Source organism: Limnobacter sp. UBA3528 (assembly GCF_002377005.1).
GTDB lineage: Bacteria > Pseudomonadota > Gammaproteobacteria > Burkholderiales > Burkholderiaceae_B > Limnobacter.
Window position 1 is genome coordinate 1 of sequence record NZ_DFOZ01000013.1, and the last position, 57671, is coordinate 57671.

The following is a 57671-nucleotide window of genomic DNA, read 5'->3' on the forward strand; positions in this document are numbered from 1 at the left end:
TCAAAAAGGGATCAAGCGGTTTTCTGTGCGGCACAAGTAACCCATGCCGAGTTGACAACCAACAGCAGCGGCGTACCTTCAAGCTCAGATCACAAATCACCTAGCGGCGGTTACTTCTGCAACCCACGCCTGGTTTGCCAAATACCACTGCACCGTTTTCCGAATGCCAGTCTCGAAAGTTTCAACCGGCTTCCACCCCAACTCGCGTTCAATTTTTCGCGCATCAATGGCGTATCGGCGATCATGCCCTGGGCGGTCGGTGACAAACGCAATTTGTGTTGAATAAGAAACGCCATCTGCACGTGGCTGCAATTCATCCAGCAATGCGCAAATCAATTTCACCACATCGAGGTTGGCTTTTTCGTTCCAGCCACCAATGTTGTAAGTGTCGCCCAGCACGCCGTTTTCAAGCACGGTGCGTATGCCGCGGGTGTGGTCTTCAACAAACAGCCAATCGCGAATTTGCTGGCCGTCGCCATACACCGGTAGCTGCTTTCCGTTCAAGGCATTCATGATGCACAAAGGAATCAGTTTTTCCGGAAAGTGATATGGCCCGTAATTGTTGCTGCAGTTGGTGGTCAACACAGGCAAGCCATAAGTGTGGTGCCAGGCACGCACCAAGTGATCGCTGGCAGCTTTGCTGGCCGAATAAGGGCTGTTGGGCTCGTATCGCTTGGTTTCTGAAAACGGTGCGTCTTCTGGTTTCAGCGTGCCATAAACCTCGTCGGTGCTCACATGCAAAAACCGAAAACCAGCCTTGGCCTCGCCTTCCAAGCTGTTCCAGTATTCACGTGCGCATTCCAGCAAACGGTAGGTGCCAACCACATTGGTTTCAATAAATTCACCGGGCCCAAGAATCGATCTGTCCACATGGCTTTCTGCCGCAAAGTTCAACACTGCGCGGGGTTTGTGCTGTTCGAAAATGGTGCGAACGGCATTCACATCACCAATAGAGGCGTGTACAAATGTGTGTTCAGGTCGCTTAAGCACTGAGCCCAGTGTGCTCAAATGGCCGGCATAAGTTAAGGCATCCAGGCTAACCACAGGCTCAATGCTGTGCTCAAAATGCTGGCGCACAAAGCACGAGCCAATAAAACCTGCGGAACCCGTAACAAGTAAAGTCATGATCGATCGGTAAATTGCTTAGAATAAAACCTGAACTAAAAAAATACACAATAAGTCACAATATCAATTGTGCACGTCAGGGCAGTATTTCAATTATCACAGGCAACAGCCAACTTTTTAATTTATTAGGGACAGAACATGACTATCAATGGGAAACTCATTACACGCCTGGGCTTGATCGCCGTGGCCTCCTCACTTGCAGCAGCGTGCGTGGCTGTAGCGCCATTGCCCAACAACGACCAACCCGCGGAAAACAGCAGCACGTCGGCCACCATGTGCAACATCGAAGGCAAACAGCAACAAGATTTGTCGGACGGCACCACCAAAGCCAACGTGACACAGTCTTGCGAAGAAACCGTGATCTACATTGAAAACCAGCACAAAGAACACCCCAAGCGCTGCCGTGTACTGGTGGGCGCACAGCTGACCGAGCTTTACATCATGCCCGGCGAAAACCGCACATTGACCCAAACAGGCCCAGTGACACGCAACACTGTGCAGGTGGGTTGCATCAACGACTGGAACCGCCCCAAGTAAGCACAGCGTAAGCCAAGGTTAACTTTGGTTAAAAGTTGTCTTTTACATTTCATACTGATTTAACATTCCACTGGTGCTAATTCGGTGTTATGGGAAATCAGTATGAAAACAGTCTTGTTGCTTGATGACGCACGGTCCATTCGAAGCGTGTACGCGGAAGTAATCCGCCAAGCGGGGTTTGAAGCCCAAACTGCATCCAGCGCCGAAGAAGGTTTGCAATACATTGTCGACCATGGCACGCCCGACCTCATCGTGACGGACATCAACATGCCGGGCATCAGCGGCCTGGAATTTTGCAAACGGGTGCGGAATGTGGCCAAACACACACCCATCATTGTCATGAGCGCATTGTCCGACAAAGGTTTGGTGGCCGAGGCCAAAACGGTCGGGGTTCAAGGCTGGATGTTAAAGCCAGTAGAACCCGAGTACTTCCTGAACAAGCTGAAATCAATATTGGGTGAAGTTCAGGCTTTGTCCAGCTGACTTTGGGCCAGTTCCACACTGCGTTCAGCGCCCAGCACATTGAGCAACACAATCACGCGTTGATCACTTTTCCGGGCCGCAATTTTGCCCATCATGCCTTCGAATGTGCCTTCGGCCACACGCACTTCGCCGCCTACCTCCAACTCATTCAGCTTGAGCAAATCGATTACGGAATCAGAGTCGACCTGGTGTTGAATCAACTCGATCAATTCAATTGGCACCACTGAAGGCTTGCCGCCAAACTTCACCAAATCGACGCAGCCTTTGGTTGAGCGCAGCTTGGAAAAATCGCTCACCCCCACCTCCAGCTGAATAAACATATAACGTGGAAACAGGGGTTCAACCACCTGCACAGTGCCCTGCCCGGTCTTGCGTTTTTGCACGCGGGCCTGGGGGAAAAACACGCTGTAGTTCTGGCGTTGCAGGTTTTCCAGCGCCACAGTTTCCTGGCGGGGCTTGGTGTACATCACATACCACTGGGCCATGGTGTTGCATTCTTCGAAATAAGGCACAGGCCGCATTCTAAACCCTTCAAAGCGCATGATAAACAACAGTTTTCATAATTGATATTCGTAATACGAGTAATTATCGTTTAGTATTCTATCTTCATAAAATTCAAACCTACTACAGCAATCAACATGAAACTCAAACCTGTCTCACTGGCACTGCTCAGCTTGGGCCTGCCTGCTTTGGCCATGGCCCAAACCACCAACAATCAGCTTGAGGAAGTCGAAGTTCAAGCCCGCGAGCAAGGCAGCTATTCCAGCAATGCCGTGCAGGTGGGTACCTTCCGCGACACAGCCCCCATTGATGTCCCGCTCACCGTGAACTCGGTAACCCGTGAGGTGCTGGATGCACAATCGGCCACCACCCTGTTCGGCGCACTGCGCAACACTGCTGGTGTTACCCGCTCGCAACTGAACGGCTCCACCTACGACAACATCGCCATTCGCGGCATTCTGGTTGAAAACCGCGGCAACTATCGTTTGAATGGCTCGCTGCCCATTATTAACCTGGTCGACGTGCCGCTTGAAAACAAACAGCAAGTGGAAGTGCTCAAGGGCGCATCTTCCCTGTACTACGGTTTTATTCCACCCTCGGGCGTTGTAAACCTGGTCACCAAGCGTGCGGGCAACAAACCCGTGCTCAGCCTTAGCCAAAGTGTGAATGAACATGGCGGCGCCACCACGCACCTGGACTGGGGTCGCAAGTTTGGCGACAACAATAGCCAAGGCCTGCGGGTTAATTTGGTGAAAGGCTCAGAAGACATTGGCGTGAACAACTACAGCGGCGAACGTGAACTGGCCAGCATTGCCTACGACTGGAAAATCACCGACCGCTTAAGCTTTCGCTTCGACGTGGAACACTACGAAAAATCAGTCAGCGAACAGGCGGCCATTCGATTGCTGCCTGCGGTCAATGGCCGTGTAACGTTACCCCCAGTGCCCGACAACAAAACCAACCTGGCTGGCGAATGGCAGCAATACGATGCCAACGCACAAAACTACCTGGCCCGCGTTGACTATGTACTCAGCGACTCATGGGGCGTGTTGTTTGAAGCTGGTTACGCTGAAACCACACGCGATCGAGCGTTCTCGCGTTTTCAAGATTACGACCTGAACACCGGCGAGGGGCAGCTGCAAATTTTTTACAGCCGCGACCAACAATTCGACAACACCAACTACCGGGGTGAAATTTACGGTGAAGTGGTTACCGGGCCCATTACACACAACCTGTCGTTTGGCTACACCACCAATACCCGCGCCAGCAACACACCGGGTGTAACTGGCACACAAAGCCTGTTCAACCAAAATCTGTACAACCCCCGTGAAATTGCGCCGCAAAATGTCACCTTCACAGGCGCCTATTCTGCGGTCACCATCGATGATCAAGGCTTGTATGTATTCGACCGCATGCAATTGAATGAACAATGGCAAGTGCTGGCAGGCCTTCGCCGTGGCGACTACCGCACCGAAGACCTGCGCGTGGCAGCCGACGGAACACGCACTGTTCGCCTATACAACGCACAGGAAACCACACCTTCGGCCGCGGTGGTGTACAAGCCGCGCCAGGATGTGTCGTTGTATGCCAGCTATGTGGAGGGCCTTGAGGAATCGGGCCAGGCACCGGCAACTTCTGCCAACGCATTCCAGTTGCTCGACCCCGCAGAATCGGAACAAGTTGAAGTGGGCGCCAAGTTCAATGTTGGCCAAAACAGCCTGGCACAAATCGCCTATTTCGACATTGAACGTGCCTCTACATTCGAAGACCCAACAACCAGCGTGTTCGGCCTGAACGGCAAAGCAAATTACAGCGGGTTCGAAATGGCATGGACTGGCGAATTGAACAAGCAACTTTCACTGGCTGCCTCGGCCTTGCTGATGGACGCTGAATTGCAAAACGATGGCAACCCAGCCACTGTGGGGCGTGTGCCTGAAAACACCGCCGAAAAAACCGCCAGCCTGTTTGCGGAATACCGTTTGATCAGCGTGCCGGGCTTAAGCTTTAGCGGTGGTTTGTACTACACCGGCGAGCGTGCCGTGAACGACCAAAACCAGGCGTTTATTGGCGGCTACACCGTGGCCTCGTTGGGCGCACGTTACTCAACTGTCATTGGCAGCACGCCCACACAGTTCCAGTTGGTGATCGACAACCCCACCAACAAAAACTACTACAGCACAGCGGGCAATGATTTGATTGGTGTGGGCACACCCCGAACCATCAAGGCAATTGTCAGCGTCGATTTGTAATCAACCCAAACTTGTGAAAGCAACACCCTGTTCGTCCTTCGGCGACAGGGTTGGCGTTGCCACACCGGCCCGCCTCAAGGGCCACTCAATATTCAACACCGGGTCGTTCCAGGCCATGCAATGTTCGTGTTCGGGGCAGTGGTGCTCGGTCACCTGGTAGCTGGTGATCGCGGTATCGGTCAGCGTTAAAAAACCATGTGCAAAACCAGGCGGTATCCACAACTGCACATGGTTGGTGTCGCTTAGCTCACAGCCAAACCACTGGCCAAATGTTTCCGAATTTTCACGCAGGTCCACGGCCACATCAAACACAGCACCGTGCACCACTCGCACCAACTTGCCCTGCGCCTTGGGTGCGGTTTGCCAGTGCAGGCCACGCAACACCCCGCGCTTTGAAAGCGATTCATTGGTTTGCACAAACTCAGGCTGAATGCCCGCCACCTGCTTGAAAGTTTTCGCATTGAAGCTTTCAAAAAAATGACCGCGTGCATCGGTGTACACGGTGGGTGTCAGTAACAACAAACCTTGCAGGGGAGTTGGATTGCATTGCATGTTCACCGCCCCGCCTCAAGCAAGCCAAGCAAGTAATCGCCATAGCCACTGTTGCGCAGCGGCTTGGCCAGTGCAGCAAGCTGAGCCGAGGTAATCCACTGGTTGCGCCATGCAATTTCTTCAGGGCAACTTACCTTTAAGCCCTGCCTGCGCTCAATGGTTTGAATGAAGTTGGCGGCATCCAGCAAACTGTCTGCGGTACCGGTATCCAGCCAAGCCTGCCCGCGCCCCATGTGCTGCACTTCAAGCTGCCCCATGGTTAGGTAAGTTCGTATTACATCGGTAATTTCAAGTTCGCCACGGGCTGAAGGCGTTAAACCTTTGGCAATGCTGGCAGCCTGGCCATCAAAAAAGTACAGGCCGGTTACCGCCTGTTTGCTTTTGGGTGCCGCAGGTTTTTCTTCCACACCAATTACAGTGCCCTCGGCGTTCAGTTCTAGCACGCCGTAGGCCTGGGGGTTGGCCACTGAATAAGCAAACACGGTGGCACCGCGCTTTTGCCCATAGGCATACTGCATTTGGCGAACCAGGTTTTGGCCATAAAACAGGTTGTCGCCCAACACCAAGGCACAAGGCTCGCCTTGCAAAAAGGGTTCAGCCACGATCAGCGATTGCGCAACACCACCAGGCGTAGCCTGCACTGCGTAATCAATGCGCATGCCCCAACGGCTGCCATCGCCCAGCAAGTGCTCAAATCGCGGAGTGTCGTGCGGGGTTGAAATAACAAGTACCTCTCGTACACCCGCCAACATCAAAGTGCTTAGGGGGTAGTAAATCATGGGCTTGTCGTACACCGGCAGCAGTTGTTTGCTCACAGCGGCAGTGGCCGGGTACAAGCGGGTGGCTTGCCCACCGGCCAACACAATGCCTTTGCGGTTCATGTTTTAACCTGCGTTTGTTGTTCTGCTCCCAGTTTACGGAATTTGCAGGGTTTGCGCCAACCGCGCCAACACATCCAGGCCCTTGCCCAGCAAGCCCAGTTGTTCGCTCGGGGCTTCCAGTTCAGCCAACTGCGTGCGCATGGTTTTTACATGCCCGGCCAACTCGCCAAGCTCTTTTTTCGCCTTCGCACTCAATGCTACATAACGGGCATTCTCGGCATTCACAAAAGCAAGGTAAGCAGCAGCCAAAACCTGCTGGTGTTCTTTGCGTTGCTCGGCGCTAAACAGTTCCACATCGATCAAATACAAAGCAGAAAACACAGCATGCACGTCGGTTTGAAGGGTTTCAAAATCATGGGGTGTCATGGGTGTTGTGCTCATGGGTATTGGCTGCCTGAATATTGGAATTAAGTTGATCAAAAACGCCCTGCAAATGCTCGAAACTGCCCTCGCCCCGCAGCACATTCACCCACGCGTGTTGCATGTCAATACTGGCTGCCTTGGCCTGCTCCAGCAGCTCGATGGTGGGCACTTGCTTCGTGTGTTTAATCCAGGCGTTCTTCCAGGTTTCGCCCAGCTTTTTGTCCTCCACAAAAGGCTTCAATACTTTCTCGCGATACTCCACTTGGCGGGCCAATGTTTCGCGCTGGGTAATCCACTGTATTTGTTCTTGCAAAATTTGCTGGTTCAACAACAAGGCGAGTGCAACGGGTTTAGCGCTGCGCTGCAGTTCTTCGCGCACTTGTGCGCTGTGCCGCCAGCTGGCCACATGCCCGGCCAAACCGGCCACTGCCTCCTTGCTTACGCGGGGTATGCCGCCCACATCGGGCGCTTTGTTCAAGGCCTCCACCAGTTTTCGCAAAGCCCGTGTGGTGCCCGTGCTGGTGTCGCCTTTGGCCAGTGCGCTTAGCTCGGCAAAATAAAGCGCCTGCGTGTCGAAGTAATCGCTGGTGGTTTGCAGCAAGGCTGCTCTTTGCTGCATGGCTTGCGTTTGCACCAACAACGTTGCGTTGTCGCGGGGCAAATTCGGCAACAAGTCGGCGGTGAATTCAAGGGTGTGGTCTAGCGCAAAACTGTTTACTTTTTTCAGAGTGGTGGTGTACTGCTTCCCTGTGGTGGCCAGGCCTTCAACCTGCAAGGGAGTTTTGCTGGCGCATGCTGCGGTAAGTACCACAGCAACACACACCGCAAAGCGTGAAATCGATTGAAGCAAGAAAACCTCCAGTGCCTGAAATGATGTTGGGCACCTAAAATACGTGGAAACTTTCCAGGGTGAGAACCACCAAATTGGGTTACAAAAACTAGGGGTCACCCATTTAGACATTGCCTGCCGGGTGCCTCACCACTTATGCTTAGTGCAATCTACTTATTGCTCTATTTATGAAAGCCGAAGACCCGCACCAACTCACCATTCTGCGTGAGCAAACCAAACTTCTGTTCGAGCACCTGCCCTTTGTTTTGTACGGTGTCATGGCTTCATCGGCTGGTCTGGTCGCTGTGCTTTGGCACACCGGCCAAGGCACTGCGCTACTGCTGTGGTTGCTGGCGGTGTACATGTTGACTGGTTTGCGTTGGTGGGTGCGACGGCATTTCAACAAGCTGGGTGCACATTTCGACCCGCAGCACTGGATACAAGTGGCCATTCAGTTCACGGCAGCGTCAGGTATTTTGTGGGGATTCGCGGGTGTCATGTTTTTCTCAACCGACCCCATGGTGCTGATGACACTGGCTATTTTTCTCGCGGCCATGGTGGCTGGTGCGGTGTCTTCCCATGCCTGCCACACCCCCGCCTACGCTGCGTTTGCGCTGCCGGCGTCACTGCCTTTCATCGCACGCTGTTTGTGGGAAAACACACCCTTCCTTTGGGTGCTGGGCAGCGTGGCATTTGTTTATGTGCTCATCAATATTCACTATGGGCGCAACCTGCAAAATATGGTGATTCAGTCCATTCGTTTGCGCTTTCAAAACGCCGAACTCATCAGCGAGCTGACCTTGCAAAAGCGGGTGGCCGAGCAGGCCAGTGTGGCCAAAACACGTTTTCTGGCGGCGGCCAGCCACGACCTGCGGCAACCCGTGCAAGCCATCGAATTGTTGGTGGATGCACTAAGCGAAGACCTGGCCAACCACCCCAGCAAAGGCTTGCTGGACCGTATTCAAGAAGCCGGTTATGGGCTGCGCAACCTGCTGAATGCCTTGCTGGATTCTGCAAAAATAAACGCGGCCGCCATTACTGCCAAGCCACGCCATGTTCAACTGGCACCTTTGCTTAAACGCATTTGCAACGAACTGGCCACCCAGGCGCAACACAAGGGCCTTGATATTCGTGTGGCCAAAACCAAGGCCTGCGCTTACACCGACCCAGCCTTGCTTGAACTGGTTGTTCGCAACTATGTGGAGAATGCGATCAAGTACACCCCCGAAGGACGCGTGTTGATTGGCTGCCGCAAACAACACGGGCAAATTCGGATTGAAGTACACGACACTGGCATAGGCATTCCCGCCAGCGCCCAAGAAACCGTGTTTCAAGAGTTTTACCAACTGGGCAACCCCGAGCGCGACAAAGCCAAAGGCCTGGGCCTTGGCCTGTACATTGCGCAAAGCCTGGGCAAATTGTTGAACCACGACATTGGTGTGAATTCCACAGTGGGCAAGGGCTCGATGTTTTACATTACCGTGCCACAAGGCGATGCCAGCCACTTGATGGACGAGCCCAGCCGCGCGCAAGCCGGCGGGAAAACCCCATTGACGGGCAAAACTGTGTTGTTGATTGACGATGACGATTTGGTGCGCGCCAGCGTGACAGAAATGTTGAGCCGCTGGCAATGTTCAACCATTGCCGCTGAAGACGCGGAAACCGCATTGCGCATTTTAATGGCCCGCGGCCGAATGCCAGATGCGATTGTGGCCGACTACCGCCTGCGCAACAAAAGCACCGGCGTGCAAGCCATACAGTCATTACAAGCACAGCTTGGAAATGTGCCCGCCGTAATATTAACTGGGGACACCGCCCCCAGCCGAATTCAGGAAGCCAGAAACTCAGGCTTCCTGATTTTGCACAAACCGCTCAGTGGCGTGCAGCTGCGAAGTACCTTGAGTGAGTTGATGAGTACGAAGGTGAGTAGCTAAGCCACTGTATCAATCAAGCCCTTCCGTACACGTCATCAAAGCGCACAATGTCGTCTTCTTCAAGGTAGTCGCCGCTTTGCACCTCAATCATCACCAGGTTCAGCACGCCCGGGTTCACCAAGCGGTGCCTGTTCCCTGCGGGAATGTAGGTTGATTCATTCTTGCGCACCAAAAACACATTCTCGCCGTTGGTGACTTCAGCAGTGCCACTCACCACGATCCAGTGCTCGCTGCGGTGGTGGTGCATTTGCAAGCTGAGGGACGCGCCCGGCTTTACTTCAATGCGCTTAATTTTGTAGCCAGCTGAGTCTTCAAGCACAGTGTAGGTGCCCCAAGGGCGGTGTACCGTGGGGTGCAAGTTCACCAACTCGCTGCCTTGTGCCTTCAGGGTTTCAACCACTTTCTTCACATCCTGGTGGCGGCTTTTGTCGGCCACCAGCAATGCATCGGGCGTGTCAACGATCAACAGGTTTTCAACGCCCAAAGTGGCCACGGCCCGGTTGCCCAAGCGCACATGGGTGTTGTTGCTATCAATTGAGATCAGTTGGCCTGCGCCTTCTTGCTGCACTGTGTTGCCCTGTGTGTCGGGTGTGCATTGCTCAGCCAAGGCGGCCCAGCTGCCAATGTCGCTCCACTGAAAACTGGCCGCTACCACCGCCACATTGCTGGCCTTTTCCATCACGGCATAATCAATGCTGATGTCGGGCAAGTTCGCAAATTCGTCTTTGTTGAACGTAAATACGCTGCCGCTTGCCTTTGCATTTTTGCTTTCTTTGGCGCTGGCCCACACTGCATTTGCCTGGGCGGCTACGCTAGGCTCGTTCTGCTCAAGGGCTTGCAACAAGTCGCTTGAACGCAGTGCAAACATGCCCCCATTCCACACATACTGGCCGCTGGCCAAATACTCCATGGCCAGTTCAAGCTTGGGCTTTTCAACAAAACGTTGCACTGCAAATGCACCGTTAATTTCGTCGACAGGCGCACCTTGCTGTATGTAACCAAAACCGGTTTCAGGCGTGCTGGGGGTAATTCCGAAGCAAGTTAACCAACCCTTGCGTGCAGCCGCCACGGCTTGCTGCGCAACACGCACAAACTCGGCAACAGGGTTAATTAAATGGTCGGCGGGCAACACCAGCAGCACCGGGTTTTCGCCGGGGTAGCGTGCTTGCGCCCACTGCGCGGCCAGGGCAATGGCAGGTGCTGTGTTGCGGCCTTGCGGCTCCAACAGCTGATGCAGGGCCATATTGCCGCCCTCGCTGTTCAACACAGGCATGCATTCGTCTTGCAGTAAAAATTGATAGCTTTCATTGCTCACCAACAACACATCGCTTGAATCAGCCGCTTTGGCCAACGCAGCAGCACGCCGCACGGTTTGCGCAATCAGGCTTTCAGCGCCTACTTTCAAAAAGGGCTTTGGAAAGTTTTTGCGCGACAAAGGCCACAAACGGGTGCCTGCGCCACCACACAAAATTACGGGGATCACTCGTTTGCTGTTGGTCATGGTCTACCTATTCCTGAAAGTACGCTTTCGTGTGTTCATGCACCTGCGGGTTGTTCAACAACTCGGCCACAGGCATCCATACATAATCATTGTGTTGGGCTTTGGGCAACTCATTCAAACCACCCAAACCTGGCAAATGTTGCTCGGCATTCAAACGGTGGGCCAACACCACATAGTGCGTGCCCACGCCTTCGGTACCCGCAAAGTTGTCGGGGTAGTGGTGTTCATAAACCCCGGCGAATAAATTGGCTCGTGCAAGCTTCACTTGCACACCCAGTTCAAGCAGCAACAAGCGCTGAAAAGCCTGCTGCAAAGTTTCACCCTTGCGCACCACACCACCGGGCACAAACCAGCAGTGTTGTGCGGGCTTGTTGTTTCGCCAACCCAGCAGCACTTCCTGGCGTGCATTGGTCACAACAAGGTCGATAGACACCAATGGTGTTCGTTCAACTACCTCGGCCCATTGCTGCAGGTTCCACCACATCACTATGCTTGCCTCAAGCCTTCCACATTCTTCAAAAACCAGTCATAGGTTTTCTTCAAACCGGTATCCAGATCAATGCTGTATTGCCAACCCAAACTTTTTAAGCGGTCTACATTCATCAACTTGCGCGGGGTGCCATCGGGCTTGGTGGTGTCAAACACCAACTTGCCTTCAAAGCCCACCACGCGCTGCATGGTTTCTGCCAGTTCACGAATGGTGCAATCTACGCCTGTGCCCACATTGATATGGCTCAGCATGGGCTGTGTATTGGCTTTGTAGGTTTGTTCATCCAGCAGCAGCACATGCACACTGGCTGCGGCCATGTCGTCTACGTACAAAAATTCACGCATGGGTGTGCCTGTACCCCACACCACCACCTCGGTATCGCCGCGCAATTTGGCCTCATGAAACCTGCGCATCATCGCCGGAATTACATGGCTGTTTTCGGGGTGAAAGTTGTCATTCTCGCCATACAAATTGGTGGGCATTACGCTGCGGTAATTGCGGCCGTATTGGCGGTTGTAACTTTCGCACAATTTAATGCCCGCAATTTTCGCCACGGCATAGGGCTCGTTGGTGCATTCCAAAGTGCCGGTCAGCAAGGCTGTTTCTGTCATGGGCTGCTCGGCCAGCTTGGGGTAAATACAGCTTGAACCCAAAAACAACAAATGCTGGCAATCATTGGCATGTGCGGCATGCACCACATTGCATTCCATCATCAGGTTCTGAAAAATAAACTCGGCCGGGTAGGTGTTGTTGGCATGTATGCCACCCACTTTGGCGGCTGCCAGCACCACGGCGTCGGGCTTCTCGGCTGCAAAAAATTCATTCACCTCAGCCTGGTTGCACAGGTCGAGTTCGGCGTGGGTGCGCACCACAATGTTGCTGTAGCCCAGGGCGTTCAAGCGGCGCACAATGGCGCTGCCCACCATGCCCCGGTGGCCTGCCACATATATTTTTGAATTGAAGTTCAACATGAATGGCAGCCTTTACTCGCGGCTTACTGCAACGCTGTAGCCGTGTTGCTTCAACAGGGCGTGTTGGCGTGCAGCGTCCAAATCGACCTGCACCATTTCTCTCACCATCTCGTGCACGGTAATTTTCGGTGTCCAACCCAATTTGTTTTTCGCCTTGCTGGGGTCGCCCAACAAAGTTTCCACTTCCGCAGGGCGGAAGTAGCGCGGGTCTACCTGCACCACCACATCGCCTTCTTTCAGTGCGGGTGCCTTGTCGCCCTGCACTTTCACCACAATGCCTTTTTCATCCACGCCACTGCCCTCCCAGCGTAACGTTACGCCCAACTCAGCAGCAGTCATTTCAATAAACTGGCGCACGCTGTATTGCACACCAGTGGCAATTACAAAATCGTCGGGCGTTTCCTGTTGCAGCATTAGCCACTGCATTTCAACATAGTCTTTCGCATGGCCCCAGTCGCGCAGTGCATCCATATTGCCCATGTACAGGCATTGCTCCAGGCCCACTGCAATGTTGCTCATGCCGCGCGTAATTTTTCGGGTTACAAAAGTTTCACCACGGCGTGGGCTTTCATGGTTGAACAAAATACCGTTGCAGGCATACATGCCATAACTTTCACGGTAGTTCACCGTAATCCAGTAGGCGTACATTTTCGCCACAGCGTAGGGGCTACGGGGGTAAAAAGGTGTGGTTTCCTTTTGCGGAATTTCCTGCACCAAACCATACAGTTCTGAAGTACTGGCTTGGTAAAAACGGGTTTTCTTTTCAAGGCCCAAAAAGCGGATCGCTTCCAGCAAACGCAACGTGCCCATGGCATCTACATCGGCGGTGTATTCCGGGCTTTCGAAACTCACCGCCACATGGCTTTGTGCGCCCAGGTTGTACACCTCGTCGGGTTGAACCTGCTGAATAATGCGGGTCAGGTTAGAGCTGTCAGTGAGGTCGCCGTAGTGCAATTTAAAGCGGGCGTTTTCAACATGCGGGTCTTCGTAAATGTGGTCTACGCGCTGAGTATTGAACAGCGATGCACGGCGCTTAATGCCATGCACTTCATAGCCTTTACTCAACAAAAATTCAGCCAAATACGAACCATCTTGCCCGGTTACACCGGTGATCAACGCGACTTTAGTCATTGCAGGGGTGCCTTGCTTTAATTGAACTCAAAGCGAAAGCTTAAAGTGCTCCGGTTAAAACACAAAGCAAGACCTTCCAAATTTTTGTAAGATATATAAGTCGATTATCAAATAAAATTATTTTTAATGAATATTACCAACAACCCAAATGAGTACCCCTTGCTGAAAAACCAGCTCGACCTGGCCACCCTGGTTCGCACCCAACGCCTGCAAGCTGGTGCCAAGGGCGGAAAAATGACAGCACAAACCCTGGCTGAACTCGCGGGTGTTAGCCGCGACACTGTTTTCCGCATTGAACGCGGCGAAGACGTTTCATTTTCCACCGCCATGGCTGTGCTGCGGGTTTTTGGCTTGGGGCTAAGTGCTGCGCCCGTGCAATGGCCCACCTTGAACACCGCACAACAACACTTCAAAACACAGTGACGGCGCCCCAACAAATTCAAACACTGCAGGTGTTCAACGGCGGCAAACCCTGCGGCTGGTTGGGGCAAACAGCTACGGGCTTTTGGTTTCACTACGCCAGCAATACGCCACAGCAACACTGGGTCAGTTTGCTAATGCCACCCAGCACCAATTTTTATCAGCAGGCTGAATTGTTTCCAGTGTTTGCTCAACACCTTGGTGCGCCTGCCTGCTCCTACGCCGATGCGTTCAGCCAACTGATCCAACTCAATGGTCAACAACTGGGTTCGCTCAGTTTGGCCAACCCAGACAACCCCGTGGTTACTCCACCACTTCGCACACCACCGCGGCTAGAACCCGGGCAACGCGCACTTATCGCGAACCCAAACACTTCCACGGTTCGCCGCCCTTTTGCCGACACCATGGTGCACCACCCCAGTTGCTGGCCGCTTATTCAAACCCTGCAACAACTGAAAAAACAAGCCGACCCCAACAATCGCCTGCACGGCCTGCGATGGGCATATCAAGCCCAACTGCTGGACCAATGGGTGGAACATCCGCGGCCTGACTTAGCCCCTTATCAGCAGGACCTGTATGGGTTCGAGGCAGTACACGCCGTGCTCAAGCAAAACCCGCAACAGTTCCAAACACTGGCGGAGAACAGCAACCGGTTCGCCCAAGTACTGCATGAAGTTGCGCGCACTTACTGCAAAAACTTTTCAGCTGAAATTGAGCTGCTGCAAAAGCTTCTGCCTTTCATCTCGCGGGGGCACCTGCAAGCAAGCCTGGTGTACCAGCAACAAACAGCGCGCACATCGCGCCCCATCGTATTGGGTCTGGACTATCTTCCACTACAGTAGAATTTAAACAACTCGACGGATTTTTGGATTGAAAATTCTATTTCGCTGGAATTTTTGCAAATCGAGCGGTATGATCAAGTTTAATTCTGGTCGAGTAGAATTTATGAAGAAAGTCTCCCCATCTCCCACACCAAGCACCGACTCCCCCTGCGAGCCGGTATCCATTGGCCTTTTCATCAAAGCCGCCCGCACCCAGCAGGGCCTGACCATTGAGCAGGCCGCTGCACTGGCTGGTGTCAGTTTGGGCACCTTTGTGGCGGCCGAAAATAAAACCGCAACATTAAAGCTGGCCACAGTTTTCAAAATTCTGAACAGTCTTGGAATAAAGCTTCATGCGCGGTTGCAGAATACACAAGCCGGGGAGGCTCATGGCTGGTTCTGAGCATCAAACCCTGGGCCTATACATGGGTCAACAACATGTGGCCACCATACAGTTTGAGTACACACGCATTCATTACTTTGAATACACCCCGGAATGGCGACAACAAGGCTTCGCACTTTCACCACACCTGCCACTTCAAGGCCCGACTGGCGAAAAAGCAGCCAACCTGTTTTTACGCAATATGTTTCCCGAAGGCAGCGTGTTCGACAAAGCGCTGCAATACCTTGCCATCAGCAAAGAAAACCACTTTGCAATTCTGGGCACACTTGGCCTTGAAGCCCCGGGATCACTGGCTTTGGCAGCAAATATTGAACAACTCCAACAACCCGCACAATTCCAGCCCCTCGATTTGCACGAACTGGAAAAACGACTGAACGACAGTGATCGAAACCTGGCCATTTGGAACGGAAAAGTGCGCCTGTCAGCTGCTGGCGTGCAAGACAAAATCAATGTAATGAAACACCCTACACAAGGGTTGGGGTTTGCAGACGGGGCTTGGGTGTCTACTCACCTCTTGAAATTTGAATCGCCCAATGCACCCGGGTTGGTCATCAACGAGTGGTTCACACTTCAATTGGCCAAGGCAGCCGGGTTGCCCGTCAATCACGCTGAAAAAATACAAATCGGCAAACACAGTGCCCTGCTGGTTGAACGCTTTGACCGTCGCTTTAACAAAGACCACACCCATGTGCAACGCAAGCACACCATCGACGGTTGTCAGTTGCTGAACCGCGATGCATTACAAAAGTACGAACGTCCGCTAGCCCATGGCAAACATACCCGCCACATTCGCGATGGTGTCTCTTTTTCCGAATTGTTTGCGACACGGCGATGGGCCAAACAACCCGCCAAACACACTCTGCAACTTCTAGACTGGACCGTTTTTAATTTGCTCGTGGGCAATGCCGATTGTCATGCCAAGAATCTCAGCTTCTTCGTCGACGCCCAAGGCATCGAGTTAAGCCCTTTTTACGACCTGGTGAATGTATTGCTTTTTGATTTTGCGCACGACTGGGCCATGGGCCTGGGTGACGAATTCCTGGACAACGGTTCGCTGCCGAGCACCTACGACCTTGCGTGCTTTGCACATGCATGCGAACTGCCCGGAAGATTAGTCAGTCAACGGTTTGAAAATCAAATTAACATCCTTGCTAGCGCGGCAAAGTCTTTGTTCAGCCAGTTACCCCCGCTGTCTAAATTCGAACGTCAGCACCTTCATCAATACCAGCAAATTCTGGACGCACGCCTTCGGCATTTCCAACAAAATGCCAAAGGCATCCAACGCGCCTTTTCAGATCTCATACTTTCTTGAGCAGTCAGCATTCTTACACCCGATGGCCGCTGTTGTGGCGAGTGCGTCGCAAGGCGAGCTAAACCCAGCCTTGTTGTCGTGAAAAAGCCCGGCTTGAGATGAACAAGCCGGGCTTTTTTTACAATACAAAATTAGTAGTACCCTAAATACGTGACAAATCCCGAAATGCCCACTAAATGACTGAAAATTTAATAAACACCTCTAAAAATCTACTTCATAATAAACAGCAGAAGGTAAGAATATGCCTGACAACACCACTAGACATTTTTCAACATTTATTAATTCGGGTTATTGCCATGACTATTATTGCGATTGCGGCAGGGCTGATTGTTGCCCTGTTAATTGGCAGGCAGATATTACAAGGTGGGCTGTTGTTAAACAACGGTGACAAATTCATGACGCACAATGTGCGTTTCAAAAAACTGCCTACAGGCGAATTGCATTTGAAGGCCACAGGTGGTTTGCTGACCGACAAATTTGACATCAAGCTGCACACCAGCGACATCGACCTGTTCGCCTTTGCCATTGGCCACCGGCCCATGAACAAAGGCCTGGACAAGGCCGGCTACAAGGTGTACCGACTTGTTCACGTGCAACGCAAGGCCAGCCCAGAGTTTTTACGCACCACGATTGGCGATTTCACTTTGAAGCCCAGCGCGCAAGACAAATTTCAACGATTCACCAACCAGTTTGTTCAACTTGAAAAATCGGCGGCTTAATTGGTTATTTAAACCTGTTATTAATTGTTGACCAAAATTAATAAAAAAGGCCCTGTAAATTACAGGGCCTTTTTTTAATGGCCATTAACTATAGGCGCAAAAAACTAGCCGTTTGATTCATTATCAAAACGAGCTTACTTAAAACAAAACCAGCCAATTACTTAATGGGCTTCTGTTTATTCCCACTCTGCATTCTTGGCAATGTAGCGCCCCAATACCTGGTAGGAAACCACATACAACACTGCGGTACTTACAAACCCCAAAGCATGCAAACCCAACTGGTCAAAGTACAAGGCCATGGCCACGGAAACGCAGGTGAATAACCACAAAAACGGCGAAGCCTGGGAATTTACGCAAATGCCCAGCGCACCGCCCCGCTTGCGCGCCATAATTTGCAGGCTACGCTGAAAGTACTGGTGAAAGTGCGAACGGTCGGGCTGGCCAGGGTCGGCATTCACCAGCTTGCGGCGCAAGATGGAGTACATCACCTCGATTACCGGGTAGGCCAACACCGACAACACCGCCCAGGCATTTATATCGTTGTAATTGGCCTGCAACAGCACCGCCAACACGGCCAAGGCAAAGCCCAGAAAATACGCGCCGCCGTCGCCCAAAAACAAACGCCCCACCGGGAAATTAAACACCCAAAAACCCAGTACCGCTGCGGTTAACAACAGCGAATACAAAGCCATGTCCATGGCCTGGTGCTGCAGGCCCAACAAGCCCAGCCCAAGTGCCAAAATGCACACCACACCGCTGGCCAAGCCATTCAAACCATCGATCAGGTTAATGGCATTGCTGTAGCCGCTCATAGCAAACGCCGTAAAGCACCAAGCCACCGGCGCAAAAGCCAATAATTTGTCGACAGGCGCCAAGCTAACCGAGGTAATTACAGCGCTCAAGGCTGCGCACGCCAAAAAGCCACCCAGAAACGTGGCCTGCAAACGCAACTTCACTGACACCTTCTTGGTAATGTCTTCGGCAAAGCCGATCATGAATACTGGTAAACCGCACACCAGCAGCAGCAAATTGACTTCAAACAAGGGGTGGTCACGAAACCACATCCACACCACACCGGCGGCCACCGCCAGAAAAATGGGTAAACCGCCAATTCGAGGTACCGCCACTTGGTGCAGCTTTTGTACCCCGTTCAGGTCATTGTCAAGACTGAAGCGGGCATGCCATTGTTTGGTAAGCAGAACGAAGGCACAGGCCAACACACTTACCCCAAACAGGCCACCGAACAATAGAATTGGACTTGTGCTTGAACCGGTCAACTTGATTTGACCAGCAATGTGAATTGTTCCAAATAAAACAAGCGCAACAAATGCTGTAAATGCGCTCCACACCCAAAGGCGGGAAGTGAACACCAAACTGATGCGCCCACCCAAGCCGGGCGACTGTGTTTTTATCGGGGTACTCATCGTTAAGCACCTGCCCCTGTTTATTTGATCAACACCCTGAAATTAAGGGGAACAAACACCCTTTATTCTCGGTATTGAAAATTTTGCAACTCAATAAACTGCAGTTAGTACACATTGGACCCACTTGCAGGAGTAAAACAATATGTTGTTTAGCGGCTTACTTGCCTTGAGCAAACTGATTGGTCAAAAAACCAGCTTTGCACAACTAAAAGTGAAATTGGCTCGCTGGGTTCAACCAGCCTAAATATTAGTAGTAAACCCAGCCCAAACAGCACCCCATGAATTGGGGGTAGCTTCAAAAATTATTGCACCAGCGTACCTCTAAACCGATTGCAAATCGTAGGGCTTAGAGGAAACATTCCAGAAATATATTGCATTGCACCACACCCATGCCTGGTTTATTTCGCGGCAGGGTTGGTGTAGGTCAACAACCTTGGGTCGCGGGCCTGGGTGAAATCGTACAACTCTACGCTGCGGCTCAACTTTGCGCCACCGTCTCGCGTCAGCGGGTTGAACACCAGGTTGGCCGTGCCCGCTACGCTTTGCGTGAAAAAGGCATCAAACGGCAGAGTGACATACACCCCTTTGTCAAAACTTCCTTCACCAAACTCAGCTGCACTTACGTTGGTGCGGGTAAAAAACGCACCCATTTTTACACCGTTGTCAAATACCCGGCTTAGGTCCATGGTGGCGCCTTTGTCGCCCGCCAGGTACTGGCCCACGCTGGCTTTCACCAAAATGTCCTCGAAGCCGGTGTCCCAATACAGGGTGGCATGGCCAGTGTTCACCTGGTAGTCGCGCAGGCCAAAGTCTTGCTCAAAATCGCGCTGCTTCACGCTGTTAATGTCCAGGCCCAAAGCCACCGTGCTATTCATCGGCCTGTACAACAATTCGCCGCCCACACCGGCAAACATGTCTTCCAGCAAGCCGCCATAGGTGGTGTAAAACACATCACTGCCCAGCTTGCCGTAGTGGGTTAGTTGAAGGTTTGGAATGGTGAAGTCAGATGTAGTGGCGTATTCCCGCTGGAAGGTACGCACCCGCGGCAAGTTGCTGGGTGCGGTGTATGTAAATTTGTCAAAGTTGTCCAACAGGGCGGCGCGCACGCGGCCACTGGCCACCGTGCTTTCGGTGAGTTCGTAACTGACATTGCCCAAGGCTGAAAGCTGGTAAAGAATAAAACCATCGGGCCCACCCAAAATTTGGCGATAACCTGCGCTTACGCTGGTTTTCCAGGGGCTTTGAGGGTTGTCAAACAAAGTTTGGTAGGGGTACTTAATGCGCTCACGCTGCTTGGTGGCGGGCATGTCTCGCCAAGCATTGGGCAACAAGGTGGTGCGCTGGCGCACCCACAGGTTGCGGTCAACAATGTGCTGGCTAACTTTTTGGCCTTTGGCCTGGTACTCGTAATTGAACCAGGCGTACTCAGCGGGCGCATGCTTGTGCAGCACAGCGGTTGCGCGGTCTACGGTGTATTGCCAATAACCTGCGTCGGCTTCATCAATAATCAGCTTCAGTTCGCCTTCGTCACCCTGCACTTTGGTGGCTACCCAGCCCGTTTGCTGCTTCAATTCTTCCAGCACTGCAGGCCAGCTTACTGGCCCGGTGGGCGGTGCTTCATTCACTTTGGGGCTGGGCGGGTCGCTTAGCTTGGGTGTGCCAAAAGTATCAAGCCTTTCATGAAAGCTAAGGGCTACCATTACTTCAGTGCCGCGCTCGTAACCCAAGGTAAAGTCCATGTAATCGTTTACACGGTGCAGCAGGCCCACGTTCACATTGGTACTTTGTTCCAGGTTGTTACCAAAGGGTTCGCTTTGGTAATCGTTGCCTTCTACTTCCAGCTTCAGTACCCAGTCTTCCCAAGGCAATTGAACTTGTGCGCCACCGAACAAGGCGGCGGGGCCTTTGAAAAATGTGTTGGTATCTACAGTACCGCCGAGGCCAACTGTGGAACCGGGGCGGTTCTCGAAAGAATCACCGATCACTTTAAAGGGGTTGCTAATGCCACCACCTGCGCCCAGGCTACCCCAACCCACGCCCAAACTAAAATCAACCGCGCCCACGCGCTTGCTGCCCACCACATATTCACCGCTGAACAAACCCGTACCAGCTACGTCGCGAAAGCCAACAGACAATTCAGGCAGGTGTGCACTTTCCTGCATCAAGCGAAATTTCACGTCAAAGTTTTTGTCTTTAAAACTTTGATCCGGGTTGGTGGTTGAGACACCAAAGCGCCGGTTGGTCAGGTTGTTGTAGCGAAAGCCCGCTTCCATCCAGTCGAAGGGCTGCAACATAAAACTGTAACGGCTGTAGGGGCTGGTGCGGCTGAAAGTGGCGCTGTAGCTGCCTGCGGGGCGCATGCGTGCTGTGGGGGTTTGCAACAGGCCCACCACACCCCAGTCGCTGCTGCTGAGGTACCAAGGCTCGCTGGTTTCAAGTGGCTTGGGTTCGGCTTCATCAAATTCGGGCAGCAAAGTTTTTTGTTCAGTTACTTGCGGTGCTTGAACAGCCTGTACAAACTCGCCTTGTGTGGCTAAAAAACCGGCAATGGCTTCATGCTCTTTTGGCTCGCCTTCTACTTTGCGGCTGGGTGCCCACAGCCAACTGCCGGGTGCAGGGCCACCCTGGGCTTGCTCATTCCAGCCATTCACGGCCAGTTGTTCTACCTTGCCATTGGGGTTGGCCACCCAAGCCCAATCCATGGGCATTTCAATGCCCAGCCAACTTTTCCAGGCACTTTGCTTGCCAATACACGCTTCAATGTAGGCTTTGGCCGACGCTGTAGTTTGGTGCGGCACCACACAAGTGCCGAGGTCGCTAAGCACAGTGACTGTATCGGTGGCCTGCGGCAACACCACGGTGTAAGTGCTATTCAGTACGGGGTCAAATTCAGGGCGTGCTTGCAGGTAGTTTGCATCAGTGCTTTCAAGCTTCAAACGCCCATTCACCGGCATGGCGCCCACGCGCTGCAACACCTGCTGAAGCGCAGTGTTATTGCGATTGGTCAAGCGTAAGGCTTGAATGGCCCTGTCGCGGGCCATTTGCTGCTCAATGGCATCGGCACTGCTTGGGGCCAACACCAACAAACTGCTCAAGCGGTATTCTGCAGCGTGCAAGCCTGGCAACCAGCCTTGGCGAACCAACAAAGCAGACAAACGTTCTGTGCCCTGGGGCTTTGCTTGCAGGGCTTCAATATTCGGGCTTGCTGCAACTGCAATGGCAGGCATAAAAGCCATGCTGACCAGCGATGCTACTACGGTCAACACAAAGGGAATTCGATTAGGCTTCATTGGCGGTGCCATTCCAGGCAATAGGTGGGTGCCAGGCATTGCTTGCCATACACAGCGGTGGGTAGTTGGCTGGCATTAATGCCATCCGGTAAGGCCTGCGCAAAGCCATAAATGGCGGGCGGCAGGCCTTCAAGAGCTGCGGGCAAGGGGTTAGAATTGATCAACCCGCCAACAAAAGTTTCGCTGTACCAGTAAAGTCCTTTTGTCGCGCTGGCCATTTTGGCCAAATTGCTTTTGGGTGGTTCAGTGGGTTGCAATTGCAGGGTGGCCTGCACATTGAACAAGCCCAGTTCAGGTACATCAAACTTCATATTGGTTTGCTGTGCTTGCCCACCTGCAGTGTATTGCACGTTGGCCAGGTTTACATTCAAACCGGTTGTGTCCAGCAGCCGGTTGCCTTGCAAACGTACCACCTCGCCCTTTGCGGCATACCACACTTGCAAATTGGGGTATTGATAACCCAACACTGTTAGCGACGCCGCACCGGGCACTTCCACATGCATGTATTGGTAGGCCGGGTTGCGTGGCACAGCCTCAAAGTTGCGGTTGGGGCCTTGGTATGCAGCTTGCAAGCTGTTAATGGCAGCCTGGTTCAGGCCGGTGCAGGCGGGCAGTGCTAACAACACAGCAACGCATAAGGCAAACGGCGAATATTGCCGCAGACCCGGCCTGTACTTAAGCCAATTCCGCATGTGGGTTTAATCCAGAAAAATAAAACTTTTAAGGCAAATAAGTTTGCACAAGTTGTGCATAAAGCATGAATAAAAAAGCCCCTTACAGGAAGGGGCTTTTAGCTCAAGTTACTTCGATTAAGGAGTAACTGTGCCAGTTGTACCAGTAGTATTGTTATCGTCGTTAGAAACGGCAATTACTGTACCTAGTGCAGCGGCCACGCCAACAGCACCAGCCACGCCCAAACCACCAGCGGCCGCACCAGCACCTGCTGCGCCTGCACCGGCACTTGCGCCAGCGCCTGCACCAGCAGAACCACTTGCACCACCAGCACCTACGCCTTGGCCGCCAGCGGCACCGCCAGAAGCTTCAGAACCAGTTGCAGACTGGGCAATTGCAGCGCCCGACAAAGTAACCATGGCCAACATTGCCAAGAATTTTTTCATGATAAGTACCCCCAAAGAATTTAACTTCACTTAACTTTATAACAAAAAACTGTAACTGTGCCAGCTTTTTTCCATTACATTTTTAATAAACGCCCATGAAAACAAAGGGGTTTACAAAAACCACTACAGCAATGCCCTTAATTTGGGCAACCACAAATCAATCTCGCTTTCCAATACTTTCAAACTGGCATCAAATTCGGCCGGGCCTTGCCCAATCGGGTCTGCTACCTCGCTTTGGCCATTCCAGTGCCCCATTAACCACACCTTGCCCGAATAGGCCGGGAAGTTTTGCATAATCCACTGCTTGTGCCGGTTTTCCATCACCAGCATTAGCTGGGCAGCATTGGCCTGCGGCATCAGCAATTGTTCGGCGCGTTTGTCGTCGCTAATTGAGTAGCCTGCACGCTGCAATGCACCCAAAGCCTGTTTGTCTGGCCGCTTGCCGGTTAAGGCCTGTACACCACAACTGTTCACATTAATTTTTAACCCGACCGCATCGGCCTTGGCCTGCAATATGGCCTGGCCCATGGGGCTTCGGCAAATGTTGGCAGTACAAATTACTGTTACCAATGGAGTCGACATACCTTAAGCCTTTTTAATCGCTGATTTGCCAACCACTGGATCACCGTAGGTGCCATAAGCGTCTTTGTAGCCATAGCCGTAACCATAGCCGTAGTAGTAGCCTGAACGGTTGGCAATAAATCCGTTGAAGATCAAGCCATTCACCCGTACACCCGCTTGGGCCAATCGTTTCTGTGAATCGCTAACCTGGCGAATGTTGCTTGCCCCGTAGCGCGCCACAATGAACGTGGCCGAGCAATGCTGCCCCATCACTGAGGCGTCACTTACCAGTAACACTGGCGGGCTATCAATAATTACGTAGTCGTATTCATCATCCGCTTTTTCAAGCAGGGCGATGAAATTGGGGTGCAACAGTAATTCGCTGGGGTTGGGCGGTACGGAACCTGAAACCAACACATGCAGGCCTTCCAGCTCCGTTTTAATCAACGCAGTATCAAAAGGCACGGTACCCGCCACCACATCGCTTAGGCCGGGGTGCTTGGTATCGCCACGCTCTTCCTGAATGAAGTAACGGCTTAGTGTGCCCTTGCGCATGTCGCCATCAATCAACAATACACGCTTGCCAGCTTGCGCCATAATGGCGGCAAAGTTGGCAGATACAAATGACTTACCAATTTCAGGTACAGGGCCTGTAATCAAAACGCGCTTGTTGGGCGAATCTATGGTGGCAAACTGCAAACCAGTGCGGAAGCTTCGCAGTGCTTCGATTGAAGGGTCATTCGGTGCAGAAACAGCCAACAACCCAACCTTATCGGATCGGCGGCGCAAGCCCTTTTCAGCCGCGGTTTGCTGCTGGCTAAGCGGTACGATTGAATAAACAGACAAGCCAGTTGCTTGCTCCAGCTTGCTGGGGTCGCGTACTGCACTGCGCAACATAGCCAAAACTTGTGCCGCCAATACACCCAACAAAATTCCAGCCAGCAATGCCAAGGTAATCACCTGGCTTTTCTTGGGCTTGAATGCACGCTTGGGCTGTTGGGCATAGTCCACAATTGCTACGTTGCCGATTGTTCCTGCCTTGGCGACTTTCAATTGCTGTGCACCGTTCAACAAAGAGGTATAAAGGGCTTGGTTAACTTCTACATCCCGGCGCAAACGCAGGTATTCCTGCTGCACTTCCGGCAATGCTTGCGCTTGGCTGGCCACACCACCGCGCACAGTGCGCAGTTGGGCAAGCTGATCATCAATCGCTTGAATCAGCGGGTGCCCAGGCTGGAAGCGCTGAAGAAGTTTTTCACGTTCCAAACCAAATTCGACCCGCTTGGTTTCCAGTTCAACGTCTTGACCCAAAATACGCTGGGTATCCAGTGTGGGGTCAATGGTGCCTTTGCTTTGCACAAACACATTTAATGCATCTTCGGCCTTGCGCAGTTGGTCTTTAATGCTGGGCAACTGCTGATCTAAAAAAACTAGTTGTTGCTCAGCTTCCTGGCCTTTGCGCTCCACGTTCTGGCGTAAATAAGCATTGGCCAATTCGTTCAAAAACTTCACAGCGAACGCCGGGCTAGAGCTTTCATAGCGAACCCGAATCATGCTGCTACCGCGACTTACCTCGGCGGCACTTAGTGAAGCAACCAAACCATTGTGCAAACTAAGGGGGTGGCGGCGAACCACGTTTGCTACCAAGCCTGGGTTGGCTTCAAATTGGGAAATGGTAATGGAACCCGTTCCAAATCCAATGTTGAACGTCAGGGGTTGACCAACCGTGCCCTGCCCCAATACCTGCTCTTCCGGAGAATACAAAGAGTATGAGTCGCCGTCACCCTTGACGGCTTTAAATGCTTGGTCGGTCCAGGCAGTGGGCACCACAAACTGGGTCAACCTTAACTGTTCACCGCCCCAGGCATACTCATTCAAATTCAAAAATGGCTTTGACAAGCCCAATGCCTGTTCGTGCTGGTTCGCCAACCAGCGCCCAAACACCGGAAAGTACTGAGGCGAAATGGATTGGGCCAAGCCCAAACTGTTCGCCACACTTTCAACAACTGTGCGGCTTCGAATTATTTCAAGCTCGCCATTCACGTTTGATCTGCCATCAGCCAACACACCGCTTACATCTTGCAAAGCAGCGAGGCCACCGGCTTGCGTTGTTTCAACCTGCAGCAACACGTCTGCGGAAAATATCGGTGTGGCCACCGTTGCGTATATTGCGCCGATTGCCAAAACTGAAGCCGTTATGGCTGCGGCCACCCACTTAAAATCGAGCAGGTTGTACCAAAGATCCAAAAGCTTGATCTCGCCTGGGTCGCTGCCCATGTCAGCCAATAGGGGTGGGGTGCCCATGGCATTGCTTTTGGTCGTTGGTTCGTAAGGAATATTCATCGGGTTCAAGCTCTTGTTCTCTCGTTTACTCGCCTTCCAACACTCGAATGTTGGAACGTACTGTGGGCAATACCTGCAAAGAAGGCAATATGGTACCAAGCAAACGGTTAATACGGACCAAACGCACAGGGTCTACGTACACAACATCGCGGGGTTGCATCACGAACTGGTCTGCGTACAGCACACTTGTAGGGCTGGTGCTGTCCAGGTGAAAAATATCCAAGGTCCGCGGCTCGCCACTCGGGGAGGCGGCAGGCTGACGAATTACATAAACCTGCTGTGCGTTGGATGTATTTTGGTTAATTCCGCCAGCGTCACTTAACACTTCAGCCAAAGTCAGCTTTCCAACCGGCATTACAAACGAACTGGGCTGTACCACTTCACCCATCAAAAATACTTTGCGCAACCTGCGGTCGGGAATATTCAACACGTCGCCATTTTGAAGCAACACGTTTTGCGACAGGTCACCTTCGTAAAGCAGGCGGTACCCGTTCAGCACAAAACTTTGATTCTCTCGTTGAAGGGTTACATTCTCAATATCGGCTTCTTTGTTCAAGCCACCAACCTGCGAAAGCGCATCGCTAAGCCGCATGGGCACATCGGTGATCGGCAAAAAGCCTGGTTCACGTACTTCGCCGCTGATGTAAATTTTCTGGGAACGAAATCCACCTCCTTGGATTGTTACATCGACCTGTGGGCTTCTAATAAAAGCCTCAAGGTTTTTGGTCATCTCAGCACGGATTTCGTCGGTGGTTCGCCCAACAGCCTTTACCTTGTTCAAAAACGGAAAGTAAAAGGTACCATCGGGCAGAACCACTTGGCCCTGTAGCTGCCCCGTTGTATTGCCTGCCGGGTTGGTAAGTTCGGGGTGGTCCCACACCGTAACCCTAACCACGTCGCCCACGCCAATCTTATATTGGTACTCTGGTGGCTCAACACGAATACTAGCCGGCACAAGCGGCACACCTTGGGCTGAACTTTGCATTGCCAGCAAGCTGATTGAATCGATTGGGGTTAGGCGGTAATCGACACCATTTGAGGAAGACTGCTGCTGTTCGGTTTGACTAGGGTCGATACCGAAATACTGGCCGGGGAATGCACATGAAGCCAGCGCGGGCATGCAAACCAAAGCGAACAAGTAATACTTGCGGAAAAAGATCATTGAATGTGTCCGGATACCGAGAATGAAAAGATACAAATATAAAAAGGCTACTTTTACAACACGCCCAACACTTTAACATTAACCACATGCCCACGGTTTGGATGCGGAGCGCAGCAACAAAACACACCTCCGTTTAGGTGTGGTTACCTAAGAAGGCACCGGGAAACGCACCTGCATTGATCGCGAATTGGCATTACGTTCCCGCTGTACAAGCTTTGCCGAAGCAACGCCGGCCAACATAACCACGAAAGTAAGCGACTGAATCGTAAAGCTTTGCAACACCACAAACAGCAAAGCAAGGCACAAAAACTTTTCACCCATGCGACGAAGCCGCCAAATCAAATAAAACAATGCAAAATACATTAGCAAGACAAACACACCGCTCAAGTCGAAAAGCGTTTCAAGCATAGCGGAATTCAATGGGGCCAAGCTCACACCATCTTCACCATATCCAACGCCGGGTCCATATTCGGCATTCAAAACGCCATAATACTGCCCCAACCCGACACCAAAAATTATCGCCTCAGGATTATTTACTAAATAGTCTTCAGCATAAAACTCTTGGCGATAGACTTTCAAACCATCCAGACCAACTTCCACTTCTTGCGCCCTGCGCTCATAAGCATTTACTGCAATCTCGGCCAAGCGAGTTTCTGGCACTGCTGACAAAATAAAAACACCTGCCAAACCAGCAAACACCAACTTCGTAGCTCGGGAAGGATACAAAACAACTATGGTCAACAAGAATAAAGCGATGGCGATAAAGTAAGACCCAGCAAATGTTAATGCCGAGGTACCAAGCACCAAATAACCAAAGCGTTTGTATTTTGTGCTTACTTTGGGTTTAAGGCGAGCCCATTCAAAACAGGCCAATGCACACACAAACATAACGTAGCCCAAACGCTTGGGTTCGCTGGCAAAGCTATTAATCCGCAAAATTCCGCCTTCTAGTGCAATTTGCGCGCCATAAACACCACGCACAATTCCACGCAAAGGCAAGCCAGCAAAAACTGCAAATAATTGGTACAGACCATAGATCATTAAAGCAATACCCAGAAATGCCATTCCCTTTACAAAGATCTCGTACGCGCGTTCCTTTCTTAGCATTTCGAAGCAAAATGTAAATACGGCTAAAAGTCCAATATAGTACGACGCACGCAAAAGAGTACGGGTAACATCTTGCCCTGCAAGAAAACTAATACTGGCTGAAACCAAAAAGCAGATTAACATTAATACCAAAACAGGCACGAAACGTGGCGCAGCATTGATCCGTGCTCTTATCATCATTCGTGCAGTTAATATCAAGCTAAGTACTTGTCCAATACTTAATAAAGTCACCAGTGGAATGAAGAAGTAAACGGTTAACCCTGTGGGCAACCAAGCCAGTAAACGAACAGGATTTCGCGCCAAGAAATAAATAGCCATCGCGGCAAAAACCAGCACAATTATCGGGTCAAAAAACGTGTACCCAAATATCATTGGGCTGTCTCTATAGGTCTACGTGTTTTAGCCAATTGAAAAATTTCAGGCATAAGGTGTTCTAATTCATTGGCCAGGTAAACAGCCCCAGCTTTGGAAAGGTGAATATTGTCAGTGGAAAGCAGTATACCCTGATCATTCGCAACTCTAATGTGTCGACCGTCTTCGGCCAATACGGGTAAAAGGTCGATGTACAAATTTCTCAAATACTTTTTTTGGCTTGCATTTCTTATCAAGATGATCTCGGGCACTTTTAAACGCACTGCCACTCGCTCTTCAGTTGTCATTCGAACAAGTGGATTTGGATTGTTCCCGAAATGTTTTGGCCCGACATAGCGGAATGGCACACTCAGGGCACCTGAAGCAGCAACATTCCCTTCAATACAAGTTCTCCCGTATGTAACGCCAGCAAAAATCACGAAATCAACCGAAGAAACCAACTGTTTTTGATCATTACTCCATTCCGCCGAGCAAGCAGACACGTCATCGCGGTACACGAGGGTTAACGATTCTGAAAGGCCTGCTTCTATCAGCACATTGGCGAAGTCGCGGGCGAAGCTGTTGCCCGCCACCAATACAACTGGTAATTCCTTGTTGGCGGGTACTATATTGGGAAGTATTCGCCGAATTCGTTCGTTATAAGCAATTGCCCCGCCAGCCGCACCTTGTTCGTCGGGGTAATTCAATCTTTCCGGAAAGCCTGAGGAAAAATGCATGGCCATACCCACAAACAGTGAGGCTACAGTGGTTATAACAATCATCGGCCAAAACCGACGAGGTGGCACTTTGGTTGGCGAGCGAAATGGTACTTCGATGTAACGCCAGGTTAGCGCAGCCAGGCCGAAACACAACAGGCCAGCCAAGGCAACCGCAAGCGGCCTTGGTTCTTCAAACAAAGCAACACGCAAGAAAGCAAACACAGGCTGGTGCCACAGGTAAAAACTGTAACTGATCAAGCCTGTAAAAACGACTGCACGCTGAGTGAATGGCCAGGTAACCCGCAAGTTGCTTGAAGCCCACAACAAATAAAGCGCTGCGCCCACTGTTGCCAATACCATGTGCACGGGCAATAACGAACCTTCTGCGGGCCATGGCAACATGCTTGCAAGCATCATAACCACGCCTAAACCTGCCCATTGCTCACTGGGTTTCATTTCAAAGCGGGTCGCCGTTAAAGCCGCAATCCCGCCCACCAGTAACTGCCAAGCCCTGCAGTGCAGCAGGTAAAATGCAGCGGCCGCATCACGGTTCAGTTCATAAACCATCAAGCAAAATGACAATACAGCCAAGCCACTCAAACCAATCAACAAGGCCGATCGTCTGAATTTAAACAACCCGATTAACAGCAGGGGGTAGAGCACATAGAACTGCTCTTCTACGCCCAATGACCACGTGTGAAGCAAAGGCTTGTATTCAGACGAAAGATCCCAGTACCCTGAAGTTAGCCACAACAGAATGTTGTTGGCCGACAAAGTTGTTGCCACCAGCGATTGCCCGAAATTTTCCAGCGCATCGGGCAACATCAGCCAATAGGCAAATGGCATGCACGCAATTGTAACTACACCCAAGGCGGGCAATATTCGCCGTGCGCGGCGCGTTACAAAATTGAGATAGGAAAATCCGGACCCAGCATGTTCGCGCAGAATAATTGTTGTGATCAGAAAGCCTGAAATAACAAAAAATATGTCAACGCCAAGGAAACCGTTTTCAAATCCTGGCACCTTGGCATGAAACAAAACAACACTTAGAACAGCCAACGCACGTAAGCCATCAATTTCCGGCCTGTATACAACAGTCATTTCTTGTTTTCCCTGCGGTTTACACTGCGCGGCCTGGCTGTACCATCTGAAAAATAAATGGTGTCTGCCTGCAATAGCCCTTTGCCCAAAGTATGCATGGCCAATACCGACCCATTTTCAAACGTGCATCCTGGTGCAACCCTGGAAAACGCGCCAACCCAGCAACTTTGTCCAATGGTGATTGGCTTGGTGATCAAACCGAATTCCTCATCAGCCCAATTGTGGCTGCCCGTGCACAGGTAAGCCCCTTGAGAAATACAGCTGTGAGCGCCCACGGTGACCAAATCGAGGTTGTCTATCCACACCCGCTCGCCAATCCAAACATAATCGCCCACCACCAATCGCCAGGGAAACTTGATATTCACTCCGGGCTTTATCACCGCGCCCCGCCCCATTTTTGCACCGAAAAACCGCAACAACACACGCCGCCAAGCCGAACCGGGCAACCACGACGAAAAGAACAGCCCCTGAATTACAATCCATAGAAGCTCGACGAGTTTGCTGGCACCCCGATCGAATTCCGGATTTTTAAAAAGATCCAAACGCATTAATTTGCCTAGTCAAAAATACAATCGGGGCGAGCACCAAAGCCCGCAGCCCACCAGTAAACGCTGCGCATGCGGTCTGCAACCTGTTGAACACCGAAGTCCGCGTTTACCCACTTCCTACCGCGCTGCCCCATTTGCACCCGTGCTTCGCCGGGCAGCAACATGGCATTGCGTAGCGTGTCATTCAAACTTTGTTGATTAAGGTCGACCCACCAACCACAATCGTGTTTGTGCAAACCTTGCCAAGGCGCATTTTTTGTTGTGATCACCGGCACTTCTTGCGCCAATGCCTCGGCCACCACCAAGCCAAAATTTTCGGCATGGGTTGGCAATACAAACAAGCTGGCATCACGATACAGTTGTTGTTTGGCTTGCCCATGAACCGGCCCCACAAATCGAACACGCGGCAATCGCTGGTCTGCAACCATGCGCTTAAGCTGGTTTTCATGGCCGTTTTCATCGATTCCAGCAATGATCACTTCCCAATCCGGGAAAGTATTATTCAGTGCCGACCAAGCATTCAACAAATATTCCACCCCCTTCTTTGGATGGATTCGGCTCAAGAACAAAATCGATTTCAAATCGTGATGTTTGCGAACCAACAATTCAGGCAATTCGATCCCATTGGGAACAATCGCTATCGGGTTTTTTAACCCGGCAGTACGAAAATGCAGGGCCTCCATTTCCGCAGTGGCACGCAGGCAAACAGCCCCACGTAGGTGGGCGCTTTGAAACGCCCAAGCAGCCAACTTCTTTTTCAAGGCCGAATTTTGCCGTGCCCATGGGTCTAACATTCCCCGCGGCGTAACCATGTAAGGCTTGCCGGTAAGCCGTGCATATTGCAAGCTGGCCAAGGAAGGGTAAGTCCATAGCCCCTGCACATCGACCAAATCAGGATTCAATTCAGCAATCGCCTTTTTCAAACCCGGGGCGTAGTGCCCGGAACGAGGCCCCTTTACCGGAAATGCATGTGCCCGCGGCCCCCAGGCTGCCGTGGCGTATGGCTCTGCTGGGTCAAGCGTACCCATCACGTGGGTATCAATGTCGTCGAACTTATCTAGGCTGAAAGCTAGCCCGGGCACTGACACCGCTAACCCCCCGGCAGTTGAAGCCAGTTGCGAGGTCAGCAGCAAAACCTGAATTGCATCGAGTTGATCAGACTGCGCCATCATCGATCTTGTGAGTGTGCTGAATATATTGATCAAGTAAACTTTTGGCAGCAGCTTGCCAAGAAAAACATTCGCGAATCGTTTCTACCAGCTCGGCGGAATCGGGCCACTGGCGATTGCGCACAAACCGTGAAATGGCATCGGCCAATTGCGCCGCGCTGCTGTTGACCAATTGACCACCACTGGCGGCAGTGATGGCCGGCAAGGCGCCTGCTGGGCAGCCTATAACAGGTAAACCCGTTGCGGCTGCATCAAGAGCCGTTAAACAAAAACCCTCTTCAATCGAGGGCTGAACATACAGGTTGGCATTGTCATATAACTGAGCCAACGTAGCCAAGGGAACCGCATGGTGAAGTGTTACCTTGCCATCCAATTGAAGGAGTTTCACTTCACTAGCAATTGAGTCGTAGTAGCCTGTCACCCGGCCGGAAGGACCTACCACATCCCATTGAAAGTCAACGCCCAATTCCAACAGGCGTGCCGCCACCTGCGGAATTAAATGCTGCCGCTTGTGTGGCGCATAGCCTGCCACCGTTAATATGCGTGTCCGTTCCTGGGGCAAACGGCTGGCCGGCGGCTTCAAGCAAGCTTGCAAATCGGAGGTTGGCCCATGGCCAATTACCGCCACAGGTGTTACAACGATGGGCCGCAACAATCCGGCAACTTGCTCGGAAGGCACAATGTAAGTGCAATAGGCATGACGTCGTAGGCGAGTTCGGTTTTTTGCTTTAACAAAAAAAAGCCTTGCGTCCTCTTTGAAGCGGACAAGCAAAGGTGCATTGTGGGCTGTAACTCGACATTCCATTGGGGGCACATTGTGCACCGTGGCGAATGTTGCAACCCCCGCCGCTTGTAGCTTCTCGGTTTCAAGCACTTCCATCACAAACAAACCAAACATGACATGAACCACATCGGGTTGATTGCTAGTGTGCAAGCGGGCACAAATTTCGGCATTTGTTTGCATGCAGAAGTTGTAACGCTGTTCCCGACTGGGGTCGCCTTTGGGTGGATAGCCCACATCAATCCAACGCAGGTGATAGGGCAACACAGTTTGATTAGTCAAAAACTCTTCTGGTGCCGGGCCGGGAACAATTAACTCAATATCAACGCCCTGTTCCGCAAGCGCGCACAAGGTTTCATGAACATAATTTACCGTACCACCCACACGCGGAAAGTAGTGTTCGCTAATTGCCAATAATTTCAACCCTGTGCCCCCCCAGCAGGCCGACCACGCAAGCGTCGGTACGCTGCGATTAAGGAAAGACTTGGCCCCACGCCCACGACGCGACGCATTAGTTTAAACAGCGCGCGCGCATCCGCTTTATAGTCAGGCGCGATGCTTCGAGCTTCGGTTAGCAGTTTTCTTGCTTCTAGCGGGTACGACTTCCAATACGAAAGCGCAATTTGATCCATGCGTTGTGCCAACGCTTCCGCTTCGAGCACCGGAATTCCATTTGAGTAAGAACCAAGTACCTTGCGACACACTGTTACCCTCGCCTGAAACTTTGAAATGTCGTCGTCGGAAGAAACCCGACCACCACCCAAGCGGTGAATGTACAAATAGTTTATGGACTCAACCGGCTTAAAATAGTAACCTTGCCGCAGCACACGCAGCAACAGGTCGCCGTCTTCATCGGTAACCAGGTTCTCATCGTACCCACCGAGTTGAAGCAACAATTTGCGCGGAAAAAGCACACCGCAGTGATGTACAAACGGCCTAACAAGTTGTCGACGAAATTGGGCTGACGATTCCACAGGCAAATCTCGCCAACTGTCATTCAGCATTGTTTTACCCGAGGGATACACATGCAAGGTTGGTGCAAATGGCAGCACTCGAACCCGATCGGTATGAATCGAGGAATACAAGGCAGATAAATGGCCATTGTCTAGCTGATCATCTGCATCCAGAAACTTAACCCATTGCCCCGATGCAGCTGCCAAGCCAACATTTCGCGCAGCACCTTGCCGCTGATTTGCAGCTTGACGTATCAACATGACCGTAGCGGGAAGGGTGGCAAACACCTCATCAAACTGAGGACCAGAACCATCATCAACCACTATCCATTCAACGATTGGGTCAGTATTATTTGCCATACTTTGCAGCAAGCATGAAAAGTCTTCAGGACGATACGCCGGTATGACGACAGAAATTAAAGCCACTTTAGCTATTGAACCTTTGTGAACGTGGAGGTGCTTTCATTCAACTGAAGCGCATCACGCAATACTGGGGTCAACAAGGCTTGGGCACCCACCAAAGAAAGATGGTTAAAATCCCTGTAGTACATATTATCTTCAAATCGGGACGGGCATCCCTGAGCACATATTTTCTCTGCCACTCGCACCACAGACACCCCCTCAGTTTTCTCAAATGACCTTATAACCTGATTCGTTGAATCTTGCATTCGCTCCACTTCAGTCAAACTGATTTTATCAATAGAAAAAGGGACTTCAAAAAGAATTTCTGCACGAATTCGGCCACCTACGTGCCACGGCATTTCAGGTACTGCTTCTACAAGCACCACCCGTTTGCCCGCACCGCGAAGTTTTTGAATTACAGCGTCAAGCGAGCTTTTCATGACTTCCAAATTAGTTTGCGATGTCTTGGCTTCTCCGGTTTTAACCAAATGAAATGATCCATGTCCTTCGGAAAGAAGCATGCTTCCCCTGCCGTACAAAGGCCACCTTGCCACCAAGAACACAAACTGAATGCTTTCTTCACTTAAGATACGCTTCAACACTTTCTGCCGATATCGTTCGCACAATCCATTTTCAACCATCGGCATATCGGACCTGTCCGTATCCGGTAAGGGTGGGCAATTGCCCTTATTGGCAAACAAAATTGATTCGCCTGTCGAATCTGCAACATCTATAAATGCTGGCAACATGGAAGCCGCATGCGAGTCACCCCACACCAACCAAGTGGGGTCAACTTGATCAGCAAATTTCCCAAAAACACACAAAGTAGTCACAGGCCTGACACCGCTGCATGATTCAATCTCCGAACTGGTCGTTTTTAAATTTGAAATTCGCGTGAGTTGTGATGCGTCAAACCGTTGAGGTGCACCAGAGGTAAAGAACAACGCACAAGCCACTAAACCCAAAGCCAGCATTCCAGTTCCAGACAATCTGAAAATTCTGGCTCCACTAAACTTGAATTGTTTTCGATCCCGAAACGGGCGTTCTATGTAACGCCAAGACAGCCAAGCCAATGCAAAAGACGCGGCTATGGCCACGACCTGCCAAATCGGTTCCAGATGAACGGTAAACAATCTTTCCCGAAGAAAGGCCATGATTGGCCAATGCCACAAGTATAAGGAGTAAGACAACAAACCCACCCAAACCATGGGCTTGATAGCAAGAAAACGACTTACCCACGTGGCTTTTTCGATTCCGGCCCAAATTATCAAAGCGGTGCCCAGTACGGGTGGTAACGCTGCGAACCCCGGAAAACCGGTTGAACGATCATATACAAATATTGGCACCAGAATTGCCAACAAACCAATGGTGGCGGCCAGCTCCCGAATACTCTTTCTGGAGTTAACCGGTACCAGGCCAAGCGCAAGCAAGGCACCAAAACCTAATTCCCAAATGCGGGTGGGCAAAAGATAAAAAGCAGCACTTGGCATTCTTGGCGTTGCCCATACAGCTAGCAGGAGCGAACCCAATACCAAAACCACCACGGTAGGTATTAGCCAGCGACGCCCCAACCTGTACAGCACCATCATCAGGATAGGGAAGAAAATGTAAAACTGTTCTTCTACCGCCAAAGACCATGTGTGCAACAGTGGCAAGTAATCTGTTGGCCCAGCGAAATACCCACCCGAATTTTGCCAAAACCAGAGGTTTGATACGAACAACAAGGCCGCTAGCATTGACTCGCCCAGTTGCTCATATTTCGCTGGGGTTAGAAGAAACCAACCAGCCACTACGCTTGCAGCTATCACAGCGAATAGGGCCGGCAGAATTCTTCGTGCGCGCCTTTCGTAAAAGCGTACTATTGAAAAATCACCTTGATTCAGCTCAGCTTGAATAATTGACGTAATCAAGAAACCAGAGATCACGAAAAAAATGTCAACACCAATGTAGCCGCCAGAAAACCCGACTACATTGGCGTGAAATAGCAGTACGGGAACCACTGCCAGTGTGCGTAACCCGTCTATGTCTGGTCGATAAATCATGGAAATCTTTTAAAGATGGTTTGAAGAACTTTATTGATTGCGGAATGCTTGAATTTGAGCCGACAAATGCGGCACCATTATTTGGTTCAAATACAAAGAAGGATGATTTGAATCGTAATACAGTGGCTTTCCATCCATCAGCACTTCGCAGAATTCATTTCCGCACAACGGGCCGTTCAGGGTTAATACCACATCAAAATTTTTTCTGGCCACTTCATTAATATTCCCCAGCTTGTTTTCGTATTCTTCGGGGGTACGGCGTATTTCGGGATAGAAGCCCAAACGAGCTTGGCGGAAAAGGGCCTCAGGCACTGAATGCCGAGCGCCGGGCACAGTCAGCAAAAATGCAGACTTCGCGCCAATACTGCGTAGAACCTGGCCTGTGTGTGCAATTCCAGCGCTTACATTCATCAAACGGCTTGGGTTGTCGTAACTTGCGTTTCCGTCAAATACTGTATTCTTTTCTTCAAGTATGCCAAACCACGACCCAACTATTAGAACGCGGCCAATACCTTCCGTTTGTATATAACGCTTCACAGCATCTGAAGCTTGGCCACAGCCGTCCTTTCCTTGCTCTGCTCGCTCCAAGCCAAAAGCTATAGGGCAGCCAGCCATTGAAATTGCATAGCCGCTTATTCCTGCCTCTTGGAAGGCTTTGTCTAGGGCAGGAAACCAGGCACCAACATGTGAGTCGCCCCACACCAGCACATCAGGTTTGCCCACTATTTGCTGACCAAGGGTACAAAAACCTCTTTCCCGACCACGTAAAGTGAACAAATAAATTTCTGGCTTGCACTGGGAGTCGCTAATGCGTTTTTCATTGGCAACGTTGGCCAGTGCAACTATCTCGGGCGAAGCTCTCCACTCCCAACCTTTTCCCAAAAATACCAACACAGCGAACACTGCAAAACAAGCGGTCGCAAATGCACTGCCTGCAAAAATGGCTTTCCGGCTTAGGACGCTTACTTTGTTTGTTCGAAACGGAGTTTCAACGTAACGCCAAGAAATTACAGCCAAAGCCACCGACAAGCCAAACAGCACCAGTGCATGTAAGGTAGGCATTTTTTCAGGGTACAAAAGCGCATGAAATGCGAACAGTGGCCAATGCCACAAATAGAGTGAGTAGGATATCAAACCTACAAATACCACCGCCCGAGTTGACAAACAGCGCCCAACTACACTTTGCGGACCAGCCCAAATAATGGCTGCAGCGCCCAACACAGGGGGAACAGCCGTGTAGCCCGGAAACGGTGTGTTGGAGGAATACATAAAAACAGGGAGCAAGATTGCAGCCAAACCGAGCAGGGAAAGCACATGCTTAAAGCGTGGAAAGTGAACCTTTCCGGACGCCAAACCAATGGCCAAAAAAGAACCCACCAAAAGTTCCCACGCCCGCAAAGGCAACATGTAAAAATTCAATGTTGGTCTGCTGGACATGAAGTAAATGGACATGACCAACGAAACAGCAATGGCCCCCAAAAGAAGCCAAAGTACCAATACGCGACTAACCCGTTTGCCCACCAACATCAAAGCAAGGGGAAAAAATATATAAAACTGCTCTTCAACAGCCAGCGACCAAATATGGAGCAACGGCTTTGTTTCAGACGCAGCATCGAAGTATCCCGATTCCGCACCTAAAACGAAGTTTTGCACGAAGAAAATTGAGCCTAATACCGACTTGGCGAAATTGACTAATTCTTCAGGCGTAAAGATGAACAAACCAAAAGCAGTGCTAAAACCAATAACCACAAACAGCGCTGGCAGTATTCGACGAGCACGCCGTTCGTAAAACCCAACAATTGAGAAATTGCCTTGTACAACCTCGCGCCAAATAATTCCCGTAATCAAGTAGCCTGAAATTACAAAGAAAACATCAACCCCTACATATCCACCAGAAAAGGCAGATATGCCCAGGTGATACAAAACCACGGGCAATACGGCAAGTGCACGAAGGCCGTCAATATCGGGGCGGTAATTCATAAAATTTGGATTTAGCTACGCATTTCTGCTGTGTTCAGCCGAGGGAATGGATCAGTTGGTACCCGTACATTTAAGAAGCTACACAATTTTTCCCAACCATCGCCTTTGGTGACATCGAACTCAATAAGGTCACCAGGCCGATCTGCGAAATACTTGCGAACAGCGTCTTGATGCTGCAATAACTTTTCGAGATAGACCTGTTGGTGCCCGATGGGAGCAGGAACGCCATAAATCCACTCGTGCAATCTGATTGGCTTTTCCCCAAAATGTTTACATACAGAGGCATACCATTTATCGGGATCACGCACAGTTAATATAAATTTTGTTCCCGGCGCCACTAGGTCAAGTTCTTGATAAAGAACACACCAAGGATTGTCAGCCACAGCATCGAAACTCTGAAAAAGATCCAGTGCACGTTTAGACAGCTGATCGAAGTTATCCAAATCCTTTATAGAGAAAACGCCCCCGACCCGATAACCTAACTTTGACAATGCGTATTGAAGCGAGGTGGTTCCAGTCTTCTGCAACCCGACACAAACAACCTTTTGTTTTGGAACGCCATATTTCAATCGTCGCCAAAACAATGCCATCGAGTGTTTAAAAGTTAGTCGCGAATGATGAAACATTTAAATTAGTCCGCTCTGTTGATCAATAAAAACTAAACGTCATCGATTAAAAATACGCCTGAATGCCAAACCCCATTTGACTCCAAAAAGCCCAATCAAAATTCGTACTTTTACTGGCAATGCGGGGCTAAAATCGAATAGATAATTCTGGTGTTCCCAAGCGGAAGCCAAGGCCAATATTTCTGGCTCCTGTTGCCATGCGTAGGCAGTTTTCCTTACTCTGGCCAAACAAGCTCTTCTAGCTAACCTGTCGTTTCGTTGTGCCAACAGCAAGCTTGATATCGACTCGAAAGCCCGCCAAAAACTTCGAGCAGATTTCAGTGACTTGTCACGACTAACAGACCCAACTGGCGGGTTTCGATATAGAACGCGTGTGGCTTCACAGAAACGTACCTCAGCTGCGGCGGTAAGCACTCGACCAAAGAACTCGCCATCATCATCGCCTGTCAGCGAAACATCCCAATCACCGACCTTGTCAATCAGCTGCCGTGAGACCAGCCATGCATGCGGAGGAAAAAAGCCGCCGTTTAGCCACATATCGATCAGCAGGTCTGAACCACATGAGTAGGTTTTCCAGTATCGCCTTGTGCTTGGGGCAGCAATTTGATTGTCGTCATTAAAATAAGACCAAGGGCAAAATGCAATTGCACCGGGTGGCAAGTCTTTCAGCTCATTCAATTGTTCAGCCACTTTATTGGGCGGCAATATATCGTCAGCATCAAGAAACTGAATAAAGTTGCCTGTTGCCATTTTTAAACCGGCATTCCTGGCGGCACTTCCACCAGCATTTACACCAGTTACCCATCGAATTTGCCCATCGAATTGGCGAATTACATCAAGGCTACCGTCCGTTGAGCCATCGTCAACGACAATAACCTCGCAAGGAAATGACTGAGACAAAGCACTTTGAATTGCAGCAGCAACATAAGGTTGCTTGTTGTAACAGGGAATAATTATAGAAACGTTAGTAGTCATTTACACGCATATTCGGAGCATTATTCCATTGGGATCAGCGCAGACCTCGCTTTCGAAAAAGCTCTTGGGCGAATGAGTGCAAATCTTGGTCAAGCAAATTCCACTTTTCAACTGCAGCCCTATCCTCAGAAGTAACAATTTTTTGTATTCTTGTTTCCTTCGTCTTATCTACTCTCTCAGCGAGTACCCATCCGAGGCTTGATGCAATGCGTAGCGATGATTCTTCAAATTGATCCAAAAGACCAAATTCAACATATCGCTTTTCTAAGTTAAACTTCGCTGCAGAAAGAAGCGATAGTGAGCTTTCAGATTTCCAATAATGAGAATAACCAGCTAGATACCTTGTTTGCATATTGTCGATGAGCCACGTTCCTGCCAATCGAAATTTCCTATGCTTGTTGTATTCGAATATCTCAGCCAATTGCACTTCACGATTTGTGCGTTTTTGCTCAAGATTCCTTCCTGGCCCGAATTCGCCAGGCTGTTTAATGAAATAGTAATGTGAAATGGCTCTCTCTATAGGATCACGAAGCATAGTGAACATTTTTACAGGCCCAGTCACTAAATGTTGTATCCCGTAAACGCTATGCCCCACAAGCACCTGATATCGACCACGACTTCGGAGTAAATCTAACTCACCTTTATAGCTTTTAATCAAATCTCTAGGGTAGTTAGGTAAAACCAATTTTCTAACCAAGCTGGTTCCTGCAACTTTTGGAATATGTGTAAAAATGACAACGGGTCTCATTTCAGACTATTTCCTCATATGATTAAAAGTTCTTATTCTGCGGAGGGGAGAGTCCACGACCAACCCTTAGCTTCAAAGGCTTTACGAAGTATGGCTTCGTTTTCTATAGTGTGTCCGTTACCACTCTTACTTATTTTCCTCAGAGGCGTGCAAACCTTCCGAAGCTCTAAATCAAGTTCGCTAAACAGTGAATCCACTAATGGCTGATGATGCTCTGACGACTCAAGATGATCCTCATAGAAGATTACATGGTGAGGAAGTCCAGCAAGTAGTTTAGTTTCATCAGAAAGCCAGTTAAGCCGTCGCTCAAAATCAGCCAAAAATACCTCTTCAGAGATGCGTAAACTAATTGACTCTAATGCATCGTCCTTTTTGTGAAATGATCCCCTAGCTTTGGCTATATGCTTGGACAAAAGTTGGCGCAGCACGTCGCGTCTTTGAATGTGAACTATAGTCCAACCTTCTGTCACCATAAATTCTAGAAAACTACGCGAGTCAACCGGCGTCTTTCTCCCCCAGGTGAGATGTTCGGGTTTAACGTGAACAACTACATTTTGACCTGACCAACGTCGCCCCAACCCGGCCACATAAGCTTTGGGCCACCATACATCACGTGTAACCGTATTCAATACTTCATGAAGCCCTTTGAAATGTCCTGAGGAAACCAGCAATGACTCAAATAATGTTGTGCCAGAACGCCCTTGGCCAAAAATCAAAACATTCTTCGCTTTCGAACGAGCTTTGAACAGATATGCCACATACGCGATCAGCTCTCGCAAACGTAATACGACCGTTGTTTTGATTCGTACCCACGCCGATACGAGTTTAAGTGTTTTCATCTTCGAATTTATTTAGATACCAAACCACGCAAAATACGGCCTGCATTCGTTGCGCGATCACATATCGCAGGAAGTCGGGATTCAATCAGGGCTCGTATGCCATCTTTCCCTGAAACCAATTGATCAACAGCCAATGCGAATTGTTCAGGTGAAATGGATTTCACAGAGTGACAAAATTCCTGATGACCAAACACGTCTTGATTAATACCAATGGCTTTCACGGAATAACTCAAACTTAAGGTGGGCACACCAGAAGACAACGCCGCGATGGTGGCATGTGTGCGGGCACCTGCGAACACGCAGCACCGGGCAATCAGCCACTTTAATTCTGCGGCCCCCAGCGGCGGTACCAGCCCAATATGATTACTAACCTGCTGTGACACCTTCGCCTGAAGAGAAGCCATAAAGGCGTAGTCGTCTTCATCGTGTTTGGGTGAGGCCACGTGTGGAATCAACAGGATGGGTTTGTCGGTTCGTTTTGCGCATGCAACAACCATTTCAACGGCTTTGTCTCGCCATGCATCCAGGCCACCCGCTGATGAAAAGCGGGCCACCAATGGGCTAATGTTGATACCAATTGGTTGATTCGCCACCAAGGCTTGTACATTGAGGTCGGCAGGTTCTAGTGGCTTCATCACGAATGCAGGGTCAGCCACCAAGTGCACATTGTCTGTTATGCCATGCTTGGCCAAATACGACTGTGTTGCGGTTTCACGAACGAAAATGCCATTGAGTGTTTTCAGGTGCTGATGAATTACTGGCGCAAACTCTTCATCTTGATCAAAGGGCCCAACAGACGCACCCCAAATGTAGACAGGAATGCCCTTTTTTTGCAGGAAACGGTCAACGGCCATGTAGTCTAGCGGTCGGCCATAATCCAGCGAATAATTGTCGCCCCCCAGTTGCATGGCTGCCCCCAAGCCCGACACATGGCTTCGAAGATCGAAAGTGTGCTGCTGAAATTCCGTGCGCAACCTTTTGTTGGCTTGCGCCATCCACCATTTCAACGAGAAACGCGGGCCCACGTGCGAAACTGAAAAATTAGTGACCCGGCTGTCGATTTCAGCTTGCTGCTGCGCTGCCACAGTTTCGGGCGAGGCCATTACACCTGCACTTGCCTGAATTTCGCCAAATGTTTCGGTCAATATTTCCATGGTGCCGCGAACAATCGCCTCGCAACCGCGATTGCGATAAGGGCCGTTTCCAACAAACAGAAACTTTGTAGCAGGCTTTGGGTCGCTGATTTGATTTGCTGAGGTCACGTTTAGAAAATCTCGAAGAAGGAATTAAGTGGGAATTTTCAGCAACAACAGCGCACGCCGAATGCGATTCCAGATGCGCCGCATCCGCGAAGGGCTTACCTGCTTGTCGTAGGCCTTCACTAATGGCGCGATAGAGTCTACGAAAACTTGCAACACACCTTGCCGCTTGGCTTGCTGATACAAATCATGACTTGCCAGGCCAAGCTGGTAACGCAAGCGATGAATTTCTTGCATGTGCGGTTGAAGGTGATTTCTACTGGCCGTTACTCGCTTAACCGGTCGCCATTGGCCAGCACGGTCAGCAAGCCAAAGGCGATACGCCAAACCCTCTCGGCGATGCCGAAGCCCACCTGCTTGAGAAGCTGCTACCGAATCAACAGGCAACGGCTTAAGGTGCAAACGACCACTGTTTGCACCATCCATCAACAATTGTTGAAGTTGGTGGCTTCTTGCAACAATCACATTGCTGCCACGATGGTCGGTGTCGTATTCAGGTAACCATGCGTCGCCTACGGTTGCGTCTGCTGTTTCACCCAGCACATCGTCACAAAACTCGCAGGCCTTCAGCTTGAAAAGGCCATGACCCCAGTTGGCACCCAGCAATCCTTCCATGGGTTGCTGTACCTCCAGGTTATCGCCTTTACGGGTGCCGCTAACTTTTACACCATAGCGGGAGGCTGGGCGCCCGGGTAATTTGGCACGAAAGTCAATCGACTGGAGCTGCCCTGGCTCAACACCCAACTGCCACGCAATCGACTCTGCAAACGAAGCCGATTTTAAATGCCCACAAACAATAGCTACTGTGAACTGAACACGCTGAGCCAATACTGGGTCCGCAAGGATGGCAAGGCGCAGTGCTTTAATGAAACAAGGCACACCTATAAAAGCGTAGCGTCCCGGTGTATTCATTACGTGCTTGATAACCTGCGACATTTCAACAGGGTAGTACCGGGTTTTCGCGTTATCAAGCACACCCTGACGGCTAGATTGCACTGAAAAATGAAATAACGGCCCATTTTGATCCCGTGGCTTTTCAGTCACGTTCACAACGAAGTCCACCAGATTCTTGTCCAGCAATTCGGCAAGCAACCAGGTGCCTACACCGCCAGATGAGCCATTTTCACGAAACTCGCCTTCCTTAACCCAGCCCGCCCAAGTGGACAGGTATTTACCGATTCGTGAATCGGTTTGGTGATCTTCGGAAGGGAAAAGCCGATCAGCAATTTGGTTTTCATCCGGATTGCCCTCGGCAAAAGGGCAAGCCGATGCAGCCAGTTGGGTTCCGCCATCTTCGGGCAGCGCAGCGACAAGTCTCTGACTGCTATCGAACACCATCTTGATTCGATGATCAAAGGCAGCACATGCACCACAGCCCACACAGTACCCACCATCAACAACTTTTTGAAGCGGCGAATGCATACGCATTAATTCCACAGGGGGGCTGCCCCCCACTTCATTTGCTTACTAGGCAAATGCACCAAACGATCAAAACTTCGAGCCAGAAACCGTGATGCCACCGCCCCGCTTAGTTTGTCTGTGAACAGGAACCACTTCGAACAACGCACTGAAATAATGATTTTGGCCAATGATTTGCGCCATGCCGCCAAATCGCTTTGATTTACCAGATCACGGCAGCGATTTCCCATGGCAGCACGAATCGCTGTTGGCAACATTCTGTTACGCCAATGGAAGTTAAACAAAAGGCGTTGCCTTTCAGGTGTCCATGTTTTCAGCTTGGGCAGAGTGTGCTCGGTTAGCTCCATTAACTGATCGAAGCGGGCCATAAGCTTTTCCCGTGACTGGTTGGGTGCCCGCGATCTTGAATCTTCCCGTATGCGATAAACGGCAAGCGGCTCGTGTACCTGCAGCACAGGGAATGATTCAACAAATGGAACCAAAAGCTGGAAATTTTGAGAAGACGTTTTGGAGAAATAAATACTACGGTCTGGATGTACGGCAAGAAACATTTCACTGCGTACCATGTGGCAGACTGGACCGTAGAAGTAACGCATGAACAGCAAGTCTTCGAACAGACCGTGCGCGCGGTGCGATGGCACATCAACCGGCATGAAGTGACCATCGAATTCTTGCCTTGCCTCAATGAACAATTGCGCATTAGAACGCAGCAAACCTATATCCGGGTTTTGCTTGAATAACTCAACCCTTCTTTGTATCGAACCAGGGGTAAGCCAGTCGTCGGGATCGGGCCACATCAGGAACTCGCCAGTGAAATGCTTCAAACCTGTATCCACTGCGCCGCCCAAGCCTTTGTTGGCTTGCTCAATTAGCTTGACAATGTAACCTTCTGACTGCAGTAGAGGAACAGACTCACGCAGCATCTCGGTGGTGGCACTGTTTGCGCCATCATTCACCAAGATAACCTCAAGGTTTTTGTAAGTTTGGTCAACTATTGAGGAGATAAACTTTTCTAAATAGGCTTCGACGTTGAAACACGGCACGACAATGCTGACCAGACCCGGAACAAGTTCAGCGCTTTGGGGCAATGCGTTCATTGTGTTGCCGGGCCTTAAGAGTTAGACGAAATGCTGACTGGTTTGCCAATCATGGACAGGTGTTTTTCGCCACCCGCATTGATCACCCAACGACCCTGACTAAAGGCGTTGAACACTTGTGAACAGCCGGGAACAATCCTGTCGTGTAGTTCAACAAATAACAGGGGCACCTGCTGCAAATCTGTGTCGGCATTTTTCAAAATCTCGTATTCGCCGCCTTCAATATCCAGTTTGACCAAGCCAATCGGTTTGCCGCCAAACTTTCTTGAAATATCGCCCAAGGAAATCGTTGAAACTGAACCCAGCACATTGCTGCTGGATGTCGTGTCTTGAAGCGCAATACTGAACCCCCACTCGCCAGTGCCTCGATCGCGAAGTAATACGTCTTGGCCACCTTGGGAATGAAGGGCCGACTTTGAAGCATGTATGTTTTTGTGCCCTTGAATATTTTTCTCGAGCACTGCGTAATTCGCATCCGATGGCTCGACAGATACCACGGTTGCTTTTGGGTACATCTTCGATAGCTTGATTGCTGCGGCACCGATGTACCCGCCTGCATCGACAATGATTCCGTCAAAGTTGGCCGGAAGCAAGGTGGAAAGAATGTCGAATTCCCTTCTCAAGCTTTGGAAGGCTACTCTTAAATCAGGAGTACCCGGGCGCACCAATACGCTTTGCCCTTCAACCACAACCCGCATTGGGTCTTTACTACCCAGGTATGATCGCAGGCGATAGGTTAGATAGGCGCGATAGCCAACGATAGGCGCGTCGCGAAAAATTGTTCGAATTAGATTGAATAATCGTTTTATCATATAAGCCTTGATCGAATCGATAGTTTGGACAGCAATCGTTTACCCCCAACAGAACGGCTTGTTAAGCAATGCGGAAGAATGGTAGGGTTCTTTAAATTACAATTTCAACGATTCAAGTATGCTGTCGGACACTTGAGTATTGTTGCTTCCAACCGGCTTGAGGTTGATGGGACAGGAAATTGCGGAGAACTACGCATTGGAGAACCTGGTGATGGCTGCCATCGAACTGTCAAAGGACGTATCTCCTTCAAGAGCCAAATGATGAAATCTGGCAATACCCTGAATTCACTGGTTGCCTTGCGAAATCGCATTTGCAGATGGCGCAGAAAAACACCCCCCGGGGAGGGTTTTATCAGCGGGTGTTCAAGACTGACTTTGGTGGAACTCATTAGGCGTTCACAGATTGGGGTAAAAAAAATAGCTGAAGTTAGTGTGTTTTGGTGAGGTCTCGAAAAACAAAATTTTCTTTTTGTAGTTGTTCCCATGACGCAAAGCCCGCAACCTTGCCCTTGTCAAGCACCAGGATACGGTTGCAATTGCGCAAAGTAGACAAGCGATGGGCAATCACAATCAGGGTTTTGTCCCAAGGTAATTCGTCGATTGCACGCATCACTTCGTTTTCAGTCACGTTGTCTAAAGCACTTGTGGCTTCGTCAAAAACGATCAAGTCGGCATTGTTGTACAAGGCGCGTGCAATACCGATTCGTTGCCTTTGTCCACCGGACAATCGAATACCACGCTCGCCCACTTCAGTGTCATAACCCTGTGCCAGTTCAGTGGTCACGAAATCATGAATTTGAGCGATTTTCGCTGCCTCAAGCATGCGGTTTTCATCGATTTGATCCCGCAAAATACCCAGTGCAATGTTCTCGCGTATGGACGCGTCGACCAAAAATATTTCCTGGGGCACATAACCAACAGTGGCTTGCCACGCCCGCAACTTTTCAGCCTTTACCGGGTTACCGTCAACGACCATTTCGCCGTTGGTAGGCAATATCAAACCCAGCAAAATATTTGCCAAAGTTGATTTGCCCGCACCTGTGGTACCCACAATACCTATACGTTCGCCTGCATTGATTTGAAGTGAAATGTCGCTTAAGCCGGGTTTGCCATTGCTCTCATAGAAAAACGAAACATTGTTCAACGCCAGAGAGGACTTCAGCCCTGTGGGCTGCGGCCTGCTCGCAGGCAGTTTTTCAGTGCTCTTGAAACCGATTAGGTCTGCATGCACCCTTTTTACGGCAGCAGCGCCATAGGCGAGCATGGTCAGGCTTTGAAAGAGTTTTGACAACTCCGGGATCATTCTTTGACCCGCAAAAACAAGTAATCCAATAGTTGGCAAAACGGTGGCCATCACTTCACGGTTAACGCTGGCATGGTCACCCAAAATAACAAGGCACGCCAAAATTAGTCCCGAGAAAGCCGCCCCATGCATTACGTACTGGGGCACCTGGCTGATAACAGCCACGCCAGCCTGCGTTAGCGCCATTTTCTGGGAGGGTGCTGCATACCGGTTCAAGTAGAACCGCTCGCGCCCTAGAATTTTGATGTCTCGAATGCCCCCCAAACCTTCATTGGCAATGCGGTAACGTTCAGTGTTGGCCTTTGCCCGGTCAACTCCCATTCGACGAACTTTGCGGCGTGAAATAAGAATTGAAATACCGTAGATGCCGCCAAGCCCTGCAAATACAGACAACGAAACTACGAAATTCGCGTACAGCATGACGAACAAAAGCGCTGCCGTGGTTAACACAGCGGCACAGGCTTCGGCAGCAGGGCGAAAAAACTGCTGAACAACCTGCTGCGATTCAGCCAGTAGCTTGGTTCCCATTTCGCCCGAATGGTTGACCAAAAAATATGAATAAGGACGAGACAAATAACTTTTTAGCAGCTTGTGGCTGATTGAATGAGACCGCATGAAAACAAAGCGACTTACAACAAAAACCCGCAACACTTGAAACGCATTGGCAATGACTACCAAAGCAATTGAGCAAACCCCCAAAACAATCAGGAAGTCGTGGCTGCTTTGAAAATTGCCCTTTTGGTAGACCCATTTCAACGGTGCAATTTTTTGAATACTTTCAGGATCTGCAAGCACGGAAAGGAACGGAGCAATTGACCCGACCATGGCAGCTGACAATACGGCCGCAAGAATAACTACAGCAAGAACCAGGAAGGCATTTCGACGCTCACGCTTGTCGAGCATTTCCCACGCCATACCAAATATTTCACGATTAACCATGTGCAGCAGGGTCCACAATATAAGAGAGATACCACTCGACGAACCGCGCAACCCCGTCAACAACATTTGTTTTGGGGGAGTAACCAGTCAGGTTCTTGCAAAGTGTTGCATCGGCCCAAGTGGCTGGTACATCCCCTTGCTGCATGTCCATGTAGTTTCGAATGGCTTTTTTTGAAGTTGCAACTTCAATTGCGTCAATAAAATCTTCAAGCCGAACCTTGCCCGAGTTTCCAATGTTAACTACACGGTAAGGCGCAACATGCGAAAGGCTGTCGCCTTCGACTGCAGTTTCTGGCCCACCAGGAACCGCGTCGATCAGCAATCGAATTGCTCGCACCAAGTCGTCAATGTAGGTGAAGTCTCGCCACATTTGACCGTGGTTATATACGTCGATAGGTTTGTTTTGAAGAATCGCGGAAGTGAACTTGAAGAGCGCCATATCGGGCCGCCCCCATGGGCCGTACACCGTAAAGAAGCGAAACATGGTGATTGGCAAACCGTGAATATGTGCCCATGAATGGGCCATAGCCTCGTTGGCTTTTTTAGTGGCTGCGTAGAACGACATTTGAACATCTGCTTTTTGATGTTCTGCGTAAGGCATTGTGGTGTTGGCACCATATACCGAGCTGGTTGAAGCCATTAGCATGTGTCGTGGTTTCACGGCCAAGGCAGCATTCATCAAGTTAAAAGTGCCCACAATATTGGCGTTCAGGTATGCGCGTGGATTTTCAATTGAGTAACGTACACCTGCCTGTGCAGCCAAATGAACGATCACATCGGGTTTGAACTTGATCACGGCACTGGATAATGTTTCATCGTTCTCGAGCATGGCTTCAGTGGCCTCGAACTTCGGAAAAGAGCGAAGAATATCGTGGCGCTTTTTCTTCAGCTCAACATCATAGTAGTCGGTCAGACCGTCATATCCATGAACGTCCCACCCTTCCTGCAAGAGAAGCCGTGCAAGATGGAAACCAACAAACCCTGCCGTTCCTGTAACAAAGGCTTTCATAGGGACTCAATCTTTTGATTCATCGATGGCCTCGCGCTCCAGCTGCTCAAGTTCACACTTCAACAACTCAAATTCATGTCGCTTTCGAAGCAGGAAACGCTTTGTAATTGATAGTTTGTCAGCAACGCCTTTCGGGGTTAGCAAATACACGTATGCAAGTTTGTTGTCGCTACGCAGAAAATTCCCCACCTTGATTAAACCCCGTTCCTTAAGGGCCTTTAGCTGATAGTTGATTTGACCCAAGCTTACGCCCAACTCATCGGCCAGCTCGCGCTGGGATATTTCGGGCTTGCTTTCAATCAGGCGCAGCACTCGGTACCGCACCTCCTCGCGTTGTTGTTCCAAACGATCAGACACTAAAAGGTTCTCTTAAGCACGCTACCGCCGTGTTGTTCGCCGTTCAACAAGCGGGAAATGAATTGAAAGTTAGTTTTACTGCATAGCAACATACAAAGTTCGGCGCAGTGCACACGGTCAAGCATGGGCTTTTACCACCACCCCGAGCTTGCGTTCAAAATTGAACACCTCCAATGTTAAAGCTAACTCAATGACAAGTCCATGACGTTTGTGCATTGCGATTACCTAAAAAACGGGACAAATGACAACCACCCCCAATTCATGGGGGAGTAGATAACAAAGTTTTATGGAGCGATTTGAATGGCTTTTTTCAATTGAACCAGCAAGCTATAGAGCAAATCGTCGACATTTTCAGACGAGGCCGAAACCTCAAGCACAATGAATTCAGGCACATCAACTAGGTCTGGCTTAGTTACAGTGGCAGCCACAGCCACGCAACCAGCTTCCATCAGCAACTTTGCAAGGGAAACCATTCGGCGCACATGCTCGGCTTTGTCTGAATCTTTAAAGCCCAAATCCATGCTTAGATCGCTGCGAACCTTGCTGCCTGTAATCAACATGGTACTGATGCGCTCGTGGTGAAGCATCAGTTCAAACTTTGCGGCAAGCTCTGTTTTATTGGAGTCTGCTGGCCCTACAAACCACACGGTGTGCCCTTTGTGGCCGTGCAGCTTGGCCCTGTCTTCGATGCTTACGCCCGCTTGGGTTGCGTGAATCATTTCATTGCGCTTTAACGCAAAGTGAATAACCCCTGCCCCCACAGTGCGGTTGCTGTAGCGGTCGACAAGAATAAAACTTCCCAATTGCTTGTTTTCAGCAAACGGCAAGGCCACCGCCTTGCGGTCAAGGTGAATGTTTACCTCTGCAATATCGTTGGTTTCAAGGTGTTCCGCGGCTTCGTGCGCCAAGGTGTTTACATTCACCTTATGCTTTATTTTGGTAATGCTGCAGCCCAGTTGTTGGGTGTGTAACTGTATCAAGTAGTTTTTCGCGGGTAAACCTTGTTCAGGATCCATCCACACCAGGCTTACGCAAAACTGGTCAGCGGCTTTCAGGCCCAGCGCAGGGTGGCAAAGTACGTCGCCACGGCTTACATCGACTTCGTCCGCTAAGGTTAAGGTAATGGAATCGCCCGCCCTGGCTTGCGCCCAGTCGCCTTCAAACTGAACAATTTTGCTTACCGTGCTTTGTGTGTTCTTGCCTGCCACTTCAATCGGCATACCGGGGCTTGCCAAACCGGAAGCCACCAAACCAGCAAAGCCGCGGAAATCCAGATTCGGCCTGTTGACCCACTGAATGGGCATGGCAAATTGCTCAGGCACCAATTCGCCAACCTGGCCTAAAACATCGACAGTTTCAAGGTAACCCATCAATGTGGGCCCATGATACCAAGGCGTATTTTTCGAACGCTCACGAAGGTTGTCGCCACCAATAGCGGACAGCGGAATGGCTTGAACTGCCTCAATACTGAGCGCTTTTGCGTACTCAGCAAAATCGGCAACAATTTGGTCATACACCTCTTGTTTGAAGTCGACCAAATCCATTTTGTTCACCGCCAGCACTAGGTGGCGAATACCCACCAGCTGCGTTAAAAACGCATGGCGGCGGGTTTGTGTCAGCACGCCTTTGCGGGCATCAATCAACAATACCGCCAAGTGGGCTGTTGATGCACCTGTAACCATGTTGCGGGTGTACTGCTCATGCCCCGGTGTGTCGGCCACAATGAATTTTCGGGCATCGGTTTGAAAATAGCGGTAGGCCACATCAATGGTAATACCTTGCTCACGCTCGGCTGAAAGGCCATCTACCAACAAGGCGTAATCGATGTTGTCGCCTTGGGTGCCGTAGCGCTTGCTTTCATTGCGCAATGCTGCCACCTGGTCTTCAAACAGCTGTTGACTTTCCCACAACATGCGACCAATCAATGTACTTTTGCCATCGTCGACACTGCCACAAGTAATAAAACGCAACGTATCCAGGCTTTGTTGTTGGTCCAGGTAGGCTTGTACTTTTTCTGCGGCATTCATCTTAGAAATACCCCTCTTGTTTTTTCTTTTCCATGGATGCTGGCGAGTCTTTGTCAATTGCTCGCCCTTCGCGCTCAGACACATTCGATTCCAGCAGTTCCAGAATCATTTCCTCAAGGGTGTCTGCAGTTGATTCCACTGCACCAGTCAGCGGGTAGCAACCCAGTGTTCGAAACCGTACCCATTTAATTTCAACTTCGTCACCTTCTTGCATGGGCAAGCGGTCGTCGTCCACCATCATCAAGATGCCGTCTTTTTTTACAACTGGCCGAGGCTGCGCAAAATACAAGGGAACAATGGGAATATTTTCTCGGTAGATGTATTGCCAAATATCCAGCTCAGTCCAATTACTCAGCGGAAATACGCGCATGCTTTCACCACGATTTTTCCGGGCGTTGTACAGGCTCCAAAGCTCGGGGCGCTGGTTTTTCGGGTCCCACTGGTGCGTGGTGGTGCGGAAGCTGAAAATACGCTCTTTCGCACGGCTTTTCTCCTCGTCGCGGCGTGCGCCGCCAAAAGCAGCATCAAACTTGTATTTGTCCAAAGCCTGCTTCAAACCCACTGTTTTGGTGATGTCGGTGTGAATACTGCTGCCGTGATCAAACGGGTTAATGTTTTTCTCAATGGCGTCGGGGTTGACATGCACCAGCAGTTCCATACCGCTGTGCTTGGCCATGAGGTCGCGAAACTGGTACATGGTTTTGAATTTCCATTGAGTGTCTACGTGCATCAACGGAAATGGGGGCGGGGCCGGGTAAAAGGCCTTGCGCGCCAAATGCAACATCACAGCGCTGTCTTTACCTATCGAATACAACATAACCGGGTTTTCAGCCTGGGCAACCACCTCACGCATAATGTGCATGCTTTCAGCCTCAAGCGCATCCAGGTGCGAACGGTCACCTTTACTCAGCAGCTTGGTAGCTCGTGGCTTTAAATTCAGCGCGTTGTCTTGCAAATGGGTTTGGTATGCGGGCAAACAAAGCTCAAAACTTGCAGTTTTCCAATCGCGTGCGTGTATGCCCCGTACCATAGCCACCAAGGCACCACTTGGCCAAAGCTGACAAGGCTTACCCACGGCTTCCGCCAATTTGGCAAATGCAGTCAGCAATACTTCAGGAGCTACAGCAGCCTTGCTCGCCTTCACTGCCTGCCAATAACGCAAACCTTTCTGGTTGTTGGCCACAAGCAAAGTCAGCTTGTTAAAGCTGTGTACCTGCACATTAATAACCGCGTGGCGCTTGCGCTTGGCTTCAACCTGATAAGCATTCAATACAATTTTTTTGACCGAGCCGCCTTTTTCATCGGTGGTTTGCTCAACCATGACGGGCTCGGGCAAGAAACCTGACTCGTGCAAAGCACGCTCGGCGGTGCGCTGGCTTATGTCGCAGTCAGCCTGCATGGATTCAACGAAGTCGACGCTGTTGAAAACAGCGGAGGTGGCATGGGCAACCAAGGCCTCGGCCAGTTGGGTAGTATGCAGCCCCAAGAAGTTTGACGTATTTTGCAAAATTGATATTCCCGTAATGTAAATTTTGCTTGAGCAAGCTTATATTGTTAGGTAATTTATATATAACTGCATTTTACGTCAAATTATTTACCCTATGCTTATTGATCAATTTGAGGGCGATATCGCCTGGAAACACCATCACCCCATGATTGTTGGGCGTGTTTACAAAGCCAGAATTGGCGACAACCCAACGATTTCACAGTGCACAATCACCGAACTGAAGTACCAAGAAGCTGAAGACGGGAAAACTCGACTCGCAGCCAAAACACTGCTTACAGGCCAAATTGGCGTAGTCAACTTGCACCTTGAACCCGGTGTTGAATCGAACGTTGATGTAACCACCCTGCCTATTGAGTTGCTGGACCTGGATAGCGACGAACCACTGGCCACCTGCAATTTGCATTTTCCACTGAGGCGTTCGAGCAATATTCGCTGGCAGGCCATGTCAATTGACCGCGACGCCCGCGAGACATTGATGCAACAGAAGGGCAAATGTATTTGGTTTACCGGGCTGTCGGGTTCGGGAAAAAGCACGATTGCCAGTGCATTTGAAAAGCACCTGTACCAGCAAGGTCGCTTCACGATGACCCTCGACGGCGACAATGTTCGCCATGGCTTGAACAAAGACCTAGGGTTTACCGAAACAGACCGTGTTGAGAATATTCGCAGAGTGGCTGAAGTTTCGAAATTGATGGTGGATGCAGGCTTGGTGGTACTGGTTAGTTTTATTTCACCCTTCAGGGCTGAGCGAAAACTGGCACGCGACCTGTTTGCCCCAGGCGACTTTCTTGAAGTATTTGTAGACACGCCACTGGAAGAATGTGAGCGCCGTGATGTAAAAGGCCTTTATGCAAAAGCGCGCCGAGGTGAAATCAAGAACTTCACAGGTATAGATAGCGCCTATGAAGCCCCAACTGACCCCGAAGTTCGCCTACCCACTGTGGAGCTTTCAATTGACGAGTGCTGCACACGCTTGAGTGAATTGCTGAAGAAAGGCAACGCATGATAACAAGCTGGGTAGTGCTGGCCTGTGTTGCTTTGCTGTTGGTGTTATTGGTGCGCGGCGTTGCTCAACCAGCAGCTTTGTTTGGGCTATTCGCAACCGGCTTTTTTTTCGCTGGCTTGATCGAACAAAACGGATTTTTAACCTCCTACACCAACCCCGCTTTAATTTGCGTACTGCTTCTGATACTGATTGGACTTGTACTTGAGCGGAGCGCTTTGATAACTCAAATGTCCAAAGTTTTTCTAAGCGGCTCCGCGAAGCTTGCTGTGTTTAAACTTTCGGCACTTACATGCCTGTTTTCAGCATTTGTGAGTAACACGGCTGTGGTTGCAGCGTTATTGCCTGCAGTTTCAAAACAAAGCCGAATAGATCCATCCAAGTTACTAATTCCACTTTCATATGCGTCTATTTTGGGTGGAGTTACTACGCTGATTGGTACTAGCACCAATTTGCTTGTTTATTCACTGGCAGAAAGCCAAGGTGTTGAAGGTATTCACCTGTTTACATTTGCAGGCGTGGGCTTGATTCTGGTTGTAGCGGGCTGCGCCTTGATGAGCTTGACTACAAGTGAAGACAAGGTTGATTTGGCTGCAACAGGCAAACTGGCAGAGAACAACGACAACCCACAAGGCTACTTTCTGGAGTCGAAGGTAAATGCTGGCTCAAGCCTGGTTGGCAAGTCGGTAATTGACAACGGCCTGCGCGGGCTTGAAGGCTTGTTTTTGCTCGAAGTTGTTCGAGATGAACGGTTGCTTAGTCCTGTACGGCCCGATGAAATTGTACAAGCCAACGACCGATTGATTTTTGTAGGTGAAACACACCGCATTCAAACTCTTCAGCGATTTGACGGATTAGAGGTTTTTGGTTCATCGGCAGGCGAGTTGCTGGAAAGCAATTTGGTTGAAGTGGTCATTGCGAACCAAAGCGAATTGGTTAACAAAACCCCAAGAGAAGTTGATTTCCGTACGCTGTTTGATGCTGCTGTGGTTGGCATTCGCCGCGGAAACAAGCGCCTGACAGGGCAATTAGGACGGGTGGAACTGCGCGTAGGCGACAGCCTTATTTTGGCAGTTGGTGCAGACTTTAAAAACCACAAGAACCTGGAAAGAAATTTTCATGTCCTCACGGCCGAGCCGTTGCAGCCCAAGCTTTCCCGCAGGGACAACTGGATGACCTTGGGCGGTTTGGCGTTGGCTATTGGCTTGGCGGGTACTGGCGCAATTAGCCTGTTACAAGGCTTGATGGCCTTTGTACTATTTTTGTTGGCAACCAAATTGTTATCACCAGGGCAAATACGACGAAGGTTTCCGTTTGATTTGTGGGTTTTGATTGGCTCGGCTTTGGTAATTGCTGACGTGATGACCAGTTCAGGTGCTGCCAAATTAATTGCCGACTATACCTCCTCAGTATTAAGCCCCTTTGGCGTAATGGGTGCGTTTGTATCGGTATATTTGATGACCTGGTTACTGACCGAACTGGTAACCAATTCTGCAGCGGCTGCATTGGCCTTTCCGATTGCACTGAGCAGCGCTGCGCAATACGATGCGGCAGCATTGCCGTTTGTGATGGCTGTTGCGTTTGCGGCAAGTTCAGGGTTTCTCATTCCAACCGGGTATCAAACCCACATGATGGTGATGTCTCCAGGCCGGTACCGCACCATGGACTTTATTCGCAAAGGTGTGCCGATGGCTTTGCTGTACGGTGCCATCTGTATTGTATTTATTCCTCTATTTTTTCCATTTTAATTTTTACATTGGATATTGAACATGACGGTATCAGCAGACCAGTTGGTGACGATTGCGAAGCAGGCAGGCGCGGCAATCATGAAGATTTACGAAGGCGAAATTGCAGTTGAATACAAGGCAGATGAGTCGCCACTGACGTTGGCTGACTTGGAAGCAGACCGTGTGATTTGCGAAGGCTTACAAAAATGCTACCCAGATATATTTATTCTTTCTGAAGAATCTGCATCGGGTGACCTGGCTGATTACGACAACTTTTTTCTGGTCGACCCACTGGATGGCACCAAGGAGTTTTTGAAACGAAACGGTGAATTTACAGTAAACATTGCCTGGATTAAAAACGGGGTTGCTGAAGTTGCGGTGGTATATGTTCCAGCCTTGAGCGAGTGTTTTAAGGCGGATGAAACTGGTGCCTACGAAGAAGAAAAGAATGGTGCCTGGAAAAAGTTGGGGACCAATAAAGTTCGGGGCGATAAACTGAGAATTGTTGGCAGCCGTTCGCATGGCGCAGAGGAAATGGAAGCCTGGCTGGCCACCCTTACCGAACCCTATGAATTTCTAGGTGTAGGTAGTTCACTTAAGTTTTGCAGAGTTGCGCAAGGCTTGGCAGATATATACCCACGCTTCGGCCCTACCTGTCAATGGGACACTGCAGCGGCACAGTGCATTGTAGAGAAAGCAGGTGGCACTGTTGCAGACTTGAACGGTGACGCAATTCGGTACGGGGTACTTCGTGAGAAGCTGAACCCCTATTTTATTTGTAAAGGTCAATAGAACCCTCAATACTCATGCCTCTGCATAACCCCTGCAGGGGCTGGATACCTTAGTTCAATCACTCCCAAATAAGTCTCTTGTATAAATCTTGTGTTCCACATCAGCAAGCTCTTGCACATGCCGGTTGCAGAGTATTAAGTCTGCCTGCTGCTTGAACTGTTCCAGGTTATTCACCACCCTGCTTCGGAAGAACTCGGGCTCTTGCAGCACCGGTTCATACACAATCACCTCAATGCCCTTGGCCTTGATGCGCTTCATGATTCCTTGAATAGCTGATGACCTGAAGTTGTCGCTACCTGCTTTCATTACCAAGCGGTAAATGCCCACCACTTTGGGACTCCTGCCGACTACGTCTGATGCAATGAAGTCTTTGCGTGTAGTGTTGGCTTCTACAATCGCCTGGATCATGTTCTGTGGCACATCGCTGTAGTTGGCCAGTAGTTGCTTGGTGTCTTTGGGCAAGCAATAGCCACCATAGCCAAAGCTTGGGTTGTTGTAGTGGTTGCCGATGCGGGGGTCCAGGCTTACGCCATCAATAATTTGGCGCGTGTCTAGCCCGTGTGTTGCAGCGTATGTATCCAGTTCATTGAAGTAAGCCACCCGCATGGCCAGGTAGGTGTTTGCAAACAGTTTGATGGCTTCAGCTTCGGTACTGCCCGTAAACAGGGTGGGTATGTTCTGCTTGATTGCACCTTGCTGCAGCAACGCAGCAAACTGCTGGGCCCGCTCGCTTTGCTCACCCACTACTATACGGCTGGGGTAGAGGTTGTCGTACAGGGCTTTGCCTTCTCGTAAAAACTCCGGGCTGAATATGATTTGGTTGGTGTTCAGCTTCTTGCGCAACTGTTCGGTGTAGCCCACCGGGATGGTGCTTTTAATCACCATGGTGGCTTTTGGGTTAATTGCCAGAACATCGCCCACCACTGCTTCAATCGATTGGGTATTGAAGTGGTTGGTCT

51 protein-coding genes (1 of these 51 running past the window's edge) are annotated in these 57671 nt (G+C 50.4%); 12 read left to right on the forward strand and 39 right to left on the reverse strand.

The annotated features are described in order from the left end of the window. Positions 1-96: 96 nt before the first annotated feature. Complete coding sequence (rfbB, locus tag B4N58_RS03005) at positions 97-1125, reverse strand: dTDP-glucose 4,6-dehydratase (protein WP_291745636.1); 1029 nt, start codon at positions 1123-1125, stop codon at positions 97-99. Positions 1126-1263: 138 nt separating this feature from the next. On the opposite strand from rfbB, the gene B4N58_RS03010 reads away from it, so the two are divergent. Together B4N58_RS03010 and B4N58_RS03015 are read left to right on the forward strand one after the other, a co-directional pair. Then, on the forward strand, positions 1264-1662 hold the full coding sequence (locus B4N58_RS03010; protein WP_008247778.1) for a hypothetical protein: 399 nt from the start codon (positions 1264-1266) through the stop codon (positions 1660-1662). Positions 1663-1764: 102 nt separating this feature from the next. Continuing rightward, positions 1765-2145 (forward strand): response regulator transcription factor, encoded by a 381-nt coding sequence (locus B4N58_RS03015; protein ID WP_008247775.1) that lies wholly within the window; start codon positions 1765-1767, stop codon positions 2143-2145. On the opposite strand, the gene B4N58_RS03020 is transcribed toward B4N58_RS03015, so the two are convergent. Further along, positions 2127-2666: a transcriptional activator RfaH gene (locus B4N58_RS03020; RefSeq protein WP_291745640.1), complete on the reverse strand. Its 540-nt coding sequence runs from the start codon at positions 2664-2666 to the stop codon at positions 2127-2129. The genes B4N58_RS03015 and B4N58_RS03020 overlap by 19 nt on opposite strands. Positions 2667-2783: 117 nt before the next feature. On the opposite strand from B4N58_RS03020, the gene B4N58_RS03025 reads away from it, so the two are divergent. After that, positions 2784-4895, forward strand: a complete 2112-nt coding sequence (locus B4N58_RS03025; RefSeq protein WP_291745643.1) for a TonB-dependent siderophore receptor — start codon at positions 2784-2786, stop codon at positions 4893-4895. On the opposite strand, the gene rfbC is transcribed toward B4N58_RS03025, so the two are convergent. From rfbC to B4N58_RS03045, 4 genes are read right to left on the reverse strand one after another with little or no spacing between them, the layout of a single operon-like run. Continuing rightward, positions 4896-5447 carry a dTDP-4-dehydrorhamnose 3,5-epimerase gene (gene rfbC, locus B4N58_RS03030; protein ID WP_291745644.1) on the reverse strand — a complete coding sequence of 184 codons (552 nt, stop codon included), beginning with the start codon at positions 5445-5447 and terminating at the stop codon, positions 4896-4898. A 2-nt stretch (positions 5448-5449) separates the two neighbouring features. Then, entirely contained in the window at positions 5450-6328 is an 879-nt protein-coding gene (gene rfbA / locus B4N58_RS03035; protein WP_291745646.1) for a glucose-1-phosphate thymidylyltransferase RfbA, read from the reverse strand. Positions 6329-6361: 33 nt separating this feature from the next. After that, positions 6362-6709 carry a hypothetical protein gene (locus B4N58_RS03040; RefSeq protein ID WP_291745648.1) on the reverse strand — a complete coding sequence of 116 codons (348 nt, stop codon included), beginning with the start codon at positions 6707-6709 and terminating at the stop codon, positions 6362-6364. Further along, a complete protein-coding gene (locus tag B4N58_RS03045; protein ID WP_291745650.1) occupies positions 6681-7541 on the reverse strand; it encodes a hypothetical protein in 861 nt (286 codons plus the stop codon). Before B4N58_RS03045 ends, B4N58_RS03040 begins: the two co-directional genes overlap by 29 nt. A gap of 167 nt (positions 7542-7708) precedes the next feature. Between B4N58_RS03045 and B4N58_RS03050 the strand changes: the two genes are divergently transcribed. Then, positions 7709-9454: an ATP-binding response regulator gene (locus B4N58_RS03050; RefSeq protein ID WP_291745653.1), complete on the forward strand. Its 1746-nt coding sequence runs from the start codon at positions 7709-7711 to the stop codon at positions 9452-9454. 13 nt (positions 9455-9467) lie between these two features. On the opposite strand, the gene B4N58_RS03055 is transcribed toward B4N58_RS03050, so the two are convergent. Genes B4N58_RS03055 through gmd form a run of 4 tightly spaced genes read right to left on the reverse strand, consistent with a single transcriptional unit; the run spans position 9468 to position 13547 of the window. Further along, complete coding sequence (locus B4N58_RS03055; RefSeq protein WP_291745655.1) at positions 9468-10955, reverse strand: mannose-1-phosphate guanylyltransferase/mannose-6-phosphate isomerase; 1488 nt, start codon at positions 10953-10955, stop codon at positions 9468-9470. Positions 10956-10962: 7 nt separating this feature from the next. Then, positions 10963-11439, reverse strand: coding sequence for a GDP-mannose mannosyl hydrolase (locus tag B4N58_RS03060; protein ID WP_291745657.1), 477 nt, complete (start codon positions 11437-11439; stop codon positions 10963-10965). A 2-nt stretch (positions 11440-11441) separates the two neighbouring features. Beyond that, entirely contained in the window at positions 11442-12416 is a 975-nt protein-coding gene (gene fcl, locus B4N58_RS03065; RefSeq protein ID WP_291745659.1) for a GDP-L-fucose synthase, read from the reverse strand. Positions 12417-12428: 12 nt separating this feature from the next. Next, positions 12429-13547 (reverse strand): GDP-mannose 4,6-dehydratase, encoded by a 1119-nt coding sequence (gmd, locus tag B4N58_RS03070; RefSeq protein ID WP_291745661.1) that lies wholly within the window; start codon positions 13545-13547, stop codon positions 12429-12431. Positions 13548-13673: 126 nt separating this feature from the next. Between gmd and B4N58_RS03075 the strand changes: the two genes are divergently transcribed. From B4N58_RS03075 to B4N58_RS03095, 5 genes are all read left to right on the forward strand, one after another. Then, entirely contained in the window at positions 13674-13970 is a 297-nt protein-coding gene (locus B4N58_RS03075; protein WP_291745663.1) for a helix-turn-helix domain-containing protein, read from the forward strand. Next, positions 13967-14809, forward strand: coding sequence for a hypothetical protein (locus tag B4N58_RS03080; RefSeq protein WP_291745665.1), 843 nt, complete (start codon positions 13967-13969; stop codon positions 14807-14809). The genes B4N58_RS03075 and B4N58_RS03080 overlap by 4 nt, the downstream gene beginning before the upstream one ends. Before the next feature lie 103 nt (positions 14810-14912). Then, complete coding sequence (locus B4N58_RS03085) at positions 14913-15191, forward strand: helix-turn-helix domain-containing protein (protein WP_291745667.1); 279 nt, start codon at positions 14913-14915, stop codon at positions 15189-15191. Then, positions 15178-16503: a HipA domain-containing protein gene (locus B4N58_RS03090; protein ID WP_291745669.1), complete on the forward strand. Its 1326-nt coding sequence runs from the start codon at positions 15178-15180 to the stop codon at positions 16501-16503. Before B4N58_RS03085 ends, B4N58_RS03090 begins: the two co-directional genes overlap by 14 nt. Before the next feature lie 296 nt (positions 16504-16799). Continuing rightward, positions 16800-17222: a hypothetical protein gene (locus B4N58_RS03095; RefSeq protein ID WP_291745671.1), complete on the forward strand. Its 423-nt coding sequence runs from the start codon at positions 16800-16802 to the stop codon at positions 17220-17222. 176 nt (positions 17223-17398) lie between these two features. Here B4N58_RS03095 and B4N58_RS03100 read toward each other — a convergent pair whose 3' ends face one another. The 28 genes from B4N58_RS03100 to cysD all read right to left on the reverse strand — a co-directional run bounded on the left by B4N58_RS03100 (position 17399) and on the right by cysD (position 53082). Beyond that, positions 17399-18646, reverse strand: coding sequence for an MraY family glycosyltransferase (locus B4N58_RS03100; RefSeq protein WP_291745673.1), 1248 nt, complete (start codon positions 18644-18646; stop codon positions 17399-17401). Between the two features lie 398 nt (positions 18647-19044). Next, positions 19045-21936: a YjbH domain-containing protein gene (locus B4N58_RS03105; RefSeq protein WP_291745674.1), complete on the reverse strand. Its 2892-nt coding sequence runs from the start codon at positions 21934-21936 to the stop codon at positions 19045-19047. Further along, entirely contained in the window at positions 21933-22562 is a 630-nt protein-coding gene (locus tag B4N58_RS03110; RefSeq protein WP_291745676.1) for a hypothetical protein, read from the reverse strand. Before B4N58_RS03110 ends, B4N58_RS03105 begins: the two co-directional genes overlap by 4 nt. 183 nt (positions 22563-22745) lie before the next feature. After that, positions 22746-23054: a hypothetical protein gene (locus tag B4N58_RS03115; RefSeq protein WP_291745678.1), complete on the reverse strand. Its 309-nt coding sequence runs from the start codon at positions 23052-23054 to the stop codon at positions 22746-22748. A 123-nt stretch (positions 23055-23177) separates the two neighbouring features. Then, positions 23178-23636: a hypothetical protein gene (locus B4N58_RS03120; protein WP_291745680.1), complete on the reverse strand. Its 459-nt coding sequence runs from the start codon at positions 23634-23636 to the stop codon at positions 23178-23180. A 3-nt stretch (positions 23637-23639) separates the two neighbouring features. Further along, on the reverse strand, positions 23640-25958 hold the full coding sequence (locus tag B4N58_RS03125) for a polysaccharide biosynthesis tyrosine autokinase (protein WP_291745851.1): 2319 nt from the start codon (positions 25956-25958) through the stop codon (positions 23640-23642). A gap of 25 nt (positions 25959-25983) precedes the next feature. Beyond that, positions 25984-27120 carry a polysaccharide biosynthesis/export family protein gene (locus B4N58_RS03130; protein WP_291745682.1) on the reverse strand — a complete coding sequence of 379 codons (1137 nt, stop codon included), beginning with the start codon at positions 27118-27120 and terminating at the stop codon, positions 25984-25986. A gap of 147 nt (positions 27121-27267) precedes the next feature. Further along, positions 27268-28599: a hypothetical protein gene (locus B4N58_RS03135; RefSeq protein WP_291745684.1), complete on the reverse strand. Its 1332-nt coding sequence runs from the start codon at positions 28597-28599 to the stop codon at positions 27268-27270. Further along, a complete protein-coding gene (locus B4N58_RS03140; protein ID WP_291745686.1) occupies positions 28596-30398 on the reverse strand; it encodes an acyltransferase family protein in 1803 nt (600 codons plus the stop codon). Before B4N58_RS03140 ends, B4N58_RS03135 begins: the two co-directional genes overlap by 4 nt. After that, on the reverse strand, positions 30395-30946 hold the full coding sequence (locus B4N58_RS03145; RefSeq protein ID WP_291745687.1) for a WcaF family extracellular polysaccharide biosynthesis acetyltransferase: 552 nt from the start codon (positions 30944-30946) through the stop codon (positions 30395-30397). Before B4N58_RS03145 ends, B4N58_RS03140 begins: the two co-directional genes overlap by 4 nt. 8 nt (positions 30947-30954) lie before the next feature. Next, positions 30955-32115, reverse strand: a complete 1161-nt coding sequence (locus B4N58_RS03150; RefSeq protein WP_291745689.1) for a glycosyltransferase — start codon at positions 32113-32115, stop codon at positions 30955-30957. Continuing rightward, complete coding sequence (locus tag B4N58_RS03155; protein WP_291745690.1) at positions 32102-33319, reverse strand: glycosyltransferase family 4 protein; 1218 nt, start codon at positions 33317-33319, stop codon at positions 32102-32104. The genes B4N58_RS03150 and B4N58_RS03155 overlap by 14 nt, the downstream gene beginning before the upstream one ends. Next, a complete protein-coding gene (locus tag B4N58_RS03160; protein ID WP_291745692.1) occupies positions 33316-34275 on the reverse strand; it encodes a glycosyltransferase family 2 protein in 960 nt (319 codons plus the stop codon). Before B4N58_RS03160 ends, B4N58_RS03155 begins: the two co-directional genes overlap by 4 nt. Positions 34276-34280: 5 nt before the next feature. Next, positions 34281-36293, reverse strand: a complete 2013-nt coding sequence (locus B4N58_RS03165; RefSeq protein WP_291745694.1) for an acyltransferase family protein — start codon at positions 36291-36293, stop codon at positions 34281-34283. Between the two features lie 30 nt (positions 36294-36323). Next, positions 36324-38273, reverse strand: coding sequence for an acyltransferase family protein (locus B4N58_RS03170; protein WP_291745696.1), 1950 nt, complete (start codon positions 38271-38273; stop codon positions 36324-36326). Positions 38274-38284: 11 nt separating this feature from the next. Continuing rightward, positions 38285-38899 carry a sulfotransferase family protein gene (locus tag B4N58_RS03175; protein WP_291745698.1) on the reverse strand — a complete coding sequence of 205 codons (615 nt, stop codon included), beginning with the start codon at positions 38897-38899 and terminating at the stop codon, positions 38285-38287. A gap of 39 nt (positions 38900-38938) precedes the next feature. Beyond that, complete coding sequence (locus B4N58_RS03180; protein WP_291745700.1) at positions 38939-39874, reverse strand: glycosyltransferase family 2 protein; 936 nt, start codon at positions 39872-39874, stop codon at positions 38939-38941. A 34-nt stretch (positions 39875-39908) separates the two neighbouring features. Further along, positions 39909-40622, reverse strand: a complete 714-nt coding sequence (locus B4N58_RS03185; RefSeq protein WP_291745703.1) for a sulfotransferase family 2 domain-containing protein — start codon at positions 40620-40622, stop codon at positions 39909-39911. Positions 40623-40654: 32 nt separating this feature from the next. Continuing rightward, the gene (locus tag B4N58_RS03190; RefSeq protein WP_291745705.1) at positions 40655-41461 is read right to left on the reverse strand and encodes a hypothetical protein; all 807 of its coding nucleotides are present in this window, start codon (positions 41459-41461) and stop codon (positions 40655-40657) included. Between the two features lie 8 nt (positions 41462-41469). Beyond that, the gene (locus B4N58_RS03195; RefSeq protein ID WP_291745707.1) at positions 41470-42723 is read right to left on the reverse strand and encodes a polysaccharide pyruvyl transferase family protein; all 1254 of its coding nucleotides are present in this window, start codon (positions 42721-42723) and stop codon (positions 41470-41472) included. A gap of 24 nt (positions 42724-42747) precedes the next feature. Continuing rightward, positions 42748-44142: a Coenzyme F420 hydrogenase/dehydrogenase, beta subunit C-terminal domain gene (locus B4N58_RS03200; RefSeq protein ID WP_291745709.1), complete on the reverse strand. Its 1395-nt coding sequence runs from the start codon at positions 44140-44142 to the stop codon at positions 42748-42750. 5 nt (positions 44143-44147) lie between these two features. After that, positions 44148-45236, reverse strand: coding sequence for a glycosyltransferase family A protein (locus B4N58_RS03205; protein WP_291745711.1), 1089 nt, complete (start codon positions 45234-45236; stop codon positions 44148-44150). A gap of 14 nt (positions 45237-45250) precedes the next feature. Beyond that, positions 45251-46048, reverse strand: a complete 798-nt coding sequence (locus tag B4N58_RS03210; RefSeq protein WP_291745713.1) for an FkbM family methyltransferase — start codon at positions 46046-46048, stop codon at positions 45251-45253. Positions 46049-46475: 427 nt separating this feature from the next. Beyond that, positions 46476-48290 (reverse strand): ABC transporter ATP-binding protein, encoded by a 1815-nt coding sequence (locus tag B4N58_RS03215; RefSeq protein ID WP_291745714.1) that lies wholly within the window; start codon positions 48288-48290, stop codon positions 46476-46478. Continuing rightward, on the reverse strand, positions 48283-49299 hold the full coding sequence (locus tag B4N58_RS03220; protein WP_291745716.1) for an NAD-dependent epimerase/dehydratase family protein: 1017 nt from the start codon (positions 49297-49299) through the stop codon (positions 48283-48285). Before B4N58_RS03220 ends, B4N58_RS03215 begins: the two co-directional genes overlap by 8 nt. 6 nt (positions 49300-49305) lie before the next feature. Further along, positions 49306-49656, reverse strand: coding sequence for a MarR family EPS-associated transcriptional regulator (locus B4N58_RS03225; RefSeq protein WP_291745718.1), 351 nt, complete (start codon positions 49654-49656; stop codon positions 49306-49308). Between the two features lie 284 nt (positions 49657-49940). Then, positions 49941-51683, reverse strand: a complete 1743-nt coding sequence (gene cysN / locus B4N58_RS03230) for a sulfate adenylyltransferase subunit CysN (RefSeq protein WP_291745720.1) — start codon at positions 51681-51683, stop codon at positions 49941-49943. Position 51684: 1 nt separating this feature from the next. Further along, a complete protein-coding gene (gene cysD / locus B4N58_RS03235; protein WP_414673831.1) occupies positions 51685-53082 on the reverse strand; it encodes a sulfate adenylyltransferase subunit CysD in 1398 nt (465 codons plus the stop codon). Between the two features lie 202 nt (positions 53083-53284). On the opposite strand from cysD, the gene cysC reads away from it, so the two are divergent. The 3 genes from cysC to cysQ are packed head-to-tail and all read left to right on the forward strand — an operon-like array spanning position 53285 to position 56712. Further along, positions 53285-54196, forward strand: coding sequence for an adenylyl-sulfate kinase (gene cysC / locus B4N58_RS03240; protein WP_291745722.1), 912 nt, complete (start codon positions 53285-53287; stop codon positions 54194-54196). Beyond that, on the forward strand, positions 54193-55941 hold the full coding sequence (locus tag B4N58_RS03245; RefSeq protein WP_291745724.1) for an SLC13 family permease: 1749 nt from the start codon (positions 54193-54195) through the stop codon (positions 55939-55941). Before cysC ends, B4N58_RS03245 begins: the two co-directional genes overlap by 4 nt. Before the next feature lie 21 nt (positions 55942-55962). Continuing rightward, positions 55963-56712 carry a 3'(2'),5'-bisphosphate nucleotidase CysQ gene (gene cysQ, locus B4N58_RS03250; protein WP_291745727.1) on the forward strand — a complete coding sequence of 250 codons (750 nt, stop codon included), beginning with the start codon at positions 55963-55965 and terminating at the stop codon, positions 56710-56712. A gap of 54 nt (positions 56713-56766) precedes the next feature. Here the strand turns inward: cysQ and B4N58_RS03255 are convergent, their stop codons facing one another. After that, a protein-coding gene (locus tag B4N58_RS03255; protein ID WP_291745729.1) for a nucleotide sugar dehydrogenase crosses the window boundary here: on the reverse strand, positions 56767-57671 show its 3' portion. Its footprint extends 262 nt past the window's final position; 905 of the gene's 1167 nt are visible here — the last part of the coding sequence; the start codon falls outside the window, past its right edge; the stop codon is at positions 56767-56769.

What these genes read in the sequence shown, in the direction of transcription:
- rfbB (WP_291745636.1), bottom strand. Translation starts at nt 1,125, where the DNA reads ATGACTTTACTTGTTACGGGTTCCGCAGGTTTTATTGGCTCGTGCTTT.
- B4N58_RS03010 (WP_008247778.1), top strand. Translation starts at nt 1,264, where the DNA reads ATGACTATCAATGGGAAACTCATTACACGCCTGGGCTTGATCGCCGTG.
- B4N58_RS03015 (WP_008247775.1), top strand. Translation starts at nt 1,765, where the DNA reads ATGAAAACAGTCTTGTTGCTTGATGACGCACGGTCCATTCGAAGCGTG.
- B4N58_RS03020 (WP_291745640.1), bottom strand. Translation starts at nt 2,666, where the DNA reads ATGCGGCCTGTGCCTTATTTCGAAGAATGCAACACCATGGCCCAGTGG.
- B4N58_RS03025 (WP_291745643.1), top strand. Translation starts at nt 2,784, where the DNA reads ATGAAACTCAAACCTGTCTCACTGGCACTGCTCAGCTTGGGCCTGCCT.
- rfbC (WP_291745644.1), bottom strand. Translation starts at nt 5,447, where the DNA reads ATGCAATGCAATCCAACTCCCCTGCAAGGTTTGTTGTTACTGACACCC.
- rfbA (WP_291745646.1), bottom strand. Translation starts at nt 6,328, where the DNA reads ATGAACCGCAAAGGCATTGTGTTGGCCGGTGGGCAAGCCACCCGCTTG.
- B4N58_RS03040 (WP_291745648.1), bottom strand. Translation starts at nt 6,709, where the DNA reads ATGAGCACAACACCCATGACACCCCATGATTTTGAAACCCTTCAAACC.
- B4N58_RS03050 (WP_291745653.1), top strand. Translation starts at nt 7,709, where the DNA reads ATGAAAGCCGAAGACCCGCACCAACTCACCATTCTGCGTGAGCAAACC.
- B4N58_RS03055 (WP_291745655.1), bottom strand. Translation starts at nt 10,955, where the DNA reads ATGACCAACAGCAAACGAGTGATCCCCGTAATTTTGTGTGGTGGCGCA.
- B4N58_RS03060 (WP_291745657.1), bottom strand. Translation starts at nt 11,439, where the DNA reads ATGTGGTGGAACCTGCAGCAATGGGCCGAGGTAGTTGAACGAACACCA.
- fcl (WP_291745659.1), bottom strand. Translation starts at nt 12,416, where the DNA reads ATGTTGAACTTCAATTCAAAAATATATGTGGCAGGCCACCGGGGCATG.
- gmd (WP_291745661.1), bottom strand. Translation starts at nt 13,547, where the DNA reads ATGACTAAAGTCGCGTTGATCACCGGTGTAACCGGGCAAGATGGTTCG.
- B4N58_RS03075 (WP_291745663.1), top strand. Translation starts at nt 13,674, where the DNA reads ATGAATATTACCAACAACCCAAATGAGTACCCCTTGCTGAAAAACCAG.
- B4N58_RS03085 (WP_291745667.1), top strand. Translation starts at nt 14,913, where the DNA reads ATGAAGAAAGTCTCCCCATCTCCCACACCAAGCACCGACTCCCCCTGC.
- B4N58_RS03090 (WP_291745669.1), top strand. Translation starts at nt 15,178, where the DNA reads ATGGCTGGTTCTGAGCATCAAACCCTGGGCCTATACATGGGTCAACAA.
- B4N58_RS03095 (WP_291745671.1), top strand. Translation starts at nt 16,800, where the DNA reads ATGACTATTATTGCGATTGCGGCAGGGCTGATTGTTGCCCTGTTAATT.
- B4N58_RS03100 (WP_291745673.1), bottom strand. Translation starts at nt 18,646, where the DNA reads ATGAGTACCCCGATAAAAACACAGTCGCCCGGCTTGGGTGGGCGCATC.
- B4N58_RS03105 (WP_291745674.1), bottom strand. Translation starts at nt 21,936, where the DNA reads ATGAAGCCTAATCGAATTCCCTTTGTGTTGACCGTAGTAGCATCGCTG.
- B4N58_RS03115 (WP_291745678.1), bottom strand. Translation starts at nt 23,054, where the DNA reads ATGAAAAAATTCTTGGCAATGTTGGCCATGGTTACTTTGTCGGGCGCT.
- B4N58_RS03120 (WP_291745680.1), bottom strand. Translation starts at nt 23,636, where the DNA reads ATGTCGACTCCATTGGTAACAGTAATTTGTACTGCCAACATTTGCCGA.
- B4N58_RS03125 (WP_291745851.1), bottom strand. Translation starts at nt 25,958, where the DNA reads ATGAATATTCCTTACGAACCAACGACCAAAAGCAATGCCATGGGCACC.
- B4N58_RS03130 (WP_291745682.1), bottom strand. Translation starts at nt 27,120, where the DNA reads ATGATCTTTTTCCGCAAGTATTACTTGTTCGCTTTGGTTTGCATGCCC.
- B4N58_RS03135 (WP_291745684.1), bottom strand. Translation starts at nt 28,599, where the DNA reads ATGATATTTGGGTACACGTTTTTTGACCCGATAATTGTGCTGGTTTTT.
- B4N58_RS03140 (WP_291745686.1), bottom strand. Translation starts at nt 30,398, where the DNA reads ATGACTGTTGTATACAGGCCGGAAATTGATGGCTTACGTGCGTTGGCT.
- B4N58_RS03145 (WP_291745687.1), bottom strand. Translation starts at nt 30,946, where the DNA reads ATGCGTTTGGATCTTTTTAAAAATCCGGAATTCGATCGGGGTGCCAGC.
- B4N58_RS03150 (WP_291745689.1), bottom strand. Translation starts at nt 32,115, where the DNA reads ATGGCGCAGTCTGATCAACTCGATGCAATTCAGGTTTTGCTGCTGACC.
- B4N58_RS03165 (WP_291745694.1), bottom strand. Translation starts at nt 36,293, where the DNA reads ATGATTTATCGACCAGACATAGACGGGTTACGCACACTGGCAGTGGTT.
- B4N58_RS03170 (WP_291745696.1), bottom strand. Translation starts at nt 38,273, where the DNA reads ATGAATTACCGCCCCGATATTGACGGCCTTCGTGCACTTGCCGTATTG.
- B4N58_RS03175 (WP_291745698.1), bottom strand. Translation starts at nt 38,899, where the DNA reads ATGTTTCATCATTCGCGACTAACTTTTAAACACTCGATGGCATTGTTT.
- B4N58_RS03180 (WP_291745700.1), bottom strand. Translation starts at nt 39,874, where the DNA reads ATGACTACTAACGTTTCTATAATTATTCCCTGTTACAACAAGCAACCT.
- B4N58_RS03185 (WP_291745703.1), bottom strand. Translation starts at nt 40,622, where the DNA reads ATGAGACCCGTTGTCATTTTTACACATATTCCAAAAGTTGCAGGAACC.
- B4N58_RS03190 (WP_291745705.1), bottom strand. Translation starts at nt 41,461, where the DNA reads ATGAAAACACTTAAACTCGTATCGGCGTGGGTACGAATCAAAACAACG.
- B4N58_RS03200 (WP_291745709.1), bottom strand. Translation starts at nt 44,142, where the DNA reads ATGCATTCGCCGCTTCAAAAAGTTGTTGATGGTGGGTACTGTGTGGGC.
- B4N58_RS03205 (WP_291745711.1), bottom strand. Translation starts at nt 45,236, where the DNA reads ATGAACGCATTGCCCCAAAGCGCTGAACTTGTTCCGGGTCTGGTCAGC.
- B4N58_RS03210 (WP_291745713.1), bottom strand. Translation starts at nt 46,048, where the DNA reads ATGATAAAACGATTATTCAATCTAATTCGAACAATTTTTCGCGACGCG.
- B4N58_RS03215 (WP_291745714.1), bottom strand. Translation starts at nt 48,290, where the DNA reads ATGGTTAATCGTGAAATATTTGGTATGGCGTGGGAAATGCTCGACAAG.
- B4N58_RS03220 (WP_291745716.1), bottom strand. Translation starts at nt 49,299, where the DNA reads ATGAAAGCCTTTGTTACAGGAACGGCAGGGTTTGTTGGTTTCCATCTT.
- cysN (WP_291745720.1), bottom strand. Translation starts at nt 51,683, where the DNA reads ATGAATGCCGCAGAAAAAGTACAAGCCTACCTGGACCAACAACAAAGC.
- cysD (WP_414673831.1), bottom strand. Translation starts at nt 53,082, where the DNA reads ATGCAGGCTGACTGCGACATAAGCCAGCGCACCGCCGAGCGTGCTTTG.
- cysC (WP_291745722.1), top strand. Translation starts at nt 53,285, where the DNA reads ATGCTTATTGATCAATTTGAGGGCGATATCGCCTGGAAACACCATCAC.
- B4N58_RS03245 (WP_291745724.1), top strand. Translation starts at nt 54,193, where the DNA reads ATGATAACAAGCTGGGTAGTGCTGGCCTGTGTTGCTTTGCTGTTGGTG.
- cysQ (WP_291745727.1), top strand. Translation starts at nt 55,963, where the DNA reads ATGACGGTATCAGCAGACCAGTTGGTGACGATTGCGAAGCAGGCAGGC.